This is a genomic window from Thalassotalea euphylliae, from assembly GCF_003390375.1.
Taxonomy (GTDB): domain Bacteria; phylum Pseudomonadota; class Gammaproteobacteria; order Enterobacterales; family Alteromonadaceae; genus Thalassotalea_F; species Thalassotalea_F euphylliae_A.
Window position 1 is genome coordinate 1 of record NZ_QUOT01000001.1, and the last position, 57,671, is coordinate 57,671.

General features: G+C 43.2%; 46 protein-coding genes and 1 pseudogene (1 of these 47 running past the window's edge). 26 read left to right on the forward strand and 21 right to left on the reverse strand.

Annotation, left to right across the window (positions count from 1 at the left end; all coding sequences use genetic code 11):
• The first annotated feature begins 67 nt into the window (after window positions 1-67).
• On the forward strand, window positions 68-1,618 hold the full coding sequence (locus DXX94_RS00005; protein ID WP_116013037.1) for a DUF6883 domain-containing protein: 1,551 nt from the start codon (window positions 68-70) through the stop codon (window positions 1,616-1,618).
• Window positions 1,619-1,723: 105 nt separating this feature from the next.
• Here DXX94_RS00005 and DXX94_RS00010 read toward each other — a convergent pair whose 3' ends face one another.
• From DXX94_RS00010 to DXX94_RS00020, 3 genes and pseudogenes are all read right to left on the reverse strand, one after another.
• Window positions 1,724-2,203 carry a hypothetical protein gene (locus DXX94_RS00010; protein ID WP_116013038.1) on the reverse strand — a complete coding sequence of 160 codons (480 nt, stop codon included), beginning with the start codon at window positions 2,201-2,203 and terminating at the stop codon, window positions 1,724-1,726.
• Window positions 2,204-2,355: 152 nt separating this feature from the next.
• A complete protein-coding gene (locus DXX94_RS19705) occupies window positions 2,356-2,490 on the reverse strand; it encodes an integrase core domain-containing protein (RefSeq protein ID WP_116013039.1) in 135 nt (44 codons plus the stop codon).
• Window positions 2,490-2,747: pseudogene (locus DXX94_RS00020) on the reverse strand (transposase); the annotation flags it as partial. The pseudogene DXX94_RS00020 and the gene DXX94_RS19705, both read right to left, overlap by 1 nt.
• A 47-nt stretch (window positions 2,748-2,794) precedes the next feature.
• Between DXX94_RS00020 and DXX94_RS00025 the strand changes: the two are divergent.
• Complete coding sequence (locus tag DXX94_RS00025) at window positions 2,795-3,142, forward strand: hypothetical protein (RefSeq protein WP_116013040.1); 348 nt, start codon at window positions 2,795-2,797, stop codon at window positions 3,140-3,142.
• Between the two features lie 51 nt (window positions 3,143-3,193).
• Here the strand turns inward: DXX94_RS00025 and DXX94_RS00030 are convergent, their stop codons facing one another.
• A complete protein-coding gene (locus DXX94_RS00030) occupies window positions 3,194-4,384 on the reverse strand; it encodes a methyltransferase domain-containing protein (protein WP_116013041.1) in 1,191 nt (396 codons plus the stop codon).
• Window positions 4,385-4,646: 262 nt separating this feature from the next.
• Between DXX94_RS00030 and DXX94_RS00035 the strand changes: the two genes are divergently transcribed.
• The 7 genes from DXX94_RS00035 to DXX94_RS00065 all read left to right on the forward strand — a co-directional run bounded on the left by DXX94_RS00035 (window position 4,647) and on the right by DXX94_RS00065 (window position 16,342).
• Window positions 4,647-7,583 carry a DUF2339 domain-containing protein gene (locus tag DXX94_RS00035; RefSeq protein WP_116013042.1) on the forward strand — a complete coding sequence of 979 codons (2,937 nt, stop codon included), beginning with the start codon at window positions 4,647-4,649 and terminating at the stop codon, window positions 7,581-7,583.
• A 176-nt stretch (window positions 7,584-7,759) separates the two neighbouring features.
• Window positions 7,760-8,194, forward strand: a complete 435-nt coding sequence (locus tag DXX94_RS00040) for a hypothetical protein (protein ID WP_147302221.1) — start codon at window positions 7,760-7,762, stop codon at window positions 8,192-8,194.
• Window positions 8,195-8,426: 232 nt separating this feature from the next.
• Entirely contained in the window at window positions 8,427-9,842 is a 1,416-nt protein-coding gene (locus DXX94_RS00045) for a TolC family protein (RefSeq protein ID WP_116013045.1), read from the forward strand.
• A 20-nt stretch (window positions 9,843-9,862) separates the two neighbouring features.
• Complete coding sequence (locus tag DXX94_RS00050) at window positions 9,863-11,488, forward strand: efflux RND transporter periplasmic adaptor subunit (RefSeq protein ID WP_116013047.1); 1,626 nt, start codon at window positions 9,863-9,865, stop codon at window positions 11,486-11,488.
• Window positions 11,485-14,637 carry an efflux RND transporter permease subunit gene (locus tag DXX94_RS00055; RefSeq protein WP_116013048.1) on the forward strand — a complete coding sequence of 1,051 codons (3,153 nt, stop codon included), beginning with the start codon at window positions 11,485-11,487 and terminating at the stop codon, window positions 14,635-14,637. The genes DXX94_RS00050 and DXX94_RS00055 overlap by 4 nt, the downstream gene beginning before the upstream one ends.
• A gap of 63 nt (window positions 14,638-14,700) precedes the next feature.
• Window positions 14,701-15,612 carry a PepSY domain-containing protein gene (locus DXX94_RS00060; RefSeq protein WP_116013050.1) on the forward strand — a complete coding sequence of 304 codons (912 nt, stop codon included), beginning with the start codon at window positions 14,701-14,703 and terminating at the stop codon, window positions 15,610-15,612.
• On the forward strand, window positions 15,599-16,342 hold the full coding sequence (locus tag DXX94_RS00065; RefSeq protein ID WP_116013052.1) for a PepSY domain-containing protein: 744 nt from the start codon (window positions 15,599-15,601) through the stop codon (window positions 16,340-16,342). The genes DXX94_RS00060 and DXX94_RS00065 overlap by 14 nt, the downstream gene beginning before the upstream one ends.
• Before the next feature lie 28 nt (window positions 16,343-16,370).
• On the opposite strand, the gene DXX94_RS00070 is transcribed toward DXX94_RS00065, so the two are convergent.
• Window positions 16,371-17,831 carry an aminotransferase-like domain-containing protein gene (locus tag DXX94_RS00070; RefSeq protein ID WP_181901442.1) on the reverse strand — a complete coding sequence of 487 codons (1,461 nt, stop codon included), beginning with the start codon at window positions 17,829-17,831 and terminating at the stop codon, window positions 16,371-16,373.
• Between the two features lie 82 nt (window positions 17,832-17,913).
• Between DXX94_RS00070 and DXX94_RS00075 the strand changes: the two genes are divergently transcribed.
• The 3 genes from DXX94_RS00075 to DXX94_RS00085 all read left to right on the forward strand — a co-directional run bounded on the left by DXX94_RS00075 (window position 17,914) and on the right by DXX94_RS00085 (window position 22,868).
• Entirely contained in the window at window positions 17,914-18,912 is a 999-nt protein-coding gene (locus tag DXX94_RS00075) for a threonine dehydratase (RefSeq protein WP_116013055.1), read from the forward strand.
• Window positions 18,913-19,053: 141 nt separating this feature from the next.
• Window positions 19,054-19,239: a DUF2986 domain-containing protein gene (locus DXX94_RS00080; RefSeq protein ID WP_116013056.1), complete on the forward strand. Its 186-nt coding sequence runs from the start codon at window positions 19,054-19,056 to the stop codon at window positions 19,237-19,239.
• A 425-nt stretch (window positions 19,240-19,664) separates the two neighbouring features.
• Window positions 19,665-22,868, forward strand: coding sequence for a beta-galactosidase (locus DXX94_RS00085; RefSeq protein ID WP_116013058.1), 3,204 nt, complete (start codon window positions 19,665-19,667; stop codon window positions 22,866-22,868).
• A gap of 147 nt (window positions 22,869-23,015) precedes the next feature.
• Here the strand turns inward: DXX94_RS00085 and DXX94_RS00090 are convergent, their stop codons facing one another.
• Entirely contained in the window at window positions 23,016-23,738 is a 723-nt protein-coding gene (locus DXX94_RS00090; protein WP_116013059.1) for an SDR family oxidoreductase, read from the reverse strand.
• Between the two features lie 125 nt (window positions 23,739-23,863).
• On the opposite strand from DXX94_RS00090, the gene DXX94_RS00095 reads away from it, so the two are divergent.
• Window positions 23,864-24,766: a LysR family transcriptional regulator gene (locus DXX94_RS00095; RefSeq protein ID WP_116013061.1), complete on the forward strand. Its 903-nt coding sequence runs from the start codon at window positions 23,864-23,866 to the stop codon at window positions 24,764-24,766.
• A gap of 149 nt (window positions 24,767-24,915) precedes the next feature.
• Here DXX94_RS00095 and maiA read toward each other — a convergent pair whose 3' ends face one another.
• From maiA to DXX94_RS00115, 4 genes are all read right to left on the reverse strand, one after another.
• Complete coding sequence (gene maiA / locus DXX94_RS00100) at window positions 24,916-25,557, reverse strand: maleylacetoacetate isomerase (RefSeq protein ID WP_116013062.1); 642 nt, start codon at window positions 25,555-25,557, stop codon at window positions 24,916-24,918.
• Window positions 25,558-25,589: 32 nt separating this feature from the next.
• The gene (gene fahA, locus DXX94_RS00105) at window positions 25,590-26,906 is read right to left on the reverse strand and encodes a fumarylacetoacetase (RefSeq protein ID WP_116013064.1); all 1,317 of its coding nucleotides are present in this window, start codon (window positions 26,904-26,906) and stop codon (window positions 25,590-25,592) included.
• Between the two features lie 74 nt (window positions 26,907-26,980).
• Window positions 26,981-28,297 (reverse strand): homogentisate 1,2-dioxygenase, encoded by a 1,317-nt coding sequence (gene hmgA / locus DXX94_RS00110; protein WP_116018183.1) that lies wholly within the window; start codon window positions 28,295-28,297, stop codon window positions 26,981-26,983.
• 107 nt (window positions 28,298-28,404) lie between these two features.
• Window positions 28,405-28,872, reverse strand: a complete 468-nt coding sequence (locus DXX94_RS00115) for a MarR family winged helix-turn-helix transcriptional regulator (protein WP_116013065.1) — start codon at window positions 28,870-28,872, stop codon at window positions 28,405-28,407.
• A gap of 312 nt (window positions 28,873-29,184) precedes the next feature.
• Here DXX94_RS00115 and DXX94_RS00120 point away from each other — a divergent pair, with 312 nt between their 5' ends.
• Entirely contained in the window at window positions 29,185-29,400 is a 216-nt protein-coding gene (locus tag DXX94_RS00120; protein ID WP_147302222.1) for a hypothetical protein, read from the forward strand.
• Window positions 29,401-29,413: 13 nt separating this feature from the next.
• Here the strand turns inward: DXX94_RS00120 and DXX94_RS00125 are convergent, their stop codons facing one another.
• The gene (locus DXX94_RS00125) at window positions 29,414-30,463 is read right to left on the reverse strand and encodes an AraC family transcriptional regulator (RefSeq protein WP_116013068.1); all 1,050 of its coding nucleotides are present in this window, start codon (window positions 30,461-30,463) and stop codon (window positions 29,414-29,416) included.
• A 173-nt stretch (window positions 30,464-30,636) separates the two neighbouring features.
• Here DXX94_RS00125 and DXX94_RS00130 point away from each other — a divergent pair, with 173 nt between their 5' ends.
• The 3 genes from DXX94_RS00130 (at window position 30,637) to DXX94_RS00140 (ending at window position 32,567) form a co-directional block, all read left to right on the forward strand.
• Complete coding sequence (locus tag DXX94_RS00130; RefSeq protein ID WP_116013070.1) at window positions 30,637-31,812, forward strand: alkane 1-monooxygenase; 1,176 nt, start codon at window positions 30,637-30,639, stop codon at window positions 31,810-31,812.
• A gap of 95 nt (window positions 31,813-31,907) precedes the next feature.
• On the forward strand, window positions 31,908-32,129 hold the full coding sequence (locus DXX94_RS00135; RefSeq protein ID WP_116013071.1) for a hypothetical protein: 222 nt from the start codon (window positions 31,908-31,910) through the stop codon (window positions 32,127-32,129).
• Window positions 32,130-32,225: 96 nt separating this feature from the next.
• Complete coding sequence (locus DXX94_RS00140; protein ID WP_116013073.1) at window positions 32,226-32,567, forward strand: hypothetical protein; 342 nt, start codon at window positions 32,226-32,228, stop codon at window positions 32,565-32,567.
• On the opposite strand, the gene DXX94_RS00145 is transcribed toward DXX94_RS00140, so the two are convergent.
• Window positions 32,564-33,073, reverse strand: a complete 510-nt coding sequence (locus tag DXX94_RS00145; RefSeq protein ID WP_147302223.1) for a DUF6436 domain-containing protein — start codon at window positions 33,071-33,073, stop codon at window positions 32,564-32,566. The two genes, DXX94_RS00140 and DXX94_RS00145, sit on opposite strands and share 4 nt — an antisense overlap.
• A gap of 69 nt (window positions 33,074-33,142) precedes the next feature.
• Window positions 33,143-34,606, reverse strand: coding sequence for a methyl-accepting chemotaxis protein (locus DXX94_RS00150; protein WP_116013076.1), 1,464 nt, complete (start codon window positions 34,604-34,606; stop codon window positions 33,143-33,145).
• Window positions 34,607-34,860: 254 nt separating this feature from the next.
• Here DXX94_RS00150 and DXX94_RS00155 point away from each other — a divergent pair, with 254 nt between their 5' ends.
• On the forward strand, window positions 34,861-36,501 hold the full coding sequence (locus tag DXX94_RS00155; protein ID WP_181901443.1) for a response regulator: 1,641 nt from the start codon (window positions 34,861-34,863) through the stop codon (window positions 36,499-36,501).
• Window positions 36,502-36,923: 422 nt separating this feature from the next.
• Here the strand turns inward: DXX94_RS00155 and DXX94_RS00160 are convergent, their stop codons facing one another.
• A complete protein-coding gene (locus DXX94_RS00160; RefSeq protein WP_116013079.1) occupies window positions 36,924-37,964 on the reverse strand; it encodes a hypothetical protein in 1,041 nt (346 codons plus the stop codon).
• 547 nt (window positions 37,965-38,511) lie between these two features.
• On the opposite strand from DXX94_RS00160, the gene DXX94_RS00165 reads away from it, so the two are divergent.
• From DXX94_RS00165 to DXX94_RS00175, 3 genes are all read left to right on the forward strand, one after another.
• Complete coding sequence (locus tag DXX94_RS00165; protein WP_116013081.1) at window positions 38,512-41,643, forward strand: ExeM/NucH family extracellular endonuclease; 3,132 nt, start codon at window positions 38,512-38,514, stop codon at window positions 41,641-41,643.
• Between the two features lie 129 nt (window positions 41,644-41,772).
• Window positions 41,773-42,387, forward strand: a complete 615-nt coding sequence (locus tag DXX94_RS00170; protein ID WP_116013082.1) for a hypothetical protein — start codon at window positions 41,773-41,775, stop codon at window positions 42,385-42,387.
• A 539-nt stretch (window positions 42,388-42,926) separates the two neighbouring features.
• Complete coding sequence (locus DXX94_RS00175; protein ID WP_116013084.1) at window positions 42,927-44,471, forward strand: methyl-accepting chemotaxis protein; 1,545 nt, start codon at window positions 42,927-42,929, stop codon at window positions 44,469-44,471.
• A gap of 169 nt (window positions 44,472-44,640) precedes the next feature.
• Here DXX94_RS00175 and DXX94_RS19420 read toward each other — a convergent pair whose 3' ends face one another.
• Window positions 44,641-44,763 (reverse strand): hypothetical protein, encoded by a 123-nt coding sequence (locus tag DXX94_RS19420; protein ID WP_258872051.1) that lies wholly within the window; start codon window positions 44,761-44,763, stop codon window positions 44,641-44,643.
• 190 nt (window positions 44,764-44,953) lie between these two features.
• Here DXX94_RS19420 and DXX94_RS00180 point away from each other — a divergent pair, with 190 nt between their 5' ends.
• From DXX94_RS00180 to DXX94_RS00190, 3 genes are all read left to right on the forward strand, one after another.
• The gene (locus DXX94_RS00180) at window positions 44,954-48,088 is read left to right on the forward strand and encodes an efflux RND transporter permease subunit (RefSeq protein ID WP_116013086.1); all 3,135 of its coding nucleotides are present in this window, start codon (window positions 44,954-44,956) and stop codon (window positions 48,086-48,088) included.
• Window positions 48,089-48,173: 85 nt separating this feature from the next.
• A complete protein-coding gene (locus DXX94_RS00185) occupies window positions 48,174-49,292 on the forward strand; it encodes an efflux RND transporter periplasmic adaptor subunit (protein ID WP_116013088.1) in 1,119 nt (372 codons plus the stop codon).
• Window positions 49,293-49,438: 146 nt separating this feature from the next.
• Window positions 49,439-50,131, forward strand: coding sequence for an SIR2 family NAD-dependent protein deacylase (locus tag DXX94_RS00190; RefSeq protein WP_116013090.1), 693 nt, complete (start codon window positions 49,439-49,441; stop codon window positions 50,129-50,131).
• A gap of 63 nt (window positions 50,132-50,194) precedes the next feature.
• On the opposite strand, the gene DXX94_RS00195 is transcribed toward DXX94_RS00190, so the two are convergent.
• From DXX94_RS00195 to DXX94_RS00215, 5 genes are all read right to left on the reverse strand, one after another.
• On the reverse strand, window positions 50,195-50,692 hold the full coding sequence (locus tag DXX94_RS00195; RefSeq protein WP_116013091.1) for a GNAT family N-acetyltransferase: 498 nt from the start codon (window positions 50,690-50,692) through the stop codon (window positions 50,195-50,197).
• A gap of 30 nt (window positions 50,693-50,722) precedes the next feature.
• Window positions 50,723-51,028 (reverse strand): putative signal transducing protein, encoded by a 306-nt coding sequence (locus tag DXX94_RS00200; protein WP_116013093.1) that lies wholly within the window; start codon window positions 51,026-51,028, stop codon window positions 50,723-50,725.
• Window positions 51,029-51,523 (reverse strand): SLATT domain-containing protein, encoded by a 495-nt coding sequence (locus DXX94_RS00205; RefSeq protein ID WP_116013094.1) that lies wholly within the window; start codon window positions 51,521-51,523, stop codon window positions 51,029-51,031.
• 103 nt (window positions 51,524-51,626) lie between these two features.
• The gene (ilvN, locus tag DXX94_RS00210; RefSeq protein ID WP_116000510.1) at window positions 51,627-52,124 is read right to left on the reverse strand and encodes an acetolactate synthase small subunit; all 498 of its coding nucleotides are present in this window, start codon (window positions 52,122-52,124) and stop codon (window positions 51,627-51,629) included.
• On the reverse strand, window positions 52,124-53,854 hold the full coding sequence (locus DXX94_RS00215; protein WP_116013096.1) for an acetolactate synthase 3 large subunit: 1,731 nt from the start codon (window positions 53,852-53,854) through the stop codon (window positions 52,124-52,126). Before DXX94_RS00215 ends, ilvN begins: the two co-directional genes overlap by 1 nt.
• A gap of 817 nt (window positions 53,855-54,671) precedes the next feature.
• On the opposite strand from DXX94_RS00215, the gene DXX94_RS00220 reads away from it, so the two are divergent.
• Entirely contained in the window at window positions 54,672-55,247 is a 576-nt protein-coding gene (locus DXX94_RS00220; RefSeq protein ID WP_116013097.1) for a DUF4136 domain-containing protein, read from the forward strand.
• Window positions 55,248-55,488: 241 nt separating this feature from the next.
• Window positions 55,489-57,042 carry an HD domain-containing phosphohydrolase gene (locus tag DXX94_RS00225; protein ID WP_116013099.1) on the forward strand — a complete coding sequence of 518 codons (1,554 nt, stop codon included), beginning with the start codon at window positions 55,489-55,491 and terminating at the stop codon, window positions 57,040-57,042.
• A gap of 140 nt (window positions 57,043-57,182) precedes the next feature.
• Here the strand turns inward: DXX94_RS00225 and DXX94_RS00230 are convergent, their stop codons facing one another.
• On the reverse strand, window positions 57,183-57,671 hold the final stretch of the coding sequence (locus DXX94_RS00230) for an efflux RND transporter permease subunit (protein WP_116013100.1). 2,619 nt of this gene lie beyond the right edge of the window; the window shows 489 of its 3,108 coding nt (coding positions 2,620-3,108); the start codon falls outside the window, past its right edge — the gene reads right to left on this strand; its stop codon occupies window positions 57,183-57,185.

Below are 57,671 nucleotides of genomic sequence, written 5' to 3' on the forward strand. Positions count from 1 at the left end.
TTCATCCTCCTAGGACACAAAGTTTACAACTTATTTGTGTCTAGGAAAATCTGGTCGATTCATTAAGATGAATCAACCATTTGCGTTCTTTTTCGATGCAGACCATTCTGAACTAGGAAGTTATTATGGTCCACCATGTACTTCTAAAATTGTGTCCGCAGCAGAGTCAAGTGCGCAAATTGTGAATACACAGGTCTTAAGAGGCGATATCATGCCTTACTTATTAGCAAATAAAATAAGTGAGGTATCAAAAGGCAAGTCGAAAAGTACAAGTAGTTTTATGGTAAGCCACTCTATGTCGCTTGATAAGGAGCTATACAAACTTATTCTATGTGATTTTTCTGAATCTTTAGATGAGGGTTGGAATACGGTCGATACAGTCAATTTTCCATTCAAAATGGCTAGAACCAATATATGGTGCATTGTACTGACTAGCATTTCTCAAGAGTTGGCAGCCGAAATTGATCAAAAAACTAATACGTACCTCCCATATTTAGGCGCGTGTTTAATTGATACTGGTAACCCTCTCCATTTGAGGTTATTTCAACTTCAGCTAATGGATGGAGCTTTTATTCAAAATAATCAATTCTATTATCGGTCAGATTATATAGATGATTATGAAGAAGATTTATCATCAGCAGAATCATATGGCTCAATGAGTAAACCTATATTGTTGGAACCAGAGAATTTCGTTGCCAAGGCACCCCATTCGATTGAAGCTTCAACCACTTCTATACGGGGGGCTTTATCCATGGCTAGGATTAACGGTAAATCTCAGCCTACCCATAGTCAGAAAGTAGCTCGTGAACTATTAGATTACCTTCAAGGTAACCCTGAAATCGAAGATGTATATTATAAGGTTAACTTTAATCATAAATATGGTGACTTCGTTTGCGAGAAGAATAAAGTTAAAAATTACCTTCTAAATTTAGACCATTCAGATGGCGGTTCTAAAGCTAAATTTTTCATTAATACCTTAGGAATCAAGCGTGAAGACTGGAGGTACCTTGCCGATCAAATATCAGGTGCTATGAAAACAGCGTCAATATTTAGGTTGAAGCACAATAACCACGGTATAAATCATGGAGCTTTAATAGAAATTATAGGGCGAAACAACCGACGGGCTATAATTCAAACGGGTTGGATGGTTAATAGTGGTAGTGCTCCAAGACTTGTTACTGCATACCCCTATAAAGAGCCTTTAGATATACAATTTGATGCAGCACCTCAAAACATATCCCCTATTGGCCTAAAAGGGAATGCTAGGTGGAGTGATATATATCAGCGAACGAATGTTGCAGGAGAGCTAGCCGCTCAAGAGTGTATCCCAACTCCTATGACATTGGCTGAGTACTCTCCTATTTTTGATGGGGCTTGTGGTTTTGCTTGGGTTACTGTTCCAGACGCACGAAAAGGCATGGCTAGGTGGTTAAAAGATAATAATATTGGGCATCGGAATTACAAAAGTGGCTGGGATGTGCCAGCAAATCCGATACCAATACATGAAAATACTTGGGATATGCAGTCAATTGAACCGAAAAAAGCTTACGCTGAAGCTTTTGGAAAAGTGCTAAGAGATAACGGTATTGATTGTAAAGTTTCTAGTCGATTAGACTAGGTGCTTAATAATTTTAGAAAACGATGAGGTGACCTAAGCGCCTGTTGTTGCTGTATAACTTCCAGTAAAATTGGCTTGTTTAAATCTCAAGAAATGCAGGCTTTGTTAGAGTTTCTTCATCTCCTTTAATTTTGAATATGCTTCCATGTATGAATATGAAGTTTGATCTATACCAGAGTTAAATGAGGCATTTTCAACAGATATAAACGAGCAGATTAAAAGTACAATGCCCTTTAACAGCCAGCGAGGAAATTTTTTTTCATTTTGGCTTACGGCAAAGCTTGGATCATTTGAAGCAGTTCTTCCTTGGAAATTCATAAATGATGTAGTGAGGCTTAAATTTTTCAGAATTTTGATTTTATGATTAGGCAGTTTGGCTAAATATTCTCTAAAATTATTTAGGTCTAATTTTTCTTGCTCTTTGGCTAGTACTTTAAGTGTTTTAATACAACTACCTTTAAGTTTTCTTTTATCCTTTAGTGGCCTTGATGCATCTGCAATTAGTCGTTTTACAAGAGTTTTATTTGTAGCTTCGCCACAAAACTCAACCAGCTTTCTTATTTCATCCAAAAGATCTTTACCCACTATAATTGTCTCAAGATCGATATCAAGCTTAACGAGAAAGCTTGTGACACGACGGCTTCGCTTGATTACGGATATAGATAAACCTAATTCTTTAGCAAAAGTGTGACCTTTCCCCTGAAATTAGTACCACTTCTTCAATGAGATAATTCATATTAAGCAGCCCGTTTCGCGAACTCAACAGGTGATAAATAATTCAGTGAGCTATGCGGTCGAACATGGTTGTAGTGCTCACGCCATTTATCGATTAAATGACTCGCTATCCGCTTTCTATCCGAAGGCTTTACCACTTTTTTGAAAGTACATCCTTCATTCCTTCTACTTCAAGCAGCTTTTCCGCTAATAGCCGTTTGAGCTTATTGTTTTCAGCTTCAAGCGCTTTAAGACGTTTTGCTTCATTGACTTCAAGGCCTGCATATTTGCTACGCCAGTTATAAAACGTACCAGTAGATATGCCCATTTCTCGGCAAATATCGTCAACTTTAGTGCCTGCTTCATGCTGTTTGATGGCTCGAATGATTTGTTCTTCGGTGTAACGTTTTTTCATTTTGAGATCTCCACTGTCTCCAGTTTATTGGAAATCTCATCAAAGTCATGGTCTTAATTTCGGGGGAAAGGTCAGAGGAAATCGGTGAAGACAGTATTTCTAACGATTTAAAAATAAAGCTTCTTTATAACCTTCTTTATGTTAACTCTGAAAAACCTGGTAAATTGATTTCAGATTACAATACAACTGACCACCCTTTAATGGATGCCCTAGATAAAAGTGTGAAATATGCTGATGCTGTTGAGAAGTTGAGAAAAATCCCTGGCTTTACCGCTATGGCAAACAAGCTAGAAAAAGAAGGCAAAGAAAAAATAAAGCAAGCCGATGATAAAGTCACTTCAATTGTAAAATCTCAGGTTGGTGAGGAAAATGTCGAAAGACAAGACACAGCATAGAATTTTTTAAACCAGTGTTTTCAGAATATTTAGCTGCTTAATTGATTGTTATTACAACTTAAACTGAGCAGCAAACATCTGATAACCATATTCTTTTTGATATTTCAGATAAAACTCAACTTCGCGTGATAAATCAGCCAGTGCTTGGGAGCCTTTCATGCCAGTAGATAACTCGTTAATTCGCTGTTGTAAGGGGAGGTAATAGTTATCCCAAGAGGCCTGCTGGTAAGTAAAATCAGCAATTAGCTGATATCCTGCTTTGGCAATTTGTTTTCTTCTGGTCTCAATGGTTTGGATATCGGGGTAGTCTTTTTGCCAATGCGCTGTCACATCTTTGCTTGGCTTATTTGTCAGCAAAACGAGATCACTAAACACCAGTAAACCGTTATCAGTTAGTAGTGGTTTCCAAGCAGTCAGTGCGTTTTCCACCCCCATAATATAAGCAGATGATTCTGCCCAAATCATATCAAAGCTATTAGGCTCAAATGGCAAGTCGGTCATAGTCGCACAAAGGGTTTTAACCGAGCTTTTTAACTTTACTTTAGGCTGGCTTTGAAGCATTTGTTTGACACTGGCTAGAGCTGTCTCTTCGTTGTCCACTGCAGTAATTTCAGCTTTTAAATGCTGCGCCAGTACTTTGGTCGCTAAGCCTTTACCACAGCCAATTTCGAGTACTCTCTTTGGCTTGCTTGTGAGTAGCGAAAGGGCGTGTAGCGTTTCACTCTCACCACCAGGCCCCCACCGCTCAAGTCCGTCAAAAACGTGCATAAAGTCAGCCATATATTGATCGTGTTGTGTCATATTTTTTGATAACCATTTCATTCGAAAGGCTTCTTTCTCGCTAAAGCCTTGTGTTAAAAGCCAATTAAAATGTGCTTTTGGTGTGTCGTGAATTGCCTTTTGATGCCAGCTTTGTTCGTTAACCTCAGCGTTTAAGCCAGCCATGGCTGCAAGCATTTCTCGGGCTTGCTGCTTCTGTAATATCTCTTCGTCCAATTTGGCAAGCCGTTGTTTAAGCATTTCTTTATCAACTTGGTGTGCCAAACAAGTTTTACATTCTTTTAACGACAAGCCACCAAGCTGAAGTTGTTGAATAAACTTTACTTGCTCAACATCTAATGCTGAATACAGCCGATAGCCATTCGCTTGTCGCTGCCCTTTGATAAGGCCGAGTTTTTCATAGTAGAGCAGGGCTGTTCTCGAAAGTCCCACTTGGTTTGTCAGCTCAGAGATACGGTACATTCTTGATGCTCATTTAAGTCTTGATAACTACTGTAAACTATAAAGTAATAGACAGGTCAACCAACATATTAAGCGAGCTTACCGATTATTTAGAGCGTGGTGGTGATTAACTTAAGTAGCGCGACGAACGGCTAACAGAAGATGAACACGCTTCGCAGCTTAGCTCACCAACTCACCTTCACAGCTTAGCTGTAGCAACTTGAAAGCAGTAACCTATCTGTCATATATTGAAGTTATCTAAAGTGACAGGAAGTTCAAGATAGTGGACAAGGAAATTGAAGCCCTCAAGGCCGAGCTGGCTTCGCTTGAAGCCGATGTAAATCAGCGTTTTCGAGCGATGGAATCTCGTTTAAACAGCTTGGCGCGTAATGACGTTACTGCTGAGCAGGGTGAGTTGGCAAGTGTGCCTGAAACGTCAGACAATTCTGTTTTGCATCATAAGCAAATCGACTCTGGGCAAACAAATACTGAATCATCTTTTTCTTTTTCATCTTCTCAAAGCCCAATTCCTCACGATTCTTCAGAAACTAGCAAAATACACTCTAAAGAAACCACAGCTGACGGCAGCCATACACAATTAGCGCAGGCATCAAAAACGAAATCGTATTTTTCCATTTGGGAATTTTTACAGCCTTTGCTGTTCTCGATTTTTGATTGGTTATCTCCGCTGGTCAATGCTTATGAATCCTACAAGTCACGGGGAATGTTAGGCATTGTATTTTTAACTATCGCAGGTGTGGGCCTAACGCTGGCGGGCTTTGGTTACCTGATGCAATTGTTAATAGATCAACTCGGCGTTGGCGCTAAGTCATTATTAATGGCGCTAGCGGCAATTGGTGTTATCGGCTTAGGCATTGGATTAAGGCTTAAAACTTGCTTTAGTGAATTTGCGACGGCCATTGTGATGCTGGGATTATTGCTGGCATATAGCACAGTGTATTTTACCGGCAGTGTTTATGGGCTTATTCCTAGCCTTGTTGTGCTGTTTCTGTACTTTGTTGTCGCCATTGTTTGTCATGGCTTAGCACTTTGGCTTGGGGCAAATCTCGTCGCGGGTATGGGGATTATTGGTATTGCGACTATGCCTATATTGTCCAACACTGTGCAAGTTGAATCACTTTACTATTTGCTATCGTTACTCTTTATCGCTGGTAGTAGCTTGCTATTGGCTTATCGCAAGGCAATGCCGTGGCTAGCGAATGTCTGTTTGGCATTTTGTGTATTGGCACTGGAGTGGGTGATCGGTATTGAAGAAACGAAAGTGTCAGCGTTTGCCGTTAATTTATTCTATTTACTCTTTTTTGCTTATACCTCGTTGGTGCTAAGCAAGCCGCTAGATAATGTGAAGCAAAGCAATAGCATACTCATTTTCTTCGCTGCCTTGATTGGGGCGGTAGTACTTCTTTTTTGGCAATCGAGCGGTTTTAGTTCAACTGCAGTGGCTGCTAGCTTTTTACTGAATTTTGCTGCTGCAATCGCTGTGAGTACCATGTTTTATCGAATAAAACTGCCATACACACATTTTTTCGTTTTGTCTGGTGTGCTATGGGCGGTATTAACAGTTGTTAGTTTAGTCAGCGATAGCTATTGGGGGATCGCTTGGGCGGCAGAAGGAATACTGTTACTTTACCTTGGCAGGCAATACCTAATGCCAAATGTTGTCAACCAAGGGCAAGTATTAATCGGGTTATCACTCGGTTATTGTTGGTTTGGGCTCGCGCCATACTTTCCAACACCTGCGTTACAAACTGCTGATGGTTGGCTACTTTCGACTGCTATTATTGCAACTATTGGCATTTGGCAACGGTTAATCACGCAGGCAAGTCTGTTTGGCAACATCACCACACAACGTGTTAAACCAGCTTTGCAATTAATCGAAGTTGTTTGGTTGTCTGTTTTGCTGGTTTCTAGCTTGTCTATTTGGATAGGCAATTGGACGGGGGCAGTGATTATCCTTTGGCAACTTGCGGTTTTAATGCGGGCAAAGCAGTGTCGCCAAGCAAGTATTGAGGGCGTTGCCGTTGTACTGATTTTGGTTGCTCTTTTTTACGTGAATGTTGGCGCGCAACTGGTGAATAGTTACCGCTTTACAGCCTTACCATTATTCGCCCAATTAGCGCTTGTATCTGCCTTTATTCAGCTTTGGCTATGGGCTGAGTTTTATCGTAGAGCAAAGGTAGAAAGTAAACTTATTCCTTATGCTGAAAACGCCCGTATTTTGTTCTATTTGCTATTGCCTATCTGTTGGATTGGTACAGCAACTAGGCGCTTAGACGAGGATGTGCTGGCGCTGCTCTGGTTATCTCCTATGATTGCACACTTGCTTGCCCATAAGCTAAAGCAAGACATTATTGTCAAAGAAGCAAAGTTGCTGACACTCTTCACTAGTCTACTATTTATCGGCTTAATTGCGGTTGTTGAGCCTATATTGGGGCTGTTTGCTATCGCTGGGTTTGCAATTTTATACGGCGTCGCGTTTTATATTGAAAGGCAAGCGATAGACAAAGCGCTTGAACAATATATTTGTTCATGGGGAATAGTATCGCTTAGCTTTGCGCTGCCTATTTATATCGCAAGCTATACCAATAGCATGCTGATTGGCGTATTGTTGGGCGCGGTTATTTGGCTAACTCACTTAGTGTTCATAAAGTATTCTTCACACTTGATGCGCAACGAGCGGTTAATTGTCGCTGTAGTTGGCATGTCAATAATACTAGCATGGGGGCTTACCTTCGTTGACGCGCTATACGCGTTGGTGCCAATGGCATTTCTGTTGGCTTCGTGGCAAAGAAAAGGGTTATTGGAAAGCACGCTTATTGGCAGATTCTTTGGTGAGAACACGCCATTATTGCTACATGCTTTAGGCGCTGTTTCTTATGTTGTGACTATGCTCGCGTTGGCTAGCTATCGCTTTGATTTACTCATTGCGCCAAGTTTAGCCATTCATGGCGCACTTATTTTATTCCTTCAAGATAAGCGTTTAGTGGTTGTTAAGTTTGGATTTTCAATACTTCTGCTCGGCATTGCTAAGCTTGCCATCATTGACGCTGCAAATGCCTTACTTTGGCAAAAAGTTATCTTATTTATGGGCATAGGCGCATTTATTTTGGTTGCATCATTTTGGTATCAACGCTTATCTAACAAAGAAGCAGGCAAAGCCGACGAGCTGAATAAGTCATTTGTCAATGAGGCGGGGTAACACCTAAAGATTGCTTAAATCTTATCTATTGGGCTTCCTGTTGGTAGCCCAATAGCGCCGACTTGGGTTTACATTTATTGCGTAGCGCTTTATCCTTTGCGCCAATTGTGATCTATTCTTTTGTTATGCAAGCGTTTCTCTCTAAAGTTATTTTGTGGTTGTTAATGGTGATGGTGGTGTCTTCTCAGACATCGGCATTTGCTACGCATAACTGCAATATGAGCCACGCTTCCAGCACTGAGGTCACCGAACAAAACACTCATGCTCACCACAATCAAACTCAACACACTCAGGTTCATCAAAAGCAGTCTAGCCACCAACAAGAAGATCAAACACTAATTGAATCTAAGGATAGTTTGCACGCAGAGCATGCTATGCATATGGCTAGTATGAATGAGACTATTAGCGAAAGTGATCACGCCAGCATGAGTGATATGGATTGCTGCGGTGCTGATTGTTCATGTCCAATGGCGAGCTGTTCAAGTGTCACAGCTTTTAGTGACAATTCTTCACTCGCATTGGCGTTTAATTCAGATAAGGTTCTTGGCCTTACACAAGTCGCTTTGCGCGGCATATTCTCTTCTTTATTCAAACCTCCAATACACGATTAATAGCCCTGGCGTTATTGCGCCCCAAATAAGGGCTTATTGCGCCCCCAATTCACCTTTTATTATTGTTTTTGCACTTTTAGTTAGTTTTTTGACTAGCGATTAGTGCATGTTGTTAAAGCTTTTTAGCTACAAGTTGGCATTACGTCCTTTATTCCGGTTGTGGTTTTATCCCTGATGGTTTTAAAGGTTGTGTGCTTACATAGAAGCTAGGGCTGGGCACGGGAGTGTCGCTATGGTTTTCGTTACAAGTATTGTTAATTTTTATCATCAAGTTCGCCACGGCGGTAGGCTGTATAACGCAGCTTTGTCGCTGGTCATTACTATTGCTAGTGCTTATTTACCTGCTGGAAATGCTAGTACTGTTTCCAGCTCGACTAATGTGTCCTCCATTTTAACCTTGGAAAAGGCTATTAACCTCGCTGTGAGTGAAGATCCATGGCTGAATCAAAGCCAGTATCAAGAACAGGCAAGCCTTGCCAAAGGCGAAGCCGCGATGAGCTTTTCAGACCCTGTAATTTCGATTGGGGTGCAAAACTTGCCTACTGATTCATGGGATTTTAACCAAGAAAATATGACACAGCTAAGATTAGGTATCAGTCAGCCATTACCAAGAAAAGGCGAACGAGCGATACGAAAGTCGCAGTTTGATCTAACAGCAGGCAAGCAACCTCTGTTGCGGTTGGACAGAAGTGCGCAGCTTAAACGCCAAGTTTCTTTGTTATGGTTAGAAGCATTTCGAGCACAGCAGGTGATTCAATTTATTGAAGCTGATCGCGCTTTGTTTGAAAAACTAGTGGATAGCTCAAAGGCAAGTTATGGCAGTGTTAGCGGCAAGGTGAAGCAGCAAGACATTATTGCCGCGCAGCTCGAGTTATTGCAGCTCGATGATAGGTTAGCAACTGAGCAGCAAGAATATTTAGCTGCGCTAGGTGCCTTGTTTGAGTACCTGCCAAGCGATGTAGCGGGATTAGAATATTTATCAATCCAGTTACCTAGCCGCCTACCTTTGGTTGACTTTAGCGGTCGCAACAAAAGCCATAGTCAGGCGAATCTTGTGCAGCGTTTTTTAACGCATCCTAAAATTCGCGCGCAAAGCATAGATGAAAAAGTTGCGCAGCAAAGCGTTAAACTTGCCAAAACTCAGTATCAGCCTAAATGGCAGCTCAATGCGAGCTATGGTTATCGTGACGATGCAGACAACCGTTTTATCAATGAAACTAATAGTGGCGAGCGCGCTGACTTTTTCTCCGTTGGGGTAAGTGTTGAAGTGCCACTGTTTACTGAAAAGCGCCAAGATAACTGGCTGTTAGCGGCAACGGCAGAAAGTGAAGCGGTAAAAACAGAGCAACGTTTGCTACTGCAAAAAATGCTTGGTGAAACAGAGAAAGAGCTGGCAAATGTTGTCGGTTTAAAAAAACGCCAAGCCCTATATCAATCGCAAATTCTTGAACAAACTCAGCAGCAATCAAAAGCAACGCTAACGGCTTATACCAATGCTAATGGCAACTTTACCGATGTGGTGAGAGCGCGCATCGCTGAGCTTAATGCCAAAGTAACGGCATTGGCCATAGATGTAGAGCTGCTCAAAGCGGTCAGTCGCTTAAATTATTACTTCACCACAACGACCGAAAACACGGCAAGTAAATAAGATTTTTGTTAGGAAATTTTATGAATACAAAGTTAAAAAAAATAGCGATTAAACCGATCGCATTGTTAATCTTTGGCATAGCCTTAGGCGTGCTTGGCGGATATTTATTGTTCCCGTCGGGGGCTGATAACCGAGGTGAAGCTACTCAAGGTGAGACAGCCGAAAGCACAAGCGAAAAAGAGAAAAAACCATTGTATTGGGTTGCGCCAATGGACGCTAACTATCGCCGCGACCAACCAGGTAAATCGCCCATGGGCATGGATCTTGTTCCTGTTTATGAAGATGAAATAAGCTCGCAAGGTGGTGGAAAAGATTACGGTGAAGGTGCGGTAAGCATAGCGCCACATGTGATTAATAATCTCGGTGTTCGCACCGCGATCGCCAAAAAAGCATCACTTGTGCATCAAATAAACACACTAGGTGTGGTGCAATACGATCAAGACTCTATCGTGCATATTCACCCGCGAGTTGCTGGTTGGGTAGAACAACTTTTTGTCAAAGCTGCTGGGGATCAAGTTAAGGCAGAGCAGCCGCTTTATACCTTGTACTCACCTGAATTAGTCAATGCGCAAGAAGAGTTCTTAATTGCGCTTAACCGCGCCAATGTTGCTAGCACTGCTAATGCGCAAGCCTCCAAAAGCTTTCCAAATAACAGTTTAGTAAAAGCGGCTAAAGCTCGTTTAAGCGCGCTGCACTTGAGTGAATCTTTTATTGAACGCTTAACCAAGTCGCGTCAAGTACAGCAAAACGTTACTTTTTACGCGCCCAAGTCAGGGGTGATCAACAATCTAAAAATTCGTGAAGGCTTTTATGTTGAGCCGGGTAATACGCTGATGAGCATTGGCGATTTATCTTCCGTGTGGGTTGAAGCACAAGTGCTAGAAAGTGATGCAAGCTTTATCACGATAGGTAACAACGTCAGTATGTCACTCGATTTTTTACCGGGTCAAACATGGGAAGGTGAAGTTGATTATATTTATCCAACCTTACGTGCTGATAATCGCACGCTACGAGCTCGGCTTAAATTTACTAACCCTAATGAGCAATTAAAGCCGAATATGTATGCTCAGGTTACGATTGATGCAACGCCAAGTGAGCCTACCGTTAATGTGCCATTATCAGCAGTTATTCGCACTGGGCTGCAAGATCGCGTGGTATTGGCATTAGGTGACGGACAGTTTAAGTCGGTTGCAGTTAGTTTAGGGCAAGTAAGTGGTGAGCAAGTTGCCATTCTTGATGGCCTAGGAGCTGGCATAGAAGCTGGCGATGAAGTGGTTATTTCCGCTCAGTTTTTAATTGATTCAGAATCGAGTGTTTCATCTGATTTTATGCGTATGTCGTCGATGGCCGGTGATACAGCTGCCACTGCGACAGTTAACGGGATTGTTAATGCCATCGTTTATGCAGACATTCGTGCAGACGTTGATGCAGAAGAGGGAAATGCACAACGCGTTATCAATATTTCTCGTAAAGCGATTGAAAAGTGGCAACGACCAGCCACTACAATGGATTTCATGGTTAGTGATAACTTGGATTTATCAGCAGTAAAGAGCGGTGATAAAGTGCGTTTTACTTTTGAGATACGTGCTGGTGATTTTGTTGTTACAGAGATAACCGCTATCGATGCTAGCGAGGCTAGCCAATGATCGCGCGTATAATTTACTGGTCTATTCACAATCGGTTATTGGTTTTACTGTTAACCTTGATGCTTGTCGCTGGCGGTTTATATGCGTTAAAACAAACGCCCGTAGATGCAATTCCAGATTTGTCTGACGTGCAAGTGATCGTCAAAACCTCATATCCGGGTCAGGCGCCACAAGTGGTTGAAGATCAAGTGACTTACCCGCTAACCACGGCAATGTTATCGGTGCCGGGCGCAAAAACGGTGCGTGGCTATTCGTTTTTTGGCGATTCTTACGTTTATATTATTTTCGATGATGATACCGACTTGTACTGGGCACGATCGCGGGTGTTAGAGTATTTGTCACAAGTTACACCGAGTTTGCCTGCTGCTGCAAAGCCACAATTAGGGCCAGATGCAACCGGTGTTGGTTGGATTTATGTTTACGCGCTGCAAGACAAAACCGGTCAGCACGATATTAGCCAGCTTCGCAGTATTCAAGACTGGTTTTTAAAGTACGAATTGCAAGCGGTTGCTGGCGTATCGGAAGTGGCAGCCGTTGGCGGTATGGTCAATCAATACCAAGTGGTGGTGAATCCGAATAAGCTGCGCGCCTTCAATATTCCGCTGAGTCATATTCAAATGGCGATACAGCAGGGTAACCAAGAAGCAGGTGCATCCGTCGTTGAAATGGCAGAAGCGGAATATATGGTTACCACCAGTGGCTATATTCAATCAAAGCAAGACCTAGCGGCTATTCCCTTAGGTCTTCCTGCCGATAAAAACAATCAAGGCAAACCATTACTGCTAGGCGATATTGCGGATATTCAGCTTGGCCCACAAATGCGCCGTGGCATTGCTGAGCTTAACGGCGAAGGTGAAACTGTTGGCGGTGTGGTGGTGATGCGTTTTGGAGAAAACGCCGAGCAAACCATTGCTGGCGTTAAAGCAAAGCTTGAAGAGCTAAAGCAGGGGCTGCCAGACGGTGTTGAAATTGTCACAGTCTACGATCGCGCTAATTTAATTGAGCGTGCTGTTGAAAACCTATGGTCAAAACTGTTGGAAGAATTGGCGATAGTTGCGCTGGTCTGTGCGGTATTTTTGTTTCATCTGCGCTCCGCGGTGGTTGCGGTTATCAGCCTGCCAATTGGGATTCTAGTGGCCTTTATCATTATGTATTGGCAAGGCATTAATGCCAACATTATGTCGTTAGGCGGTATTGCGATTGCAATTGGCGCGATGACCGATGGTGCAATTGTGATGATTGAAAATATGCACAAGCATCTGGAAAAAGCTTCTTCGAATGGCGCAATAGATAATAAGGCGCGCTGGCAGTTAGTGGCAAAATCTGCTGCCGAAGTTGGGCCTGCATTATTCTTTAGTTTATTGATTATTACCGTAAGCTTTTTACCTGTATTTATATTGGAAGCGCAAGAAGGGCGAATGTTCTCGCCACTCGCTTACACCAAAACCTATGCAATGGCCGCTGCAGCGGGTTTAGCAATTACGCTAGTTCCTGTGCTGATGGGCTATTTTATTCGTGGCAAGCTGGTGTCTGAACGCAAAAATCCAATTAATCGTTTGTTAATTACTATTTACCTGCCTGTGTTAAGCGCTGTACTTAAATTTCCAAAATCGACCGTATTAGCGGCCTTGGTGGTGACTTACATTGGCTTTATGCCAGTGAATCAAATTGGTAGCGAGTTTATGCCTTCGCTGGACGAAGGGGATTTAATGTATATGCCAACCACGTATCCGGGCCTATCGATTGGTAAAGCCAGGGAGCTACTACAGCAAACCGACAAGTTGATTCGTACCATTCCCGAAGTGCAAAACGTGTTTGGCAAAATTGGCCGGGCTGAAACCGCAACAGACCCTGCGCCACTTACCATGATTGAAACTTTTATTCAGCTGAAACCGCGAAGCCAGTGGCGAGCGGGAATAACCACCGATTATTTAATCGCTGAGCTGGATCAATTGGTGAAATTTCCCGGATTAACCAACGCTTGGGTGATGCCGATTAAAACCCGTATCGATATGCTTGCCACGGGGATTAAAACGCCAGTTGGCATTAAAATCGCGGGTAGTGATTTAGCGGTGATCGAGCAAATTGGCCAACAAATCGAGCAAGTGCTAGGTGAACATCAAGGTACAGCCTCTGTTTATGCCGAACGTGTTGCGGGTGGGCGCTATATCGATATTGACATTGATCGCATTAAAGCGTCGCATTATGGATTAAGTATCGCCGAGGTTCAGCAAGTGGTGGCAACTGCTGTCGGTGGCATGAATATCGGGCAAACGGTGGAAGGACTCGCGCGCTATCCGATCAATTTGCGCTACCCGCAAGATTTCCGCAATTCGCCAGAGCAGCTGGCTCGCTTGCCGATAGTAACAGCTAGTGGCTTACATATAGCGCTAGGCGATGTTGCAAATATTGGTATCAAATTGGGGCCACCAGCCATTAAAAGCGAAAATGCACGGTTAAATGGTATTGTCTTTGTTGATGTCGACCCTGACGTTGATCTTGCTAGCTATGTAACCAGCGCAAAAGCTATGCTTGCCGAAGAAATACCGTTGCCTGTGGGCTATTCGCTCACTTGGGCGGGGCAATATGAGTATATGGCCAGAGCGCAGGAAAAACTGACTTATGTATTGCCGCTGACGCTAGCGATTATTGTGATTTTGCTGTATTTGAATTTCCGTCAACTCACCGAAGTGGCGATTATTTTGGCAACACTGCCACTGGCAATGATTGGCGGTATTTGGCTGATTTACCTAGAGTCGTTTAATTTTTCTGTTGCCGTGGGCGTTGGTTTTATTGCCTTGGCAGGCGTAGCCGTGGAAATTGGCGTAATAATGCTGGTTTATCTTAATCAAGCTTATCAAGCGGCGTTAGATAAATGCCAGCAACGCAGCCAGTTAATGACTAATACCATGCTTATTGAAGCGATTTTGCAAGGGGCGGGAATGCGAGTTCGCCCTGTAGTGATGACGGTCGCCACCATTATCATTGGTTTGTTGCCGATTTTGTATGGCAGCGGCACGGGCGCTGAGGTGATGCGACGAATTGCCGCACCCATGGTGGGTGGTATGGTGTCGGCACTAGTGTTAACCTTACTGGTATTACCTGTTGTCTACTATCTCTGGCGAAGAAAAGGCATAAGAAAAAATTAGCAAAAATAGTTAGTTGCTACTAAGCCCAATATAAAAAAATGAACTCATTAACCACCATTATCCGTGCAAAATAAATACAAACAAAGCAAGCGCAACAAAAGCTGGCAGCAGCTAAGCCGAATTTGGCATAAATGGCTAATGGTGGTATTAGGTGTCCCATTTTTAATTTGGGCAATCACCGGCCTTTATATGGTGGCAATTAATATTCACTATATTCACGGCAACTCGTTGGTTCACAACCATCAAACAAAAATAGCGCCAAGTGATATTAGGCTCCCCATTATAGAGCTTGCAGGGCGTTACCCTAATATTCAATCTTTCACTATTGCCATGTTAATTGATAAACCTGTTTATCAATTAACGATAAAATCCAGTGAAAAGCATGGCGATGGCTCGCACACAATTAATAATAATCAAACACTACTTGTTGACGCCCAAACGGGTGCACAGTTATCGCCGCTTTCAAAAGCATTAGCACTTGCCGTTGCTGAACACGAATATACGGGCGAAGGTGAGGTAACGAGCGTCGAGTTGATTGCAGAAAATACGCCATTTGAGTTAAGTGCAAGACATTTACCTGTTTGGCGAATTGATTATCAAGGGTTAGATGGTGCCAGTATTTATGTGTCAGCGTTAACGGGGCAAGTGGTTACCAAACGCCACAACTATTGGCGTGTTTTTGATTACTTCTTTCGTTTTCATTTAATGGATTATCAAGATGGTGAAGCTGACAACCAATTGTTGTTCGCGACAATAATCGCAAGCTTGCTGGCGGTGTTTAGCGGTATGGTTTTACTGTACTTTCGTATAAAACCCCGTATGACATCTCGCTTGAAATCTCGTATGACACTCCGAATGACATCTCGCAAGGAATTTCTCGTATCAAAGCCAAATCTTCGACAAGACCACCAGCCAAATACTGACTTTGTGCACTCATCTAGCGCCCAGCAAGGAGAGTCTCATGCGGTGGATTAGAACAACGCATAAATGGCTATCTTTGCTACTGGCGTTGCAAGTATTACTGTGGCTACTTTCTGGTTTGTATTTTAATGTCATGGATAGCCATAAGGCACGAGGCAATACGTATCGCGCTAGCAGCAGTGCAGTGCTAGCGGCGCATCAACAAACGGGTATTGATATAAATCAGTTGATAGAGCCTAGTGTTATTCTTAGCAAAGCATCTTCTGCAACCGATATTCAACTCACGCAATTGCTTGGCGAGCCGATTTACATTGTCCGTCATGAAAAGGGGGTGTATCGACATTTTGTCAATCAATACAGCCTATTCCACGCCTATACGGGCGAGCCTTTTAGCTTGACCGAAAGCCATATCCGCCAAATAGCCAAGGCAAGCTATTCAGGGCAAGGCGATATTGTAAATGCGAGCTTTTATGAGTCAAACCTGTCGGAATTTCCCCATCAGCAAAATCCAAGTTGGCAGGTCAATTTTGCTGATGAACTGGCGACAAGTGTTTATATTGAATCCGCGACGGGACGAGTAATAGGGCATAGCGACCAGAACAAACGCTTAGCCGATATTGCCTTCATGCTGCATTTTATGGACTACGGCAAAAGCGGCAATTTTAATCATGGGTTGATTATTTTCTTTGCCTTGTGTTTCGTGTGGCTTGCCATTAGTGGTGTTATTTGGTCTGTGCAACTGGCAGCACAAGGTGAATATCGAATTGGCAAAAAAATCTATTAAGTTCATGACTTTTCGATTCTTTTAATGACTATTCGATAAAGCCAGATTGCTTGATTGTGTTAAGCGCTTTTACCAGTTCTTTATGACTTTTTGCTGCGGTTAAGCTCACTCGGATCGCGTGAGGAAAATGGTGGCTGACCGCAAAAACACGCGCCGGAACAACTCGCACGCCTTGAGTTTCCAACTGTTCAGCGACCAGATCAGCGTCTTGATTTACCCGTAACCAAACATGAGAGCAAAGCGGGTTTGCTTGCTTTGTGTTGTCAGCTTTTTTGTTATGAGTATTACCTCTGACTTTATCGCCAGTAAACTCATTCGCTGTAGTTACTTTGCTAGGGAAGATCGTTGCAAATAACTTAAATCGCGCTGATATCTCTTGCTGTTGTGCTTTGGTTCGAGCATGTGCTGTGCCATCGTCAATCCATAGTTTAGCAATAGCGGCGGTGAGTGGGCTAAGTTGCCAGCTTGTGGCATGGCTTTGTTGGCTAATTTGAGTCAGCACAGGGTGTTGACCGGCAATAACCGCAAAACGAATGCCGGGCGATATCGCTTTGGCAAAGCTCGAAATGACAATAGATTGCGATTGAATATCTGCAGAAATAGGCGGTCTGCCAGAGAGCGCACCAATGACATACTCTTCGATAAACAATATCTTTTCACGACTAATAATTGCTTTGATATCACTGATGCGTTTGTCGTTCATCGACGCAGCCGTGGGGTTTTGATAAAGCGGATCTGAAACCAGTACTTTCGCGCCCGTGGTGCGAATGGCAAGTGCTAAGGCTTCAGGCACTAACCCTAAATGATCGCTTTTTACTCCATAAAGCTTGATACCCATTTGTTTGGCGAGCGCTTTCATTCCCGGAAATGTGAGCTCGTTTACCAATACTACTTCGTCTTTTTGACAACACGCCATTAGGCTTATCATTAGCGCATTTTGTGCGGTATTGGTGATCAAACAGTGCTGGGCGCTGATCGGGTAACCTAAATCCGATAGCCACTTTGCTCCTGCTAATTTCAGTTCTGCAACAAAGCTTGGCGATTGGTAATCTAAGTATTCGCTAAGCCCACCAGCTTGCTCACTGAGTTTGGCAATTGCTAGCTCTAGCGCATTATCTTCACCGCGCTTGTCGAGTAATTTTGCTGGTTGGTGGGTACTTAAATCGATCACGGTTTGTTCAGCCGATTGTTTTAATAAAAACAGTTCAGCCTCAGCGCTTTGGCCAAGCACATAAGTACCGCGACCAACTTCGCCAGAAATTAACTGCTGCTTTGCTGCTTGGCGAAACGCTTTAGTTACCGTACTCAGGTTAATATCTAAATGCCATGCAAGCTGACGTTGCGGTGGCAGTTTTTCGCCAATTGCAAGCTTACCACTGGCGATATCTTGCGCCATCGCATCGACTATTTGCAGGTAAAGTGGTTTTTTCGAAGTACTCGCTGCAAGTGCTTCGTTAAGATTAGGTGCCCAGATTTTATTGTCCGCCATACAATATAATTCTTGAACCATACAATTAAGGCTTCTATGCTTTTTGTCAAGTTTTTAGCCGAGCCAGATCAACGAGGGCGTTATGTTTAACCTGTCAGATATTAAACACGCAGCCGATGTTATTTATCAAATTATGCCGCCAACGCCACAATACAACTGGCCGCAATTATCAAAGCAATTGGGCTGTGATGTTTGGGTAAAACATGAAAACCACACACCAACCACTGCCTTTAAAGTGCGCGGCGGCATTTATTTACTGAATCAGTTGATGCAACGCGCTGACAGGCCTGCAGGTATTTTGTCGGCAACACGCGGGAATCACGGACAAAGTTTGTCGTTTGCGGGTCAAAAAACCGGAATGCCAGTGACTATAGTTGTTCCAGAGGGCAACAGTGAGGATCAAAATGCAGCGATAAAAGGTTTTGGTGCCAATTTAGTGGTGCACGGCAAAGACTTTGAAGCGGCTAGGCAGCACAGTGCCACTTTGGTGGAAAGCACTGGCTATCAACCAGTAGCGCCATTTGCGCCTAAGTTGGTAATCGGGGTTGCGACCTACGCGCTTGAATTCTTGCAAGCAGTAAAAGATTTAGATGTTGTTTATGTGCCAATCGGCATGGGATCAGGTATTTGTGGTTTGATCAAAACGCGTGATTTATTGGGTATAAAAACTGAAATTGTTGGCGTGGTAGCAGAGGGTGCACCTGCTTTTGCTGAATCATTCAACGCTGGCAAAATCATTCCTGGCCAAGAAGTAAATACCTTAGCTGACGGTGTTGCCACACGCACACCGCTTCCTGAGGCGTTTGAGATTATTAAAGGTGGTGCCAGTCGCGTGATAACGGTGACCGAGCAACAAATCACGCAGGCCATGTATTTGTACTTTAAAACGACGCACAACCTAAGTGAGGGAGCTGGTGCTGTTTCACTCGCGGGCTTGATTGCCGAGCAAGCTCAGATGAAAGGCAAGCGTGTTGGGGTTGTGCTTTCTGGCGGTAATATCGATTTTGCGCGTTTTAGTGAATATATATCGCCTTACCTTTCCGGTGATTTAATGGCAAGCGTTGGTGCTTCTGCGGCCTAGCTTTTATCGGCTTAGTTTTTATCAGTTCTGTTTGTAGCAGCTAATTTTATACCAGCTAAGTTTCAGCTAGTTAGGTAAATCGCTTACAATAGGCACATTATTTCTTACTTTTGATAAGTGCAATGATAAGCACAATCGTTTATGAACCGTAAAAAGAAAATCAAATCAACCTTGTTGGCGAAGCAGAAAAAAGCCAATGCTAAGCTACATAAAAGCAATAAGCCAAAATATGTCTCGAAAGCAGAGCGCGCGAAGCTTGCTGAGCAAGCTGAAGAAACCAGCACAACATTAGGCGACAACGCCGCAACGAGTACAGAGCATCCATAAATAAAAAGCTATGGCAACTGAATATTTAGGTGATTTAGTTGCTTTTTCGTCAATCAATATCGGCTTGTTGATTCACCTTTCTTTTCAATTATCGTCTAGCAATACCTGCTACCTAATTTGCTCTACACTAATCCGCTCAATATTAATGCGAAGAATATAAACGTGAATATATACTTGTTATTGTCGTTTTATTACTACTATTCAAGCTATTTTTAGGAAGAGCTAGGCGATTGCAGTATGGCAAACAGTAAGACAAAAAGAGTCGTAAATCGCGCTAACTTACCATAGCTTTCTAGCTTTGGTGGCGATACAATTCAAATTATAGTATTAGTCATATAAATAGATTTATTGTGGACTTAAAAGGCGACGCCCAACAAGCAATAATCGCGCACAACAACATATAAAACAGCTTTTAAGGCATTGCCATGACAAGTTTTCAGCAAGTAATTCAACGTCGGGACTGGGAAAATCAGTCGTCTTTTCAAGTTAATCAAATGCACGCGCATAGTCCGTTAAACGGTTTTAGCACGGTCGAAGATGCGCTATCTCATCAGCGTGCACAAAGACGATCGCTAAATGGAGATTGGTGGTTTCGCTTGTATGATGCACCAGAGCAGGTAGAAAGCGGTTTTGTTGAGGCAGATGACAAAGCATTTAGCGAAGCATTAATTGCTAGCCAAGATTGGTCAACACTGCCTGTACCTGCGAATTGGCAGATACATGGTTTTGACAAGCCAATCTACTGCAACGTTAAATACCCATTTGAGGTCAACCCGCCGTATGTGCCTGCTGATAACCCAACAGGTTGTTACCGCACAACATTTGAAATGGCCGAGGCTGAATTAACCAAGCAACATTCTGTCATTTTCGATGGCGTAAATTCAGCATTTTACTTGTGGTGTAATGGTCATTGGGTTGGCTACTCGCAAGACAGTCGTTTGCCCAGTGAATTTGATTTAACGCGGTTCTTAAAAGCAGGGTCAAACTACCTTTCGGTGATGGTATTGCGTTGGAGCGATGGCAGCTACCTTGAAGATCAAGATATGTGGTGGCTTAGCGGTATTTTCCGTGATGTTACTTTGTTGGCTAAACCGAAGCAGCAAATTAAAGACGTGTTTATCACCCCTGATTTAGACGCTTGTTACCGCGATGGTAGCTTAGCCATTCAAGCGCGAGTCAGTGCGCCAGAAAGCTATCAAGTGCAAGTTCAGCTATTTGAAGGAAAAAATGCCGTAACTGAGCCTGTGGTATCAGGCTTTAATGAAAAAGTGGTTGATGAAAAGGGCGCTTGGCAAGATGTTAGTTTTAGTGAGCTTCAGGTTAAAGCACCTAAGCAGTGGAGTGCAGAGCAGCCAAATCTATATCGCTGTGTTATTGCGCTACTGGATGAACAGCAGCAAGTGGTGGATGTTGAAGCGTATAACGTGGGTTTTCGCAAAGTCGAAATGCTTGAAGGGAAGTTGTGTTTGAACGGTAAGCCGCTGCTTATTCGAGGCGTTAATCGTCATGAGCATCACCCAGAGCTGGGTCATGTGGTCACGGAAGCGGATATGATCCGCGACATTAAGTTAATGAAACAGCATAACTTTAATGCGGTGCGCACTGCGCATTATCCAAACCATCCGCGCTGGTATGAGCTGTGCGATGAATACGGTTTATATGTTTGCGATGAAGCCAACATTGAAACGCATGGCATGTTCCCGATGGGGCGCTTGGCGTCTGACCCTCAGTGGAGCGCAGCATTTTTAAATCGCTACACCCAAATGGTTGAACGCGATAAAAACCATGCATCGATTATTATTTGGTCGTTAGGCAATGAATCAGGCCACGGTGCGACGCACGATGCCATGTACGCCTGGTCGAAAGACTACGACCCGTCACGCCCAGTGCAATACGAAGGAGGCGGCGCTAATACTAATGCGACCGATATTATTTGTCCGATGTACGCGCGTGTCGATACCGATCAGCCGTTTGAGGCAGTACCCAAATGGTCGATTAAAAAATGGTTGTCATTGCCCAATGAAACCCGTCCACTGATTTTATGTGAATACGCCCATGCGATGGGCAACAGCTTGGGTAGCTTTGCTGATTATTGGCAAGCGTTTCGCGCTTATCCGAAATTACTAGGTGGCTTTATTTGGGATTGGGTTGATCAAGGACTCACAAAAACCACAAAAAGCGGTGAGAAGTACTGGGCTTACGGTGGTGATTTTGGCGATGAGCTTAACGATCGCCAATTTTGTATTAATGGCCTACTTTTCCCTGATAGAAGTGTTCACCCAAGTATTTATGAAGCAAAATATTGTCAGCAGTTCTTCCAATTTAGCTTAAGTGAGGAATCAAATTCGGCCACTAGCCAAGAGTTTGAATTAACCATTACCAGTGAATACTTGTTCAGAGCATCAGATAACGAACAGTTGGTTTGGCAGATTTTAGAAGATGGTAAGGTGATTGAAAGCCAGCAGCTACCGCTGCTAATTGCTGCCGAGCAGTCATTAGAGCTAGTTATTCAGAGTGAATTTTCCCGCAAGGCGGGCGCGAAATACCACCTAAACCTTGATGTTGTGCAAATCGCTGAATCAAGTTTTGCACCAGCTGGCCATGTATTGGCAACCGAGCAGTTTGCGCTGAAAAACCATCAATCACTAGTACCATTTAAAGCGCCTTTTAAAGCGCCTTTTAAAGCGCCTTTTAAAGCTCCATTTGAAGTGCCTGAACCCGCAGAATCAGAAACTCAATCGTTAACCATTGACGAAGACGACGAGACGATTTCAGTTACAGGCACTGGCACCGCTGACAATACAGATAGCTTTGTTTTTAGTTGGTCAAAAGCTAGTGGCCTGCTAAGTCAATGGCATGTTGGCGAGCAGGCGTTGTTAGCGACCCCGCTACGGGATAATTTTTATCGAGCACCGCTGGATAACGATATTGGCGTGAGTGAAGTGGATAATATTGATACTAATGCCTGGGCAGAGCGCTGGAAAAAAGCAGGGTTAGGGCAGTGGCAGCAAAACTGTGTGCATTTAAGCGCAAAACCGTCGGGCAATAGTGTATTAGTGACGGCGCTTTACCAATTTACCCATGGCGATACACTCGTTGCACAAACTAAATGGCAATGTAAAGTGACGCCAAAAGGTAAGTTGATAGTCGATGTTGATGTGCAACTAAGTGAAGCATTACCGCCATTGCCGCGTGTTGGTGTTGAACTAGGGCTTGCAAACTTTCCAGATGACAAGTGTGTTGAGTGGTTTGGTAAAGGGCCATTTGAAAACTACCCCGATCGCAATACTGCAGCGCGTATTGGCCACTATCAAGCAACGCTTGATGAGTTACATACGAACTATATTTTCCCTACCGATAACGGTTTGCGCACTAATTGTCAGTCCCTGACGCTTGATGAGCTTACTATAGAAGGGAATTTCCATTTCGCGGTCAGCCAATACAGTCAAGAAAACTTAACGGCGGCAAAACATACGCATGAACTGGTTAAAAGTGATGCGGTACACGTTTACATCGATCATCAGCATATGGGCATTGGTGGTGATGATTCGTGGAGCCCAAGCGTGCATTCTGAGTACTTGTTAGCTGACTCAAACTATCGTTATCAATTGGTGCTAGTGCCAAAATAAGCCAGATGAGCTAGTTGGTGAACAGCATCAAATAGCAAAAAGCCTGTCGCAAGCAATGCATGCGACAGGCTTTTTTGAGGTATTGTTTTAAGCTTATTGTTTAAGCCCACAGTGGTTTCTGATAAAGGCCCTTACTATGGTTGCAGATTAAGGCTGCTGACGTGTAGCTGTGATCACAACGTCGCGAATATTAACGCCTTGTGGCTGAGCATACATAAATTCAGCAGTACGGGCGATATCATCAGCGTGCAATACGCCGCCCATTGCATCTTTCCAAGCTTGGTAACCGTCGATAATTTCTTGATCACTGGTGTGACCTAGAAGCTCAGTTTCAACTGCGCCAGGGCAAATTGCCATGACACGAACACCCGTATCCGCGACTTCTTCTCTAACATTTTCAGTGATCGCTGAAACTGCGAATTTAGTACCCACGTAGGCTGCGTGATTTGGGAATGATTTCTTACCCGCAATTGAACTGATATTCATAATGGTACCGTGATTACGAGCCTTCATATCGGCTAGTACAGCTTGCATACCATTTAACAACGCCATTACGTTAACATCGTACATACGTTGCCATTCGCTAGGGTCTTGAGTATCAATTTGGCCTAACATCATTAGACCTGCGTTGTTAATTAGGCAATCAACCGCACCAAATTTTGCTTCGGCCTCTTTGATTGCAGCTTTGAAGGCTTCACTGTCTGTAACATCAACTTGGCGACACATCGCATTTGGTAGTCCAAGTGCTTCAATTTTTTCTATGCGACGTGCGACCAATAACAATGAGTGTCCTGCAGCTGAAAAGCGCTTTGCCATTGCAGCACCAATACCCGAACTTGCGCCCGTAATTACGATAAGTGATTTCGCCATAATTTTTTCCTCAACACGGTCAAAAAAGGTTTGTTGTTTTTCACAACTCGACAACAGTGTGAGAAATATAGCGTTTCGCTTTATAATGATAAATATAGGTAATTTGAAAACATTGTTAGGATTAGATGAACAATATTTCTTGGCGAGGCATTCGCGCATTTTTATTCGTTGCGGAACATGGCAGCTTTACAACAGCGGCGGAAGTCTCTGGCTTTTCAAAAGCGAATTTGAGCCAGTTGGTAACTGAATTAGAGCGTAGCTTAAGTGTTCAACTATTGCATCGCACCACTAGGCAGTTAAGGCTGACGGAAGTGGGCAAAGGCTACTATAAACGTTGCAAGCGGGCGATGAGTGAGCTTGATGGTGCTGCAGAGTGGGCGTCGCAATCAACAGATGAGCTCAAAGGTAAAATTCGCATGAACTCAGTTGGTGGTTTGCTAGGCGAAGAGTTAATCGCCCCGTTAGTGTTGAGCTTTCAGCAGGCGCACCCTGAAGTACAAGTAAATTTAGACTTTTCTAGTGTTAGAGTCGGCCTGATTGAAGATCACTACGATTTAGTGTTACGTATGGGCTCACTGCCAGATTCGAGCTTAATAGCACGTAGAATTTGCGCACTCACCACACGATACATCGCAAGTCCTGAATTTTTAGCACAATACCCTAAAATTAATAGCCCAGAAGATTTACAGAAATTGCCTTTAATTTATGGCTCTGTTGATAACTGGGTAATGAAACGTGGTGATCAGCAAAGTGTTATTCATATTGATAAAGGGATAAAAATAGTCAGTGGCCGTGTGATGCATAGTGCCGCCATTAGTGGTTTAGGTATTACGCGTTTAGCTGATGTTTACTGTCAGGCAGATATTGAACAAGGGCGCTTAGTCGAAGTGTTGCCAGAGTGGTCAGAGCAAACTGATATTTCACTGGTATGCCCGCCAATTAGGCACCAACTTACTCGAGTACAAGCGTTAATGAACTGGATTGCCGATCATTTTAATGAAAGATATCAGCAGATTCTGCGAGGCTAACGGGCAGCTTAATGTTTATTAGAAATGTGAATAATAGCCATTACTGCATGTTAAAAGGAGTTTTTGAGGCATAGAATTGAGTGATTAGGATATCAAACTGCGCTGACTAACTTTATACAGTTTTGCCAGCGCTATTCATTTAAGTAACTCTAACTAGCATCTGGCTGATTGGCTGGTTGCGCGTCAATAAACGCAGGTATCGTATTACAATGCTGGTAAATCGCCATAATACGTGGAAACCCAGCCATATCGACGTTAAATCGAAGTGCATTAAATACCTGCGGTATCAAATAGATATCAGCTAGAGTGAGCTGCTTACCATAACAAAAGTTACCTTGGCTTTGCACATCTGCTAGCTGGTGTTCTAACGCACCAAAGCCCGTGGTTATCCAGTGATGTAGCCAAGCCAATTTTCCTTCGCTGCCACCACCAAGATCTTCAGCAACATAATTAAGCACACGTAAATTACAAATTGGGTGAATATCGCAAGCGATTTGGTTACACCAACTGCGCACAGTTGCACGCTCCAGTGAACTGCTGGGCAGCAGTGACGTGTCAGGAAAGGTTTCCTCTAGCCACTCCAGAATCGCTGGCGATTGGCTGAGCACCTCGTCATTATCAGTTTTTAGGCTAGGCACTAACCCTTGCGAGTTCAATGCCAAGTAATTCGCTGATTTATGCTCGCCTTTTAGCAAGTTAACTGGCACTTGCTGATAGCTAATGCCTTTAACATTGAGTGCAATTCGCAGTCGATACGCTGCCGATGAACGAAAATAAGAATAAAGCTCCATGGGAACATCCTTTCGCTATGTGCTGACAAAAGTTAACGTTTTGCTGGTGCTTTTGCAGGAAGTATCGTACTACTTACTTCACCAAAACCGATGCGCTTTGCGCCAGTTTTTTCACAGTAACCACGCATAATCACGGTGTCGCCATCTTCCAAGAAGGTGCGGGTTTCACCATTGGCCAAAGTGATTGCCTGTTTACCACCATGAGTTAATTCCAGTAATGAGCCAGCTTCTGCTTTTTCAGGACCAGATTGGGTACCAGTACCCAGTAAATCACCAGCTTGCAGGTTACAACCGTTGACGCTGTGATGCGCGACCATTTGTGCCACAGTCCAATAAGAATGTTTAAAGTTGGACGTCGACACATGATTTTCTTCGGCTGAACCTGAGGTTTTCAATAGGCAATCTAGCGTGACATTAAATTGGCCTGCTGCTGAGTTTTGTGCAGAGGTTAAATACGCCATTGGCTGCGGATCTGCTTCGTTTCTGGTGAATGCTTCACGAAACGGTGCTAATGCTTCAGTGGTCACAATCCAAGGTGAAATAGTAGAGGCAAAGCTTTTCGCCAAAAATGGCCCAAGTGGCTGGTATTCCCATGCTTGAATATCACGTGCTGACCAATCGTTAAACAAGCAGAGGCCGAATACATGGTCTTCGGCATTGTCGATACTAATGCGCTCACCCAGCTGATTACCCTGACCAATAAAAATTCCCATTTCCACTTCGTAGTCTAGGCGTTTACAAGGGCCAAAGCTCGGCTCTGTGGCATCAGGAGCTTTAGTTTGCCCGCACGGGCGCGGGAAGGTTTGGCCACTAACATCAATGCTCGATGCACGGCCGTGATAACCAATGGGAACCCATTTGTAATTTGGCAGCAATGGGTTGTCTGGTCGAAACAACGAACCCACAGCGGTTGCATGGTGGATAGACGAGTAGAAATCAGTGTAGTCATGAATATGACACGGCAGCTGATACTCCGCCTCTTGCTGAGCGACTAAACAGGCTTCCACTTGGCTTTGCTCGCTGACACCTGAACGCAGGGCTTTTGATAGTGCTAAACGCAAAGCACTCCATGCGGCTTTGCCCATCGCCATAAACTGGTTGAGTTGTGGCTTTGCCGCAGCAACTAGTGCTTGCTGAGCAAGCCCTGAGAAGATACCCAGTTCTGCTAATGCGGCTAGATCGACAATCTGATCACCAATGGCAACACCACCGCGATAGGCTTGCTCTGTACCTGATGTTTTAAAACTGGCAAACGGTAAGTTTTGAATTGGGAAGTCGGTGTTGTCGCTATTCGCGGATTCAACCCAACTGGTTAACGCAATATCATGTGTTTCGTTTAATTGGTTCATTTTCTGCTCTGTTTACTCTAAGAGTGATGTGTAATTAATTTGTATTTGTTTATCTAGGATTTTTGCTATCCAGATTAAGGTTGGCCTGTATAAAACTTTTTTAGTCCTTGCCAGCAGTCTAAGTAATCGTTTTGTTTCGCTGGTGTTTCCAACGCAAATTTAGTCGGTGCAATGACATAACGCGACTCAAACATAAAGGCTAAGGTGTTTTCATAACGCTTAGGTTCAAGTTTGGCGTTAGATGCTGCTTCGAATACATCCGCCTCTGGGCCATGGGGTGTCATGCAGTTATGCAAACTCATGCCGCCCGGCTCAAAACCTTTTTCTTTCGCGTCGTAAACTCCTTCAATCAGTCCCATAAACTCACTCATAATATTGCGGTGATAGTAGGGCGGGCGAAAGGTATCTTCGGCTACCATCCAGCGTGGCGGGAAGATAACAAAATCGACATTAGCAGTGCCAGCCGTGCCAGAAGGTGAAGTTAATACGGTAAATATCGACGGATCGGGATGGTCATAACTAACGGTATTGATGGTATTAAACTTGGCTAAATCGTATTTGTAGGGGGCTGAATTACCGACCCAAGCAACGACATCTAATGGCGAATGATCAAGGTTAGCGCGAAACAAGTTGCCAGCAAATTTCGCCACTAGTTCGAATTTATCGTCAATATCTTCAAACCAAGCGACCGGGTACTCAAAGTCTCGTTCATTAGCGTATCCATTAGCCCCCACAGGACCGCGCTCAGGCAGTTCAAGCGGCGCACCGTAATTTTCACAAATATAGCCACGGGCATTGCCCTCTGGCAGTTTGATTTTAAATTTAATACCACGCGGAATAACGAGGATTTCACCGGGCTTGACTAGCAATTTGCCTAGCTCAGTATAAGCCAGTAACTGCCCTTGCTGGGGAACAATAAGAAGCTCACCATCAGCGTTATAGAAAAATCGCTTATCCATATCGGTATTCGCGCAGTACACATGAATACCAATGCCCACTTGCGTATTGGCATCACCATTAGCGGCAATAGTCGTTAAGCCATCAATAAAATCAGTTGGTTCACTTGGCATCGGCAGGGCATCCCAGCGCATCACATTGGGTGGTGCAGCCACTTCGGTAATTGGCGCGGTGCAAATCAAGCCGTTGTCGATTGGGGTAAAATCGCCCATGGCAATGGAAGGGCGAATGCGATAGGTCCAAGTGCGGCGGTTTTTATCGCGCGGCGCAGTAAACGCCGTGCTGTTAAATTGCTCAGCATATAAGCCGTATTTTACTTTTTGCGGGCTAAATTGTCCTTTGGGCAATGCATCAGGTAAGGCCTCGGTTTCATGCTCATTGCCAAAGCCGCATAGATAAGTCAGCTCCTTATGCTCCTGTTTTGACTTGTTCATTGTTGTTTCCATCTAGTTCCCCACAGCTAGTCGTCTGTTTAACTGCTAGCTTGTTTATTATTTTTTGATGACTCAGCGATTTGTTGTTTTTGATTTTGTTTTTATCGCTATAGAGCGGTTAGCTCTGTTTGCATTTTTGCCAAAAGCTTTTTAATGAGCGTTGTTAACTGTTTTTGCTCTTGCCCAGTAAGCAGTTGCAAAATTTGCTGCTCCGCATTACGGACCTGCGGCACGATTGCTTGATAACGTTCAAGGCCTTTACTTGTCAGGGTAAAGTGGGTGAAACGCATATCGCTGGTACTTTGCTGACGTGTAACAAGCTTGGCTGCTTCTAATTGTTTTAGTGCACGGCTGACAGGCATTTTTGCTAATTGGGTAAAGGCGCAAATGTCTTTGGCCGAAACTTTTGACTTGTTATCTTCGCTACTGTGCATTGCCAATACCGCCAGTATTCGCCATTCGTTGCGACTCATGCCAAATGCTTTTCGATAGTAAGCGCCGACGTGATCACTGACGTGGCTTTGTAAAATTGATAATTGATAAGGAAAGAAGTCAGTTAAATCTAGCGGTTGCATTGACGAGAATAGCGCGAAACAAAGTTGTGTTTTGATACTAGTAACAATTGTTACTATGTGGAAGCGGGTGAAGTTTAGCCTGTATTTTCATCTGTAAATTAGCTTTTACAACCTTTGTAAAGTTTCAAATTCTTCAAGCGGTAATTGTACTCTGTGGACTTACTCATTTTTTAATGAAACTTAGGCTATAAAAATTAATCACTTAACGCATAATAAGAAAAGAATATGGAAACCATAGCTATCGATTCTTCTGCCTAATGAGATTTGGAGCAAGAAATTTAGTGTGCAATGGCGGTCGAAATGGAGAGTAAAATGAGCAATCAACCGAATAAAATAGATCACAAAACTGAGCATAAACCAAAGTTAAAAGAGTCTAACGATCCAATGGACTTGATAAGAATGCAGACAGAGGTTGGTTTGTTTGAATCTATGGTGCAGTCAAAAACATTAACGGTTGTAGTGATATTGGCGATTGTGCTCTTTGGTGGTTTTTTCTTGTTTCTCTATAAAATGGCCGGCGCAGCTTAATATCTGCAACACACTAATTGACATGCTGCCGCCGAAATTGTGATGGCGTACAACCCATCCAATCTTTAAATACTCGCGCAAAGTTGGAAGTATCGATAAAACCAACAGCTTCGGCGATGGATTCAATTGACGCTTCACTATTTTGCAATAGCCAGCAAGCTAGCTCGGCTCTCACTTCGTTGAGCAGCGCTTGAAAGCTGGTATGTTCACTTTTTAGTTTTCTGATCAAAGTACTCACCGATACCCCCATCGCTTTGGCGGCTTGTGCTTGTGAGCTGTATAGCGGGCTAACACTAAATAAATGGGTTTTAATGCGTTCAGAAAAATCGCCTCCTTGCTCACGTATCGCAATTAATTGATGGCATTCACGCAGTGCGTTGCGATAGGCGTAGTCATCTGCGGTAAGTGAGTGGGTATTTAGCAATTGTTGGGGTATTTCGACAAAAAAATGCTCGCTGCTAAATGTGTAATTAAATTCGGGAAAGAGCTCATAATATTTCGCTGACCACTCGGGTTCTACATACGGCAAGGAAACTGGAATATTTGCTGCTTTTTTACCTGTCGTTTTTTCCACGATGTCACAGAATGAGCCGAGTAACATGGGATACATCACTTGCGTAAGTTCTTGCAATGGTGACGATTCACGTATGGTGAATCGCGCGCCAAAATCTGTATGCTGATACTCAAAATTATACAAAGTAATACGTGTTGCCATTGCTTGTTCAATGAGTTTAAAGGCACTTTTTACTGTTGGCGCGGTGACTGCACCATAACCTAATGAACCATGCACTGAAATTGGCAGCAAACGCGCCACTTCAAGGCCAAGCCAAGGATTTTTCATGATGGCCAGCGCATTTAACACAATACGCCTAAACTGCTCAAAACTGATAAAGCGTTGCTGTTCTAGCAATGTCTGCCAGTTGAGGGTACTGCCGAGAAACAAGCGATCGATAGCAAAGCCATTATTTTTAATGTAGGCGCATAAAATTCTGGCATAACTTGGGTGTATTGATGGCTGTAGCCACCAATTTTCACCGCCTGGCTTGTTGATATCGCTTGTCATTACCCAAGCTCCTTATTAGCTTTTTCGACAGCATGAATGCTTTGAAAACTTCTTATTATTTGCCATCAAATTGACAAAATATGACGATTACGTGTGAATTTCAACGGTTATTTTGTGAGCAGTAATGGTGTTTGATAGTGCAATGATAAAAAAACTCGATAAGAGAGCAGGGTATGAATTTTGGACACACTTTTGTTGCTGATAACGGCGAAGTCTATATCGATAAAAAGCGCTATATGTGGTTACTCTCCTTGCTAACGCCGCTTATTGCAGTGGTTGGTCCCTTGCTATTTATGCGCTATGAAAGTGAGTGGTATTTATGGATTTTCTTGCCCATTTGGTATCTTGCTTTTCCATTAATGGATTTTCTCATGGGAGAAGATACGAGTAATCCACCAGAGTCAGTAATACCTAAGCTTGAAGCTGATAATTATTATCGCATTATCACCTTGCTGCACGTGCCATTAGTTATCGCCACCTTTATTTTTTTAGGTTGGTTTGTTGCGCATCATGGGCTATCACCCTCCGGCTATTTAGCAGTGGCTTTGCTCTCTGGCTATATTGGCGGGCATGGCTTAAACATCGGCCATGAATTAGGACACAAGCGTTACAAGTTTGATCGGTGGATGGCGAAAATTGTGCTGGCACCAGCCGCTTATGGCCACTTTTTTATTGAACATAATCGTGGTCATCATAAACATGTGGCAACGCCTGAAGATCCGGCATCGGCGAAAATGGGGGAGAGTATTTATCTGTTTGCACTTAGAGAGTTACCGGGTGGCTTTTTACGTGCTTATCGTGTTGAGCATGAGCGGTTGATTAAAAAAGGGTTATCACCTTGGACACTGAAAAACGAATTCATTCAAACCATGCTGATGACAGTTAGTTGCTATTTGGCGATGGCTGTGTGGCTCGGTGTTTCAGTAATCCCCTATTTGCTAATCGCTGCGTTTTGGTCAATGTGGCAACTAACGACGGCAAATTACATTGAGCACTATGGGCTAAAGCGCAAAAAGCTGGCCTCAGGTCGTTATGAAAAGCCACAACCTAAACACAGTTGGAACAGTAATCATATTTTTTCAAATTGGGCGTTGTTTCATTTACAAAGGCATTCAGACCATCATGCTAATGCCGCTCGCAGTTACCAGTCGCTAAGACACTTTGACGATTTACCCTCGTTACCTAACGGTTATTTTGGTATGTATATTGTCGCTTTTATTCCGTGGCTGTGGTTTAAGGTGATGGATAAACGTTTGGTTGCCATCACTGGGCAAAAATTAGAGGAGATTAATATTTTGCCAAGTAAGCAGGAAACCTTGGTACGTAAATACGGTTTACAGACAAGGTAGTGGGCGATATGCTGGGACATTATTCATCTGTGTGCTTTACAGCTATTAGGTGAAATATAAAATGATTTAAAAAATTAAGTAAAAAGGAATTTATTTTGGGTGAATTAATCATTTCGCCAATTATCATTTTTGTTCTGTTGCTCTTGTTAATTGTTGCCCCTTGGGTGCTGGCATTAATATCAAAAAGAGCGCGAGGTACAGAAAAGTTACTTTGGTTTTTATCCGCGTTTGTCGCTTCTTGGTTAGGTTATTTCATTTTCTATTTTCTTGTGCTAAAAAACCGAGCGATTGGCAATAGAGTTATTCCCACTGAATAAAGACTGCTATTTGGTTAAAGAAAGCATTTGAGTGTATTCATATAAGCAGGTTTATTGAATACATTCACTTAAGCATACGAGTCATTTCCAGGTTTTATGAATAAAAATACCATTCCTCATTTTATTGGTGTGATTACCAGCGTGATTGTGATCGCACTCCTCGTTAATTTTACAATCGTCGATGACTGTTTGGATAAAGGCGGTGCCTTTAGTTATGAAACAGGGCAGTGTCTGTTCGCTAATCAAGAAGTCTATGTGGCAAGCTATCACACCTACCTCGTTGCCTTATATTTCTTTATCGGCGTTACGGTTGCATTTTATGTGTCTAAGCTGGTTCGCAAAATATTAAGGAGAGCAGTGGAAGCTAAGCTATTAAAAATAAAGCTGAAAGCAGAATATAAACTAGTTATTAGATTGTTATGCCGAGCTTGCGTTTAGGTGTGGCAATAACAGCCTCTAGCATCACTGACAACTAGATTTGCGGCATAGCCTTTTTGAAGATTACTTAACACCGTTTGGGCAAAACCATTGGTTTGCGAACATGCGATACCTTCGCCATAAGGGCCAAAGTACACCAATTGTCCTTTATCAATAATTGCTACTGCGGGTGTCGATGGTACAAGGGCTTGAAGCTGCCCTTTGAGTGTTAGCTGCTCAATGGCAAAGTTGTCACTTAGAGCTTGTTTGTTAATGGCATTAATGTGTCGTTCACTGACCGTATTGCAGTGGCAGCCCTCTTGCTTAAAGTGAACGATGGCACGTTCACTTGCATTAAACTCAGGCGTTTTCTGCCAGTTAGCTAACACTTCTTGATGGGATAGGGCGAGTAAGGAGCGATTTGGGTCAAACTCCACCACTCGCTGGTTGATCAGGTACGCGAAGCTGATAATAGTGATAAGCACCCAGCTTATCACTATGATTATCTGACGTTTTTTAATGGTCACTTTTTGCTAAAAGCCTTGTTTGTAAACCTAATCACTTAAACTGTAGTGAGCCCGTGTTAACACACGCGTTTACTTAAAGCGCGTGATGCAGTCAGCCAGTGATTTAGCCACATGGTCAACCGATAGCGCTTCGTTCGCTAGTAGTAGAATTTTTTCCTGATCTTGTTGTGCTGTTGCCCGTAGGGTTTCAGCACTTTGCGCAATACCATCAGTTGTTGATGATTGCTCTTCCACGGCAGCTGCAACACTCATTGATATCGCACTGGCTTGCTCAACCATATTTGCAACTTCCGCAATTTGATCGCGCGCAGTATGAGTTTTATCAATGACTGATTGGACGATATCTATACTTGATGCCATCGCGTCAGTGGTTGACTGTGAATATCCTTTAAGCAAGTTAAGTGTTTCACTGATTTTGTCGGTACTTTCTTTGGTGCGATTAGCTAAGGCACGCACTTCATCAGCAACTACTGCGAAGCCGCGACCTTGTTCACCGGCACGTGCCGCTTCAATCGCTGCGTTAAGTGCTAGCAGGTTGGTTTGATCAGCAATCCCCGTGATTTCTGACAATACGGTTGCAATCGCTTCCGTTGAGTTTGCCAATTCAACAACGTGATCATTGGTTTGTTGCAGAGCTGTGGTTAATGCTTCCGTTTGCTGATTGATACCAGAAATATCGTCGTTAGTGGATCGCGTACTAGCGTTAGCCGACTGCATTTGATCGCTTAGCTGATTGCTCTCTTGAGCAATTGATTGCACGGTAACAGCCATTTCTTCTGCAGCAGTGGCGATCATCTCAGTTTCTTGTTGGCGTTGGCGTGACGATTGTTCCAATTCTTTCTTTGCGCTCACTAAATTACTGGCATTCTGAGTTAGCTCCATCACTTGCATTTGTGCGTGGCTGATAAGCTGAGATATCACCTTTAATAAACTATTAAAGCTTGCCAGTGTTTTGTTATTACCACTGGTGTGCATTGACAAATCAATCGCTTGTTCATCAGCCGTCAGCTTTTCCGTTACGTCGCAAAGTTCATGGCCTGTGGCACTTTCTTTGGCCATTGATTTTGCCATATAACCTGCAATGAAAGCTTCGGTTATGGCATAAACCGCATGAATCAAGACGGTTGTAAAGGCAAGCCTGTCTTCGTCAAAAATATACACACCAGCATTGCTTGACTGCATAAAGTAAAATGCGAAATGATGAATAGCTACGCAACTAATCGCCGTAATAAAAATTCGCCAGTCTTGGAAAGCGATCAGGAAGGCCATCAAAATAAAGATTTCAAAATGAACTTCAATCAAGCCATAAGTTTGGTGGATGTGTAGCGCGGCAAAAATCATAACTGCCATGGCACAAACGTGTCTTGTTAACGCTGAATTAGGCGCGCTGTTTAAAAAGTACAGCGGTACTAACATCGCCGGTAAGCCAATTAAAAATGCTGATACAAAAGATTGATATACAAACCCAAGTACAACGCTTTCGATAAATAACGCTACAACGAGGTAGCTAAATAATTTATGTATGTTGCTCATAGAATCCCCACGATTAAAGTGATTCCAGTATTTTTATTACGCCCTTCACTGGGCAATCACTACCACTAACTGAACTCAATGTTGTTGTTAGTTTAAATAATAGACAATTGTAAAAAGGGCGTGAATTCTATGTAGGTTGGATGTTAAATGCAATATAAATTTGATGTTAATCAGCATGCGATAAGCTAATTTGTTACTATAGTGAAGCAACAAAATTCCCCTATATAAAATAAGCATTCAAACGAGCCGTAATTTTGGATAAAGAATTAAAAAACGCATTGGAGCATTTTGACCAGCTTAATGTACTTATCATCGATGATAATACGCTGGTTCATGGCTTACTCACTGATGCTCTATACGAGCTAGGCATAAAAGAAATTCGTTGCGCGCAAAACGCCTACTATGGGCTGCGTTTGTGCGAAGAAATGCATTTCCATATTGTGATTTGTTCATTCAATGTACAAAGTGATAAAGACGGTTTTCATCTACTTGAAGAGCTAAAGTTTCGCGGTTTTGTAAAGAAAAGCACGGTATTAATATTCCTGAGCGCAGAAACCAGCGAAACCCTTGTTAATTCGATTGTTGAGCTACAGCCAGATGATTTCTGGGTTAAACCCTTGTCGGCTAGCAGTGTTAAGAAACGTTTGACTTACGCACTGCAAATTAAGCGCAAGCTATTTAATATCTATCAAGCCGTTGATAATAAAGACAGTTCAAAGGCTATTTATTACGCTGACCGTTATTTACTGGATGCTAGTTTAGAAAAGTATTTCCCTAGTATTTTACGAATGAAAGGCGATTCTTTCTTACAGCTTCGAGAATTTTCAGAAGCAGAACGCTTTTTTAAGGATCTTTTGAATACCTACCAATATTCATGGGTGTATTTGGGCTATGTTAAAGCATTGCTAAAACAAGGGCGAATTGATGAAATTCAACAATTGTTGGCTGAGCTAACAAGCAAGCCTGATACCCGTTTTGCTACCCATGATATGCTTGCACAGTATTACATTGAGCAAGAAAATTACGCGCAGGCATATGACGAAATAAAACTGGCGCGTGAACTTGCGCCGCGTAATATTGAGCGTAACAAAAAATATTGGGATCTTGCCCGTTTAAATCATGATCACTTAGGTCAATACCAAGCGACCAAATCGATAGCAACTTATGCTAAAAATTCAGTGCATGACTCGCCGCGACTGCTGCTGAATGTGATTCGTGCCGGTATTGATTTAGCATGTACGTTAGCCGATAGCAGCAGCGAGAAAGTGTTACAAGAGTCAGAGCGTTATATTAAACGCTTGCAGGAACACCAAGAGTTCGGTGAATTTAAAGAACAGCTTTTGGTTGCACAAGCTCGTATTCTAAATGTTCGTAAGCAGAATGAACTGGCAGAGCGCTTAGTCGAAACTCATTTATCGTTGCGTACTAGCACGGATATAGAAGACAATTTAGATAAAGTTAAAGTATTTCACGAGCTAGGTATGCGTGAAGAAGCTATCACCATTTTGCAAGCGATTAGCAATCAAATTGCTGGAGAGAACTTAGCAAGCCAAGTGGTTAGCAAATACGTTGAACAGGAAATGAAAGAGCGGCAGGAGATATTTTTTACCGCACGTCAGCTGCATGAAATGGCGGTTGAACATTACCAAAAGAAACGTTTAGAACCAGCCCTTACATCGCTTATGCAAGCGTTAGAACTTTCGCCGCAAAATAGTAAAATAGCCATCAGCATGCTCAAAGTGTTATTGGCAATGAAGCGTGATCATTTGTTTCAAGACGAACATCAAGCGCTTGCTGAACAAGGCTTTAATATTTTAAACGACCACCACTTTACCGGGCCGTCTCTTGAGGCGGTCAATAAACTAAAAGGCCAGTGGCAAGCAACGTTAAACTAACTTCTAGTAATTCCCTGAAAGCGTTAGAGCTACACCTAATCGAGTATTTTCTCGCTCTGTAGCTTTAACCTTTTACTGACAACTAGGGCGTGTTGATCTTTCGAGATTGAATTTTGTTCAATCTAAACGCTTTCTGATCGCGGCGCTCGTTTTGTCTCATAGTCGTTCTCGACTTTGCCTCCTGAGTCGCTCTACCTCCTGCATCCATGCAGTCGTATGTAAAAATCGAGCAACAAAGAGCAGGAGGCGTTTAGATGAACCCCATCTATTAAAACAAAAGGGGCAGCGTCTGTTTGAATTTTCTACTGTGTTGGCACTTATTTATGGAGAATGACTACACTGCACAAGTGCCGCCTTGTATAAAACCCAAACAGGCTGCTGCAAAAACAACCCTGACAGATCAACACGCCCTCAGCTATCGATTATTTTTTATTGAGTTTTAGTTCTTCTTTAGCGACAAAAAAGAGCCTATCGCTGGCATGCTGAGGCAACAGTGGATTGATGGAAAATAAAAACGTTCCTGGTTGGCAGTAAATATGGCCGTTTTCAATTGCCAGAAATTCCTCTAACGCTTGTTCATTTCGCGATTCGCTTTCAAGCAACTCGGATGCAGGTTTGGCTGTCCAGCCGATATGCGTTTTCCCAGCAAGTTTAGTGAAGTTGCATTGCTTTAACATGTCTTTGAGAGTGATATCCGCGTCACTTGGTTCAGTGCCATAGGCAACGCTTTTATTGGCACTTAGCTTGATCAGTTTTGCGTCGTGAATTACGGCGAGATCACTAGGTAACTCTCTTAGGCTCAAATCTTTCTGTTCGATAAAGTCGATTAGCGCAGTTTCTGTGAGGTGATTATTTTGAGCAAGTTCAGGATTGCCACATTGAACACTTACGACAGGGCAATCAAAGTTCTGCTCAAATATAGCACCAAGCCTTAAATCGGACACGACGAGTGTTTTACAAAATAGCGAGGCCAGTGCTAAGTGGTCATGGCTCTGTCTCAAACTCATCGCATAAGCTGGGCTAGACCCCTGAGTATTTTGAAGATCGAGTACTGCAATAGGTTTTACTTGGCGAATGCTTGCCGCAAGCATCTGGGCACGTAAAAAATATTGGCTAAGACTTGTTGTTCCAAAACAACGGTCAAGGTTTTTACCTTCAGGCAATGCAACATGACTAAACGCTGGTTCATGGCGAGCGGCTTCAACAGAGGCAACAATAACACGAACGTTTATTTTTAATTTTTTAAACGCACCTGCTTTGATTAATTGATGCACGGCATAAAAGCCTGATGGCGAGTTGCCTTGCAAAAGCGTGGTAATGACTCGCCATGGATGGTTTTCATTGTTAACGAAATCAATAATGCTGGGTGATTCTAGAGACTGTAGCCAAGCCAAAGGCGTTTCTGGAATATCTTCCGCCGTTAAATTTTGAAAGTAAGCTATTTTGCTAAAGTCTATTGCCATGTTTCGCCTCAATAAATATCAGGTTTAACTTTTTATTGTTGGCGAATTACAAGAGGTCGTCGTTCTACCCGCCAAAATTTTTTGAACCTTATCTCTGGTTCAAATTAAATCGCGTGGCGGCACACTGGAGGTATATGCTATGTGCGACCACGTTTCGGCTACTTTGACATTTTTCGTGACGGCGATTTTTGAGCAAGGTCAATTAAACCCTAAATTCTATATGGATAAGTTTTTCTAACCTATGTTGGATGCAGTGACTGGCAATACTTCCAATAATTAAATCTGATGGACTTTCTACTACTTAGAGATAAACAAAATTTAATTGTGTAAAAACAGGGAGATAAGAAGGTAGCGGAACGCAAAGCTCAAAAAACACTCACTTTTAGCTATTCTAAAATATAACCATATGGTTAAATATTTTTCATTTCATTTTTTTGTAACAATAATTTAACATTTAAAGGTCAGAATTTGACCGCTATTAGCTTTAGTAAAATAAGTAAATTTAATAAGACAAGTAGTTAACGTCCCCAAAATATCCGAGAAAATTATGAAATATAATAATGATAAGAAGTTTTCCAAGCGTGCGAAATATAGTCCGCTTAATAAGGTTTTACTCGCTGTATTTCCTCTCACCGTTGCTGCTAGTTCGATAGCCGAACAGCAAGAAATTTGGTTAGAAGACTTTAATGATGCAGCAATTGATAATAAAGGTGCGATTTTTAACACCATTGACATGGATAATGTAACCAAGTGGTCAATTGATGTTGGAAATGCCGGATTAGAAAATGAATTTGATTGGTTCAAAGTGACCAATCAACAATTTGAAGGTCGAGACATTGGTGGTGATGCCACTTGGATGTCAGAAGTTATTGCTATCGCAGGTATGACCGATGTGTCGTTCTCAATGTTAGTAAGTGAATCGGGCACCCATGAAACATCAGATTTTGTCGATGTGTTCTATGCGCTTGATGGTGGTGATTTTGTTCGAGTAGAAAACTGGCAAGAAAAGGGCAATGCCAATCACACACTAATTGACGACTTTGGTTCGGTTACAGTCTCGGTTGCTTTAACGAATGCAAATTCGCTGCAGCTTAAAGTTGTTATGGCTAATAGCTCTGGCTCAGAGTACACCCGCCTTGATGATGTGCGTGTTGTTGCTGGTGAGCAAAGTGGTGGTGGCGAAGAGCCAGAACCGACGCCAACACCCGTTAGCCAAGATTTATTCTTTTCTGAGTACGTAGAAGGCAGCAGCTTTAATAAAGCTGTTGAGATTTACAATCCAACCGATGCGACTATTTTGTTAGCCGATTATCAATTTAAGCTTTATTCAAATGGTAGTGCGCAGCCAACTTCCGTCGCTAACCTAAGCGGCGAAATACTACCTGGTGACGTGCTTGTTATAGGTAGTTCGCAAATCCGCGATGATAGTGAACTACTAGGTTATGTTGACGCGCAAGAAAGTGCGGTGAATTTTAACGGTGATGACTATTTTGAACTGGTTAAGCAAGATCAGGTGATTGATTCTTTTGGTCAACGTGGCGTGCGCGAATCATGGGGGGCGAATAAAACGCTCGTGCGTAAACCTGAGGTGGTGCAGGGCGATAGCATTGTTGATGATGCATTTGACCCAGATCAGCAATGGCTAGAATACGATAGCGACACGTTTACCTTCTTAGGTAGTCATAACAGTGATGACGACGGCAGCGGTGGTGACGGTGGCGGCTCAGAACCACCTACACCTGTTGATTTTGGCCAATGTGGCGACCAGGCAACTTTGATTAGTGCAATACAAGGTAGCGGCGATGCATCAACATTGGTTAACCAAACGCATATTGTTGAAGCCGTGGTTACGAATGTACTACCCAATTTACAAGGTTTTATCGTACAAGAAGAGCAAACTGATAACGATGGTGACGAAACCAGCTCTGAAGCATTATTTGTCTTCTTAAATGGCCGCTCGAACTTGCCAACCTTAGGCAATAAAGTTCGCGTTCAGGGTAATGTCAGCGAGTTTTTCAATCGCACACAATTATCACTGACAGAAGAACACTTAGATTGTGGTCAAGGTGAAACTATTGAGCCGCAAGCAATTACCCTACCTGTAGCAGATAACGCAGCGTTTGAAGTGCTAGAAAATATGCTAGTTAGTTTGCCACAGTCATTATCGGTTATTGATACCTTTAATTTGACGCGCTTTGGCCAATTTGCCGTATCAAATGGACGTTTGTTTATTCCGACTAATGTTTATGCGCCGGGTAGCCCAGAAGCACAAGCATTAGCAGATAGAAATCGTCGCAACAAATTGTTGGTTGACGATAAAAACTCACAGCAAAACCCTGCTGTTGTGCCTTATCCGAGCCCTTCGTTAAGTTACAACACGCCTGTTCGCTTGGGTGACAAAGTATCGGGCTTGCAAGGCACATTAGACTTTAGCTTCGGTAACTACCAAATACAACCGACGGCAGCACCGGTATTTTCTCCAGCTAACGAGCGAAGTAATGAGGTTATTGCTAGTGCCTCTGATGAGCTTAAAATCGCCAGCTTTAACGTGCTTAACTACTTCAATGGTAATGGTGACGGCACAGGTTTCCCAACCCCTCGTGGTGCCGACAATGCGGAAGAATTTGAACGCCAGCAAACTAAAATAGTGGCAGCACTTGCGCAAATTGACGCTGACGTATTTGGCCTAATGGAAATTGAAAATGATGGCTTTGGCGATAATTCAGCAATCGCACAATTGGTTCGAGAACTTAACAACCAAGTTGGCGCGAATACTTATGATTATGTTGCTCTAGACGCTGACGGTATTGGCTCTGATGCAATCGCTGTCGGTATTATTTACAAGCCGAGTGTAGTGACACCTGTTGGCAGTGCGGCCACCATTACCACCACACCATTTGATTTTGGTAACCGTCAACCGCTTGCGCAAACATTTGCATCCAATGTCAATGGTGGTGCACAGGAGCGTTTCACTTTCGTTGTTAATCACTTTAAATCTAAAGGTGGCTGTGGCAGTGCGTCGGGTGCTAACCAAGATCAAAATGATGGTCAAGGTTGTTGGAATTTGCTCCGCACCCAAGCTGCCAATGGCTTACTTGCTTGGTTAGCGACTAATCCAACGGGTGTTGCCGACGAAGACGTGTTGATTGTTGGTGATTTAAACTCTTACGGTAAAGAAGACCCAATCACGGCAATAACCAATGCAGGCTACAGCAACTTATTGTCAACCAAGGTTGGTCCAAGTGCTTACACCTATAGCTTTGGCGGTGAAATTGGCTACCTCGATCACGCCTTGGCATCAGCTTCATTTACTCCACAAGTGCAGCAAGTTCAAGCGTGGCACATCAATGCAGATGAGCCAAGAGCGTTTGATTACAACGAAGAGTTTAAATCGGCAGAGCAGCAGGCCGCTTTCTATGCACCTACGGCATTTCGCGCTTCAGATCACGATCCTGTGATTGTTACTGTGCGCTTGGGTACGCAAGTAGATGGCGTATTAGGCGATTTTGATGGCGACAATGACGTTGACATCAATGATATTCGTGCGCTTTTGGCAGCTATTCGCGCGAATAACATTGATTTAGCAACACAAGACATTAACCAAGATGGTGTTGTTAACTTTACTGATGTGCGCGCCATGTACGGGTTATGTACACGTGCTCGTTGCCGAGCGGAATAAGTGAATAGAACTTATATTTACGCGCGGCGCTTGTTTAATACCAATAAAAGCGCCGCGCGGATAAAACGAATAAGAAAATTGAATCGGAACAAAGCAAATTATAAAAAGTAAGTAGAATAAGGAAAAAATATGAAAAATTTTACAAAGGTTATCTCGAAAACCTTGCTAACTGCTATGTTAGCGTTTACGTCGCAAGCGAGTTTGGCGACCATACTAACTGTTGAAGTTGCTGACCAAGCATATCAAGTGGGTGACTTGGTCACCGCTGATATTGTGATTTCAGATATTGAACAATTGGCTGGTAATCAGGTAGAAGTTGCTTCTTTTAGTTTAGACTTTTTGTTTGACAGCAATGAGGTTACAAATGCTCAAGTGACATTTGGTAATTTACTCGATCTTGGCGTTATTGGTTCTAGTCAGTCAGATGTTAATAACGGAGATTCATTAACCATTGACGAAGTATCGCTTGAAAGTCCTTTTGATTTGTTTTTTGAGCAAAGCCTAGTGTCTTCATTTGTATTAGCGTCAGTTCAATTCGAGTTAGCCAGTGCAGGTACTGTGGATTTTTCGCTGGCCAATGTAAGCTTGACCGATGGCTTTGGCACGTCGGGCGTATTTGCCCCTGCATCACTTGATTTGCGCGGTGCAAGCTTCGCTGTCAGCAGCGCTCAAGTACCTTTACCAGCAAGCGCGGCATTAATGTTATTGCCGTTACTATTTCTTGTGAGAAAGCGCGATAGCTAATTGATATCGCATATGCGTAAGTAAAACTCACACTTCAAACCACTATGGTTTAGCCCCTGCATTTTGGGGCTTTTTTATACCCAACTTATTCATTATTCATAGCTAGCTTATGCTAGTGGCTTTAAACCTTTTTCTTTATTAATACCGCCTCGCTATCCCAAACCAGCGTAGTCAGCACTTTTCCCAAAGTGATATAAACAGCAAAAATAATTTTATTTGCAATATTTAACAACTCCACTGGGTCTTACATCGCAACTGTTTATGAGCTTACAATTGATATGCCAATGTCTTACATTTTGTATGTGAATAAACCAAAGCCAAATTTAGTTAATCCAGATCAAAGTTCACTGAATTAAAACAATTTGCTCGTATTTTTTGAAAAAAAAATAGGCTTTAATAAGCCGTTTTATAATGCTAGCGAAAACCAATAAAAGTCTATAAATAACAATCACTAGCAGCATAATTTAAGAGTTTTGGCCGAGCAGGCCAGTTTTGTATTTCATTCAGTTTTTCATTCAATCAAGAGGTGTGAATGAGTAATGAGTAAAGAACAACGTTTTTCTGAGCAAGATATCTTGCTTTCAACCACCGACCTAAACAGTCATATCAAGTATGCTAATGATAGTTTTTGTAACATTGCGGGCTATGAATTAGATGAAATGATCGGTCAGCCGCACAATATGGTGCGTCACCCTGATATGCCAAAAGCTGCATTTAAGAATTTGTGGTCATATATTAAAGATGGCAAACCTTGGATGGGGCTCGTTAAGAATCGCTGTAAAAATGGCGATTATTATTGGGTTAACGCCTATGTTACACCGATAAAAAACGAAAAAGGTGAAGTCTACGAGTACCAGTCAGTGCGCACTGCACCGGATCGCGATGCTGTTGCCCGTGCTGAAAAGCTTTACCAGCAACTTAACGAAGGTAAATCACCAGTTCAGTTAACAGCGCAGCTTGATGCGACACTCGTTTTTCAAATCATCGCAGCATTAATGAGTGTGTTGTCTATTACCTCACTAGTGTTAGCGCCTACTAGTGTACTTGCCTGGATCATGAGTATTTTGGCAACGTCTGGCTGCTTTTTATTTGGTTTATGGCGAAAGCGCTATAAAACTGTGGTTAATCGCGCGAAGCAAACGTTTGATAACCCGTTAATGAACCTCGTTTATTCAGGCATTAATAGTGACTTAAGCTGTGTTGATTTAGCACTGAGAATGCAAAAAGCTGAATTAAGGGCGGTTGTTGGTCGAGTTGCGGATGACTCTGGAAAAATAGCAGAAAGCGCAGTTGAATCTGCTGAACGAGGCAGTGGTATTGCACAAATACTGTCGAGTCAAAAATCAGAGACAGAACAAGTGGCCACGGCTATTCACCAAATGTCGTGTACCGTGCAAGAAATTGCAGAGGTCGTTGCCAACGGTGCCAATGTTGCTCAACAAGGCTTAGTCATCAACGATCAAGGTCAACAAGTTGTAACTAACATGGTGGCAGCAATTAGCGAGCTATCTGCGCAGCTAGGTAATGTTGATAGCGCCATTAGCCGTTTAATCACTGGCAGTCGAACCATTGAAACCGTGTTAAGCGAGATCAGTAGTATTGCTGATCAAACGAATTTATTGGCACTAAACGCTGCGATCGAAGCTGCTCGCGCCGGTGAACAAGGTCGAGGTTTTGCGGTAGTTGCTGAAGAAGTTCGCGCATTGGCAATGCGTTCGCAGCAGTCTACTGACGAGATTGCTAAGTTGTTGGCACAGCTTAGGGAAGAATCAGATGCTGCGACCAATGCTATGGTGAAAGGCAATGACTTGTCAGCAAACTGTGTCGACCTTGCTAATGACACCGGTAGTGCGCTAGCTCAGCTCAATACCGAAGTTACTGAATTGGCCAACATTAGCGCGCAAATAGCAACAGCTGTTGAAGAACAATCTGTAGTTGCTGAGCAAATTAACCAAAATGTATCTACTATCTCGCAAATGTCGAGTGAAAGTGAACAACACGGTAGGGAAGCCGTGAGTTTAAGTGAAAACCTGCTTGATAGACTAAACGATCAAAAGAGTTTAGTTACTCAGTTTAATGGCTAGCCAATAAACTTTATTCTACCTAACACGCTTATAATTGGTAATAAGCGTGTTAGGTAGCTCACAACTTACCCTCTTGTTTATTAACGGTAATCTCGTATCCACCTAAACCATTGTTGCTGCAAACCTCTACTTTAAACAACTCTCTTAAATATCAAACACTTATTTAATATTAAGTGGTATCGCCGCCAACCTTGGCAATGTTGCTAAATATGTCGGTAAATATGTCTAAGTATGTCGAGTGATTACCAAGCGTTTCTCGTACGTCATTTATCGTATTAAAGTTGAATTTCATCCTATCCCTACTAGCGATAAACAATTGAGTTGTTAGCTTTTAGTCATGATTTATTGATATTGACTAACCCCTTTACAGCAACGGCTTGATGCAACTGCCAATTGATAATCAATAATTAAGATAGTGCAAAACAGCACAGCGAGACTGTAAATGCGGGGGAGTCAAAGGGATCAAAGGGAATAGTACTGAAATGAAACTTACCTCCACCGCGCTGAAAAGTCCGGCTGCTGTATCAGTAGTTGTTGCGTTTATCTTACTTGTTGGTTTACTGAGCCTAGTTAAACTGCCAATCCAATTGTTTCCAGATATTGAACGACCTCGTATCGCCATTCAAACATTTTGGCGTGCCGCTTCGCCACAAGAAATTGAGTCAGAAATTATAGAGCCGCAAGAGCGCGTGCTAAGAGGCATTTCTGGCTTACATTCAATGAATGCATTTGCCAATCGCGGCAATGCTTTTATTAATTTGGAGTTTGGCGTCGAAACCGACATGGATCAAACGCTTATTGAGGTAATCAGCCGTATGACGCGTGTTCAAAACCAACCTCGAGATGCGCGCCCACCCAGGGTTATGCTCGGTGGTTTTGGTGGAGGTACGCCTGCATTGACCTTCTTTTTCTTGCAAGCCTTGCCCGGTAATCCAGAGCCCATTGATAATTACATTGATTACGCCAGCGAAGTGGTGAAACCACGCATTGAGGCAGTGCAAGGGGTCGCGGGTGTGCAATTATTTGCTGATCGTAATCGCGAAGAGCTACAAATTCGCTTTGATCCGATCAAAGTGGCGGAATATGGCATTCAAATCCCCCAATTAGTCTCACTAGTGACTGCGACGAATGATGTGACTGGTGGCTTTGTTGATGTCGGTCGTCGGCAGTATACATTGCGGTTTAGCGGGAAGTACGATGCTTCAGACCTAGCAAACCTAATACTGGAGTCACGCAATGGTCGCAATATTCGCCTTGGCGATATTGCAACAGTGGAAGTACGTCGACCTGATAAGTCGGAAACCGCCATTCAAAATGGCAACCCAGCGTTTTCAATGCGAATTGATCGCGCTAATGGTGCCAATGTATTGGAAACATTAAACCGTGTTAAAAACGAAATCACTTTAATTAATGAAGAGTTGTTGGCACCGAAACAATTGGTGATGGTGCAATCATTCGATGCCTCAGTATTTATTTACCGCGCTATCAATCTAGTGCGTAATAACTTATTTGCCGGTGTGGTGTTGTCATTATCCGTACTTTGGCTGTTTGTCCGCCGCATGCGTGCCACCTTGATCATCGCAACGGCTATTCCGATCAGTTTATTCACCACCTTTATTGTGCTTCATATTACTGGCCGTAGTCTAAATGTGATTTCACTGGCGGGATTAGCCTTTGCCGTCGGGATGGTGTTAGATGCCGCGATAGTGGTGCTAGAAAACATTCTGCGCTTGCGCGATCAAGGTAAAGATCAGCATGAAGCGTCAGAGCTTGGCGCAAAACAAGTGTGGGGTGCGTTACTGGCATCTACCGCAACGACTGTTGCTATTTTTCTACCTGTGTTTTTCCTTAAGGATATAGAGGGGCAACTATTTGGCGATTTAGCGCTCACCATTGCTATCGCAGTATCTGTATCTTTGCTGGTGGCAACTGTGCTACTGCCAGTGTTAGCCAAGTATTTTTTGCGCCAACAGCAAGTGGTCGATCCAAATCAACGAGTCTGGCAATCCATTACCAACAAAGTGATGCAGGCAACGAGCACTAAGCGTGGCCGCTTGACCATTGCTTTTGTTATGTTGGCACTGCCAATTGCGGTCACTTACATTGCGATGCCCAAACTCGACTATTTACCACCGGTTAAGCGTGATGCGGTCGATGCACGGTTACAATTCCCACCGGGCTCTAATGTTGACACGCTAGAGCGTGAAGTGGTGGCGAAAATCGTCGAGCGTTTACAACCATATATGGACGGCGAAAAAGAACCCGCGCTAAAAAATTACTACCTTTTCACTGGGCCATTCGGCGGTAATGTTGGCGTACGTGTTAAAGACCAATCGCGTGTTGATGAGCTGTTAGATATCGTGCGCAATGAAGTTCTAGTTGATTTACCAGACACCAATGCTTTCGCCTTTCAGGGCAATCTGTTCGGCGGTTTCGGTGGTGGTAGACAAGTACAAATGCGCTTGCAATCAAAAGATAATCGCGCACTGCAAGAAGCGGCTAAGCAAGGTTTAGAATTTGTTAAACAGGCCATTCCTGAAGTGAGTGTTCAAGCAAGGCCTGGCGTAGAGATGGCGGAACCAGAGCTGAGACTCACACCTAACGATCGCGCTATTTTAGAGCAAGGCTGGGATCGTCGTGCACTGGGCAGTGTCGTTCGAACATTAGGTGACGGTTTATATGTTGGCGAGTACTTCAATGGTACTAAACGTATCAACATGATTTTACGCGCTGATGGTTGGGAAAACCCTGACAATTTAGGCGATGTACCTGTGGTAACTGGCAACGGCAACATTACCCAATTGTCTGAACTCGTTAGCATCGACCGTACCGTTGGGCCGACAAGGCTAACCCGCGTTGATGGCAAGCGAACCATTACGTTAAATATAAATCCGCCTCAGGGCTGGTCATTAGAAGAGACCATCGATGCGCTAAAAAGCCAAGTAGAGCCGAAACTTGCACAAGTGATGCCGGAAGATGGCAGCATCCACTATGGCGGAAGCGCCGATCAATTGGAAAAAGCCATTGGTGTGATGAGTGAAAACTTTGCATTCGCATTGGTGATTTTATTTTTACTGATGGCTGCCTTATTCCGCTCGGTTAAAGACAGCATGCTGGTTATTATCACCATTCCGCTAGCCACTGTTGGCGGTATATTAGCGCTGCAAACACTCAACCTTGTGGTATTCCAGCCATTAGATTTATTGACCATGATTGGCTTTGTCATATTGCTAGGCTTAGTGGTGAACAATGCCATTTTATTAGTCCATCAAACTCGCCAAGCAGAGCTAGTTGGTATGTCGCGCGATGACGCAGTTGAACAAGCGCTAATGTTGCGCTTGCGTCCAATCTTTATGAGTACGGCGACTAGCTTTTTCGGCATGTTGCCATTACTGCTTATGCCAGGTACGGGCAGTGTAATTTATCGCGGCTTGGCCTCGGTGATTGTTGGTGGCTTAGCAGTAAGCACCATTTTTACCATTATTTTATTGCCTTGTTTATTGCGTATCACTGGCCGAGATATTGCTATTAACCCCGCTTTCTTGGGCACTGATAAAGCAATTGGCGAACCAGAACAAGCCCATTTAGTTGTGGTAAAACCAGACTCTCAAACATAGTTGCAGCGCTGAGCAGTATGTAATGCGCCTATAGGCTACATAACGAATAAAACAGAATACTAAATTATACGTACAGGAAAGGATCATGAAAAAGTCACTGTTAGCGGTTATCACTCAAACACTCTCAAAGCCAATGTCGAGCGCGGCTATCATCGTGGGCTTTGCCAGCCTGTCGTTGGCATCAACAACGAGTTTGGCAGCGGAAGCGGAAAAAGCGGCACTAGTGAGTATCGATTTTGCAAAAACCGAGCAAGTAAACCCGACCATGTGGCTGCCAGCCAATGTTATCAGTCGACGTAACTCGCCGTTGTCGGCTGAGCAAACTGGGCAGCTACTATGGATTGAAGAAGTTGGCACTCAAGTAAGTGCAGGGCAAGTGATAGCGCGTCAAGACAACCGCCATTTAACGCTGCGTTTGGCACAGCAACAAGCAGAACTCAAACAGTATCAAGCGGATGTCGTCTATTTGAAAAAACAGCAGCAGCGGTTATCGACACTAAACCAAACTAACCATACCGCATTAAGTGAATTAGAACGTACAGTAAAAGATTTAGCAGTGGCGATTAACGAAGTTGACGCAACAAAACTGGCAATGGAGCAAACGAAGCTGGCGATTGAAAAATCAGAAATTAAAGCACCGTTTAGTGGCAGTATCAGTCAACGCTTTGTTGATGAAGGGGTGCTAGTCATGAGTGGTAGCCCTGTATTACAACTTGTTGATACTCATCACCTTGATGTAAAAATTGCTGCGCCTATCACCATCGCACCACACATTAAGGCAAACGATAAGGTCTTGGTTAAATGGCAAGGTGAACTGTTAGAACTGCCGGTCAGAACGTGGAGCTTAGCGGGTGATCAAGCTTCTCGAACATTCGATGTTCGCTTGCAAGCAGACGGTAGCGAGATGATGGCAGGCAGCGCGGTAACCGTCTCTCTGCCAAAAGCGGCAAGCAAGCAGGCAACGCTTGTACCTCGTGATGCTTTGGTTTTGCGTGAGCAAGAAACCTTTATTATGAAAATTGACGATCAAGACACAGCACAAAAAATCAGCGTATTAGTTGGCCAAGGAATTGGTCAATGGATTTCCGTCACCGGTAATGTAAGGGCGGGTGACGAAGTTATTATTCGCGGTGGCGAGCGCTTGCAAGCAGGGCAAAAAGTACGCCGTGATGAGGCATTAACGCAAGTGGCTGCAGTTAACTAATAGGGTTAATCGCGTTAAACCGACAAACCTTAAGCTAAAACCGCTATACACTGACAAGTTCGCGTGATTTACTTTTTATCTCTCTGGAGATAAAGGCTTAAACGCCATACCTTATGCAACGGTTAAACGAGTAAGCGGAAAGTGTTATGAAGAAGTTGGTGGTATTGTCTGGCGCTGGGATGAGCGCAGAAAGCGGTTTAAAAACCTTCCGCGATGCTGATGGCTTGTGGGAAGGTCACGATGTGATGGAAGTGGCAAGTATTGAAGGCTGGCAGCAAAATCCTGCGTTAGTATTGGATTTTTACAATCAACGCCGTCGCCAATTACTTACTGCGCAACCCAATATTGGACATCAATTATTAGCTGATCTAGAGCAGCATTTTGACGTCTCAATTGTTACTCAAAACGTTGATGATTTGCACGAAAGGGCAGGTAGCCAAAAGGTAATTCATCTGCATGGGCAATTATTGGAGTCAAAGAGCAGCATAGATGGTGACCTTATTTACCCTTGTCACCAAGATATCGAACTTGGGCAAACCTGTGAGAGTGGCAGCCAGTTAAGACCTAATATTGTCTGGTTCGGTGAAATGGTGCCTATGCTTGAACCCGCCGCCAAACTTGTTGCTCAGGCTGATATATTAGTGATTATTGGAACGTCTATGCAGGTATACCCCGCAGCAAGTCTAGCAAATTTCGCGCCCGTTGATACGCCCATTTATTACATCGATCCTAAACCCGCGATTAATGAGACGGTGCAGCAATTAACGAATTTAGTGGTAATTGCTGAGACAGCGAGTCAAGGCTTAGCATCGCTCAAAGAGAAGTTGCTGGAAATATAAATACATTTATATTGCTAGCCAAACTTATTGTCAGGTATGGTTTAGGCGCATTTAAAAAATTAGTTATCGCCGCTCGCTAATAAAGATTGCCAAACTAGCTTGGTACTTTTGATAGCTTGTAAATCGCGCAGCAAGCTCAGGCGATAAGTTGGCTGTTATTGAGTTCTTGTCGACTAATGAAAAGCCGCAACTGACGTAAAATTGCGTTAAATGAGGCTCAGCAAAGCATATAATATGATCAACTTCTAAGCTGCAATGTTTCAGTGCATGCTTGGTAAGCTTTTTACCTAAACCTTTGCCGCGATAGCTTTGGCTTACAACGAGTCCATGTAGCAATGCTTGTTTGTTGCCTTGCCTTAATTGGCTGATAATCACGCTGCCAATAATATTGTTAGACAAGTTATTGTGCAGGTAACTAGGTGATTCGGCAGAGCTGTTTTCGCTGGCAACAAATGCTTGGTCGTATCCTTTAAATTTCGCGCTGTAGTTTTGGTTGCGGTAAAAGCGTTTAACATCATTTTTATTCGCGTCAGCGCTAAAGCTTATATGATTTTCTTGCATTCTATGGTGCTAGTGGACTGTACAAAGAGTTTAGGTTGGAAATGGCGTTTCACATTGCCAGCATATTTCAAACGCTGCGCCATTTTGCTCTTTGCAAGTCGGACAAAACCAGTCTTCGCGTTGACCTTGGCGTTTAGCATCAGCAATTAACGTTTTTGCTTTGCTGAGCTGGCTATCATTTACCAGCCATAATTCTGGCCACGCATCTACAGCAGCTAATTCACCAACACCACCACTGGCAAATTCATTCTTTAAGATAACTTCGATGCCTGCCATAGCCAGCAAGTTTTGAATGTTAGCAACGACAACAGGGTTTTCATGGGTGTAGATCAGCAATTAATCCTCCTGAATAGCTCGATATTTATTCAGTACCGCTTGCGGTATTTCGGGTGATTCTAATGCGAGAGAGTCCATTTTGTCTTTAATTTTATTTAATGACTCTTTGGCCGCAGCCATAGACTCTTCACATGTGATGTTGATGGTTTCTAGAGACCGTCGTACATCGCCATATCTTGCACCCGCCATACGATGGCGCTCAGCTCGCTGGCTCAGTTTAAGAAAGGTTTGCAAACCTGCCAATATAGCCACCAATAAACTTAAAACTCCAGAGATACTCTTGGCCACTTCTTGTGATAACACTTGAGAGATTGCTTCAATGGGCACGATTACCTCAGCGCTACCTATCAACGCTGAGAGCACAATAACTGGAATGCCAAGCTGTAAAAAGCGCCGTTCATAAAGATTACCAGAGTCATAGTGTGCATTCTGCACTCGTACTACGCGAGTGTGCCATTCGTCGATAACTCGATGTGTTTCGCTGCTGATGTCCATAATTTTGTATCAAGCTAGGGCGTGTACAAATAATTATGGCAGGAGATATAAAAAAGGCAGACTTTAGTCGCCTGCCTTTGGTATCAGTTGATTTACTGTCGGTTTATACGCGCAGCGCTTTCTCACCGCGGCCAATGCCGACGCAACCTGAGCGAACTGATTCGATAACTTCGGTTTCGTTCGACACCGCACTTATAAAGGCATCAAGCTTTTCAGCATCACCAGTGACTTGCACTGTGTATACTTGCTTGCCGATATCAACGATATTACCTCGGAAAATATCCGCAATACGTTTGATTTCAGTGCGTGTTTTGTCATTCATTGCTAATAACTTAATGAGCAGTAATTCACGCTCAACATGGCTGCGCTCTGTTAAGTCAGTGATCTTGATCACGTCGATGAGCTTGTTTACCTGCTTAACGATTTGCTCTAAAACACGATCATCGCCAGAAGTGGCAATGGTAATGCGCGATAAACTTTCGTCTTCTGTTGGTGCTACGGTCAAGCTTTCAATGTTAAATGCACGTTGTGAGAAAAGGCCAACAATGCGCGACAAGCTGCCAGGTTCGTTCTCAAGTAAAATGGCTAAAATACGACGCATTATGCTTTCTCTCCTTTTTTGATCCACATTTCATCAACTGCGCCGTGACGCACCTGCATTGGATAAACATGTTCTTTTTCGTCAACAAGTACATCAACGAACACTAGGCGATTACGAGTTTCAAACGCTTCTGTTAATTTTTCGTTTAATTCGCTTAAGTGGTTAATTTGAATACCAACATGACCATAAGATTCTGCTAATTTCACAAAATCAGGCAGCGACTCCATGTATGAAGACGAATGGCGACCACCATAAATCATATCTTGCCACTGTCGCACCATACCCAGTGAACGGTTATTTAATGACACAATCACCACAGGTAAGTTGTACTGTAAACAAGTTGATAATTCTTGAATGTTCATTTGCACAGAACCATCGCCAGTAATACAGATTACATGGCTGTCTGGGAAGGCTAATTTTGCGCCCATTGCTGCGGGCAAACCAAAGCCCATAGTGCCTAGGCCGCCAGAATTAATCCATTGTCTGGGTTTGGCAAATGGGTAATATTGCGCGGCGAACATTTGGTGCTGACCAACATCAGAACAAACGTAAGCTTCACCTTTGGTAATCTCGTACATGGCTTCAACCACTTGTTGCGGTTTAATTTTGTCGCCATCAGCAGGAGCTTGGTAACTAAAGCTGTTAACACTGCGCCACTCTTTGATTTGCTTCCACCAGCTTGCTAGTGCCGCTTCATTGCGCTCATAACCAATAGCATCCATTTCTTCCATCAGTTGAGTCATTACATTGTCAACTAAGCCAACCACTGGGATATGGGCATTGATGGTTTTTGAGATTGACGTTGGATCAACATCAACATGGATAATTGTTGCGTTAGGGCAGAACTTTTGTACGTTATTTGTCACGCGATCATCAAAGCGGGCACCGAGCGCTAAAATAACATCAGCGTTTGCCATTGCTTTGTTGGCTTCCAAACTACCGTGCATGCCAAGCATACCCAAGAAGTTAGGGTGAATACCGGAAATGCCGCCAAGTCCCATTAAGGTATTGGTGATCGGGGCATTTAATCGCTCAACCAAGGTTGTTAATTGCTCAGATGCATCGGCTAAAACAATACCACCACCTGTGTAAACCACTAAGCGCTCTGCATTAGCAATGGTTTTCACCGCTTTCTTAATTTGCTTAGGGTGGCCTTTTACGGTTGGGCTGTAAGAGCGTAATTTTACATCAGTATCGATATGGAACTCGCCCTTATTTTGTGGGATCAGCATGTCTTTTGGTAGCTCAACCACAACTGGGCCAGGGCGACCTGAGTTGGCAATATAAAAAGCCTTAGCAATGATGTTTGGAATATCTTCTAATTTACGACAGTTAAAGCTGTGTTTCACAATTGGGCGGGAACAACCAACAATATCGGTTTCTTGGAAGGCATCATCACCAATTAGGCTGGTGGCTACTTGACCAGCTAATACCACCATTGGAATTGAATCCATGTATGCTGTTGCGATACCTGTCACACAGTTTGTTGCGCCAGGGCCTGAAGTGGCTAAAACCACACCAACTTCACCAGTGGCTCGGGTATAGCCGTCTGCCATGTGAGTGGCGGCTTGTTCGTGTCGTACCAGAATATGCTCAACATCATTCTGATTGAAAATTGCGTCATAAATATCAAGTACTGAACCACCCGGATAGCCAAAAATGTATTTGACCTTAAGTGCTGATAGTGCCTTGACCACCATTTCAGCGCCGGTATATAGCTCCTTCGTCATTGTCTCGCCCTTAATATGTTCTGAATTAATAAAAAACCCCCGGTCTGTGCAGAGCGGGGGTTTTTTGGTGTTTAAACTATGTCTTTCCTACGAATAGCACCAGCCCCGCTGTGGCTTGACAACCACGACGACCACGAGACGTACGATGAGGATAAATGCTGATTTCACGTTAACAAAAAGTTGCATAGCTGATTAAGTTGCCACCATTTTTAAGGGGTTCGCGGTCCTTTGTCAACCATTAATTACAATAATCTCGAATTAATAAAAACTGCTCGTTGTTGAGCTCTTGACAAGGGTTTTCTGCGTAATAACCACTATAAATATTGGTGATTAACCTCTTGGTGACGCGAGCCTTGCCAATTAACGTTCCAGTTAATTTTAACCGGTGAGTTTAAGGTAATGATTTTTAGTGGTAAATTAGCTTCATACCAGAGAGTGGATGAGCCAAAAAGATTAGGGCGTGTTGATCTTTCAGGGTTGTTTTTGCAGCAGTCTGTTTGGGTTTTATACAAGGCGGCACTTGTGCTGTGTAGTCATTCTCCATAAATAAGTGCCAACACAGTAGAAAATTCAAACAGACGCTGCCCTGCGGGTTCATCTAAACGCTTCCTGCTCATTGTTGCTCGCTTTTTACATAGAACGACTATGCGACAAAGCGAGCGCCGTGATCAGAAATCGTTTAGATTGAACAAAATTCAATCTCGAAAGATCAACACGCCCTAGTACCAATTAATATAGACACACGAAACTAGAAAGCACTATTGGTTGTCTAAGGTCTAGTTTAATGTGGGTTCTTGTCGTAAATAGGATGCAAGTTATGAAGATAGTTAAACAAGTGATGTTAGTCGCATTAGTAGCAGGTTTAGCGGGCTGCGCCAGTACATACAAAGCAAAGGTCAATTTTGACAAAAATGAACAAGTGAGCACGGCAGACTATAAAACTTTCGCATGGCTGAAAGAGTCGAAAATTTTAGCTGCACCGGCCGATATCAACCCTGTAATGAAAGTGCGTGTTGATGAAGCTATTGAACGAGCATTTGTCGCCAAAGGTTATACTATGGTTGAATCAGCTCAAAATGCTGACTTTACTGTTTCTTATACTGTTGGCAGTCGAGACAAAGTACGCGTTGATAGCTTCCCAACTGCTTATCGAGCTGGATGGGGCTGGGGGCGCGGCTACTATGGTGGTTATCATGGCGGTGTGGTGGTTGGCACAGACACGCATGTACGAAACTACACTGAGGGTAAATTAGCGATTGATGTATTTGACGTCAAAACGAAGCAGCCTACTTGGCATGGCTGGGCAGTAAAGCGTATGACGCGCGCTGATAATGACGATTCAATGGCAACAATCAAAACGGTTGTAGACGAAGTCGTGGCCAACTTTAATTAGCGAATACTTATAGCAATTACGAAGGCTTGATATATCCAAGCCGAGTAACATATAAAAGCGTCAACTAAGGCGCTTTTTTTATGTTACTAGAATGATTGATGAAATAGCCGATGTTGTTGAGAAAAGCGCAATAAAAGTGTCGAAAACATAAATAATTGGGTGAATTTTCCTTAAGTTTTTAGCAAAAATATGCCAGTGTATAGAACATAAGAACGATAAATAGAAGTACCAAATTCAAGTTATGGATAAGTTTATATTTAAGGATGAACCGAGAGAAAATAATGGATTAGCAACGGCAAAGGCCGATAAATATTGGCGCATCCTTATTGTTGATGATGATGAGTCGGTGCATCAAGTCACTAATCTCGTCCTTGCAGGCGCAGAAATTGAAGGGCGTAAATTACAACTTATCTCCGCTTATTCCAGTGAACAAGCACGAAAACTGCTCAAAGACGATGATAGTTTTGCCTTAGCCTTTGTTGATGTTGTAATGGAAACAGACCATGCTGGGCTTGAATTGGTGGAATGGATTCGCAATGAACTGAAAAACCAAGCAATACGCCTTATTTTACGTACAGGTCAAGCGGGTAGTGCACCAGAAGCTAAAGTTATTAAAGACTTTGATATTAACGATTACAAAGAAAAAACCGACTTTACCTCAGGTAAAATGATCACTAGCGTATATGCTGGTATTCGCGCCTACCGCGACATTATGACCATTCAACGCAGTTTGGATGGTTTTAAACAATTAATTACTGCCACTCACGACTTACTGAAAATTAACCAAATTCGCTCATTTGGCTCCGCTGCCTTGCAACATTTGCTATCGCTAATGAATGTTGAAAGTTCAGCACTTTATATTGCCCGAAATCATATCGACTTTGATCAATCGGCATCCAATATGATTATCGCGTGCACGGGTAAGTACATTAGCGAGTCTGACAGTTTGGAAAGTTCGGCAATTGATGAGCCTATTAAAGCCTTAATTAGTGAGACCTTCGCGAGGAAAACGCATTATAGTGATGATCAGTGTTTTATTGGCTATTACGAAACAGGCGAGTCGGGTAACAGTGCCGCCAGTGTGCTTTACATCGAGTTTGAACAAGATGCCGAACACTTTAAAACCAATCTTGCGGAGCTCTACGTTACAAATGTTGCACTGATTCTCGAAGGTTTAACGCAGCGCCACGAAATAGAACGAACCCAAACTGAAATGTTGTATTTGGTTGGTGAAGCAATTGAAACTCGCAACCACCATATTGGTAGCCATGCCCAACGGGTTAGCTTGCTGAGTGCTTTGTTTGCACAGAAGCTCGGCTTATCAGAGCGCTTTGTGAGTGCTATTAAAATTGCTGCACCATTACATGATATTGGTAAGGTAGCCATACCTGATCATATCTTAAACAAGCCAGATAAGCTGACTGAGGAAGAGTGGCGGGTAATGAAAACTCATGCCACGTTGGGCAGTGAAATATTGGCGCGTTCGAAAGCTAGTATTTCTCAGCTTGGCGCTCGTATTGCACACTATCAGCACGAAAACTGGGACGGCTCAGGCTACCCTGAAGGCTTGCAAGGGGAAGAAATTCCAGTTGAGGCACGTATTGCCGCAATAGCTAACGTTTTTGATACCTTAGGCAATGATCGTTGTTACAGTAAAAAGTGGCAAATGGATGAAATTAAAGATCACATTGCAGCACAACGTGGTCTTCAATTTGAACCTAGGTTGGTAGATATTCTGTTTGCTAATTTTGAAGAATTCGCTGCGATTCGTCAGCAATTTCCAGAAACAGAGTAAACCAAAGATATGTTACTAATAGTCGATAAAGCCATAGCGTAGATACGCTCAAAGCTGAGCTAAAAGAAAAGGCAATATGATCAGCTCATATTGCCTTTTTTGCATGTGCCTTTTATTGTAATGAGTTAAAGCAACAGGGATTAATCTGCATTCACCACTTTTAAATGCATGGGTGCTTCAGTCAATTCATCAATTTCAGTTTCACCGCGATGATCTTTTGCCAACCAGTGATATAAAATGGGCAGCACAATCAAGGTAAAGAAAGTACCAATCAGCATACCTGCCACCAGAATAATCCCGATGCTATTACGCGCTTCTGCACCTGCGCCAGTCACTAACACTAGTGGGAAATGACCAAGCACTGTTGCCGCTGTTGTCATTAAAATAGGGCGTAAGCGGGTGCTGGCGGCTGATTTTACTGCATTCAGTTTGTTTGCTCCTTGCAACTGCATATGGTTGGCAAACTCAACAATTAATATGCCGTTTTTGGCGATCAGACCGATCAAGGTGATTAGGCCAATCTGCGAGTAGATATTCACTGAAGTTAAGCCGACAAAGGCCAACATTAACGCACCTGAAAGTGCTAGCGGGGCACAACCCAGCAACACCACCAATGGGTCTCTAAAGCT

Bases quoted from the DNA above. Each gene is read 5' to 3' on its own strand.
- DXX94_RS00005 (WP_116013037.1), top strand. From the start codon at position 68: ATGAATCAACCATTTGCGTTCTTTTTCGATGCAGACCATTCTGAACTA.
- DXX94_RS00025 (WP_116013040.1), top strand. From the start codon at position 2,795: ATGGTCTTAATTTCGGGGGAAAGGTCAGAGGAAATCGGTGAAGACAGT.
- DXX94_RS00030 (WP_116013041.1), bottom strand. From the start codon at position 4,384: ATGTACCGTATCTCTGAGCTGACAAACCAAGTGGGACTTTCGAGAACA.
- DXX94_RS00045 (WP_116013045.1), top strand. From the start codon at position 8,427: ATGGTTTTCGTTACAAGTATTGTTAATTTTTATCATCAAGTTCGCCAC.
- DXX94_RS00050 (WP_116013047.1), top strand. From the start codon at position 9,863: ATGAATACAAAGTTAAAAAAAATAGCGATTAAACCGATCGCATTGTTA.
- DXX94_RS00055 (WP_116013048.1), top strand. From the start codon at position 11,485: ATGATCGCGCGTATAATTTACTGGTCTATTCACAATCGGTTATTGGTT.
- DXX94_RS00065 (WP_116013052.1), top strand. From the start codon at position 15,599: ATGCGGTGGATTAGAACAACGCATAAATGGCTATCTTTGCTACTGGCG.
- DXX94_RS00070 (WP_181901442.1), bottom strand. From the start codon at position 17,831: ATGGCGGACAATAAAATCTGGGCACCTAATCTTAACGAAGCACTTGCA.
- DXX94_RS00075 (WP_116013055.1), top strand. From the start codon at position 17,914: ATGTTTAACCTGTCAGATATTAAACACGCAGCCGATGTTATTTATCAA.
- DXX94_RS00080 (WP_116013056.1), top strand. From the start codon at position 19,054: ATGAACCGTAAAAAGAAAATCAAATCAACCTTGTTGGCGAAGCAGAAA.
- DXX94_RS00085 (WP_116013058.1), top strand. From the start codon at position 19,665: ATGACAAGTTTTCAGCAAGTAATTCAACGTCGGGACTGGGAAAATCAG.
- DXX94_RS00090 (WP_116013059.1), bottom strand. From the start codon at position 23,738: ATGGCGAAATCACTTATCGTAATTACGGGCGCAAGTTCGGGTATTGGT.
- DXX94_RS00095 (WP_116013061.1), top strand. From the start codon at position 23,864: ATGAACAATATTTCTTGGCGAGGCATTCGCGCATTTTTATTCGTTGCG.
- maiA (WP_116013062.1), bottom strand. From the start codon at position 25,557: ATGGAGCTTTATTCTTATTTTCGTTCATCGGCAGCGTATCGACTGCGA.
- fahA (WP_116013064.1), bottom strand. From the start codon at position 26,906: ATGAACCAATTAAACGAAACACATGATATTGCGTTAACCAGTTGGGTT.
- hmgA (WP_116018183.1), bottom strand. From the start codon at position 28,297: ATGAACAAGTCAAAACAGGAGCATAAGGAGCTGACTTATCTATGCGGC.
- DXX94_RS00115 (WP_116013065.1), bottom strand. From the start codon at position 28,872: ATGCAACCGCTAGATTTAACTGACTTCTTTCCTTATCAATTATCAATT.
- DXX94_RS00120 (WP_147302222.1), top strand. From the start codon at position 29,185: ATGAGCAATCAACCGAATAAAATAGATCACAAAACTGAGCATAAACCA.
- DXX94_RS00125 (WP_116013068.1), bottom strand. From the start codon at position 30,463: ATGACAAGCGATATCAACAAGCCAGGCGGTGAAAATTGGTGGCTACAG.
- DXX94_RS00130 (WP_116013070.1), top strand. From the start codon at position 30,637: ATGAATTTTGGACACACTTTTGTTGCTGATAACGGCGAAGTCTATATC.
- DXX94_RS00140 (WP_116013073.1), top strand. From the start codon at position 32,226: ATGAATAAAAATACCATTCCTCATTTTATTGGTGTGATTACCAGCGTG.
- DXX94_RS00150 (WP_116013076.1), bottom strand. From the start codon at position 34,606: ATGAGCAACATACATAAATTATTTAGCTACCTCGTTGTAGCGTTATTT.
- DXX94_RS00160 (WP_116013079.1), bottom strand. From the start codon at position 37,964: ATGGCAATAGACTTTAGCAAAATAGCTTACTTTCAAAATTTAACGGCG.
- DXX94_RS00165 (WP_116013081.1), top strand. From the start codon at position 38,512: ATGAAATATAATAATGATAAGAAGTTTTCCAAGCGTGCGAAATATAGT.
- DXX94_RS00170 (WP_116013082.1), top strand. From the start codon at position 41,773: ATGAAAAATTTTACAAAGGTTATCTCGAAAACCTTGCTAACTGCTATG.
- DXX94_RS00175 (WP_116013084.1), top strand. From the start codon at position 42,927: ATGAGTAAAGAACAACGTTTTTCTGAGCAAGATATCTTGCTTTCAACC.
- DXX94_RS19420 (WP_258872051.1), bottom strand. From the start codon at position 44,763: ATGAAATTCAACTTTAATACGATAAATGACGTACGAGAAACGCTTGGT.
- DXX94_RS00180 (WP_116013086.1), top strand. From the start codon at position 44,954: ATGAAACTTACCTCCACCGCGCTGAAAAGTCCGGCTGCTGTATCAGTA.
- DXX94_RS00185 (WP_116013088.1), top strand. From the start codon at position 48,174: ATGAAAAAGTCACTGTTAGCGGTTATCACTCAAACACTCTCAAAGCCA.
- DXX94_RS00190 (WP_116013090.1), top strand. From the start codon at position 49,439: ATGAAGAAGTTGGTGGTATTGTCTGGCGCTGGGATGAGCGCAGAAAGC.
- DXX94_RS00195 (WP_116013091.1), bottom strand. From the start codon at position 50,692: ATGCAAGAAAATCATATAAGCTTTAGCGCTGACGCGAATAAAAATGAT.
- DXX94_RS00205 (WP_116013094.1), bottom strand. From the start codon at position 51,523: ATGGACATCAGCAGCGAAACACATCGAGTTATCGACGAATGGCACACT.
- ilvN (WP_116000510.1), bottom strand. From the start codon at position 52,124: ATGCGTCGTATTTTAGCCATTTTACTTGAGAACGAACCTGGCAGCTTG.
- DXX94_RS00215 (WP_116013096.1), bottom strand. From the start codon at position 53,854: ATGACGAAGGAGCTATATACCGGCGCTGAAATGGTGGTCAAGGCACTA.
- DXX94_RS00220 (WP_116013097.1), top strand. From the start codon at position 54,672: ATGAAGATAGTTAAACAAGTGATGTTAGTCGCATTAGTAGCAGGTTTA.
- DXX94_RS00225 (WP_116013099.1), top strand. From the start codon at position 55,489: ATGGATAAGTTTATATTTAAGGATGAACCGAGAGAAAATAATGGATTA.